This is a genomic window from Streptosporangium lutulentum (assembly GCF_030811455.1).
Classification (GTDB): Bacteria; Actinomycetota; Actinomycetes; order Streptosporangiales; family Streptosporangiaceae; genus Streptosporangium; species Streptosporangium lutulentum.
Map to the genome: position 1 here is coordinate 4,753,465 of NZ_JAUSQU010000001.1, position 57,671 is coordinate 4,811,135.

Below are 57,671 nucleotides of genomic sequence, written 5' to 3' on the forward strand. Positions count from 1 at the left end.
CGGGAGCGGCGGGAGGCCCTGACCGCGACCCTACCGGGAACGAGCCTCCCGCCGCCCCTACCGGGAACGGACCTTCATGGCCGCCTTGCGGGCGCTCTTGGCCACCGCCGCCTTGGCGTGATGGGCGCCCAGGAGGTCGAGGACGGCGAGCGTGTCGGGATGGTCGACCAGTGCCATCTCCTCCACCAGCCGGACCAGGTCCTCACCGGGTTCGAGGGCGTCGAACCCGCACAACGCCTCGGGGACGTTGCCCAGGTGGACCAGCGAGGCGAGTGTGTCGACCGTGAGCCAGGTGCTGTCGGCGGGCGTGAGGTCGGGTGCGGGCAGATCGCGGATGTGCAGCCAGGACGCGGCGTAGCGCCACATGGTGGGCTCGGCGAGCGCCTCCCTGAGCGGAACCTCGGCCTCGGGGCCGAGCTCCTCCAGGATCTTGCCCACGGCGCCGCGCAGGCCCGCCGTGCCGGACACGGCGAGCGTGACCAGCTCGCGGGCGGCGGTCTCGGCGGGGCGGGACTCCAGCCACACGGTGACGGCGCTGGGGGCGGCCGAGCCTTTCATGATCTCGTCGACCAGTTCGGCGGCGCCGAGGTCGGCGAAGGCGGCGACCTCGGCCCCGGTGGGCGCGTCGTGGCCCTCGCGCAGCAGGTCCTGGCGGACGGCCCAGACGCCGAGCGGGGTCAGCCGGGGCCAGCCCGCCTGCGACGGCTCGATGAGCCCGCAGTAGACGAGCAGCGACAGCGCCGCCTCCAGCTCGCCGGGCAGGGCCGCGGTCAGCGCCCGCATCTCCGCCGGGCGCGCCTCACAGGCCACCTCGTGCGACTGGAGGATGCCCTTGACGAGGGTGGCCGAGGAGAGGCCGTCGCCCACGGCGTACAGCGTGGCGAGCATCTCGGCGAGGTGGTCGTCCACCACCGCGGATCCGGTCAGCCCCTCGTCCGCGCGGTCCAGGACGTCCATGACCACGCCGTCCCAGAATCCCAGCGTCGCCGCCGGGGGCAGCTCCGGGGAGAGCGCCAGGGGGCCGGGCGACGCCACGCCCCTGGAGATGCGGAGCATTCCGGTGTTGACCGCGACCACCCAGAGCAGGTGCAGCCGGGCGGGGCTGGGCAACCCGAGCTCCGCGCACGGCAGGAAGGGGTCGGGCAGCAGGTTCTCCGGGGACACCTCGCGGATGCCGGTCCACGCGGCCAGCCGCTGGGCGTCCAGCACCAGCGGGACCTTGAGAACGGCCGCCGCGAGCTCGCCGTCCGGGGCGAGCTCGACCGGGGGGAAGGTCAGCGCGTCGGTGCCACAGCTGGGGCAGTCACAGCCCTCGTCGTCGGCGACGGCCCCTTCGAGAACGGCCGCTCGCACGTCACGGGGTCCTGCTCCCAGCTCGTCCACCAACCTGCGCAATTCGCCGATATCGAAGACGTTGCCAGTGTTCCCGCTCTTTGCCACCCGTGAAACTTACTGCACTCAAGCCTCAGTCATACACGGCTCAACCGATCGCGCGAGAACGTGCCTTGAAGGCCGCCTTGCGGGCCGCCTTGGCCGTGTTCTGGTCCTCCAGGGAGCGTCCGAGCAGCTCAAGGACGTCGACGACGTCGGGGTGGTCGACCCGCCACATCTCCTCGATCACATGCACCGACGGGCCGGACGCCGACATGTTCTCGGCGAACGTCTCCGGGTCGTCCTCGGCGGACGGCATGGCCAGGGCGAGCATGTCCACGCTCATCCAGAGCACCTCCTCCTGTGTGAGCGCCGGGGCGGCCAGGCCACGCGCGGACAGCCAGTGGATGGCGTGCGGGCGCAGCTCCGCCTCCTCCAGGTAGGCGCGCACCGCGGCCTCGGCGTCGGGGCCGAGGCGGTCGACGATCGTCACCGCGATGCCCCTGGCGATCGCGGGGGCCCCGGAGGCGGCGCCCAGCAGCTCTGTGGCGGCCTCGTCGGGGGTCCGGTTCTCCAGCCAGCCCTCGATGTCGGCCTCGGCCAGCTCGGTGGGCATCCCGGAGAGCAGTCCCTCGATGAGCTCCGACGCGTCGGCGACGGTCAGGTCGGCGGCCTCGGGCGCCTCGATGCCCAGGTCCTCGTAGAACTCCCGCAGCCCCCACAGCGCCAGCGGGGTCAGCTCCAGGGCCTCGTCCCCGGGCTCGGCCATCCCGCAGTAGGCGAGCCGCCGCACGACCTCCTGAACGTCGATCTCCCCGTCCTCGACCAGCCCGATCTCCTCGAGGTAGTCGGCGACGAGGGGGATCGGCACCGGCGCCTGCAGGCGGTAGAGCATGTCGCACAGGCCGTAGAGCTCCTCGTCGAGGGAGCCGTCGCCGGTGACGGCGCCGCCGGTCTCCTTCTCCACGATGAACTCCACCACCGCCGCCCAGGTGCCGAGCGGGTCGAACTCCTCGCCGTCGAAGATGGCGGTGCCCTCCACCTCGACCAGGCCGGTGTACACGGCCAGGTTCCACAGGAGCGCGGGGTCGGTCACCGCGAGCTGCGCGGTCGCCTCGGCGGCGTCGCGGACCCTGAGCCGTCCCTTGACCGTCGGCGTGCGGCCCCCGGCCAGCATCCACTGGACCAGCCGCCGGACGTCCGTCACCAGGGGCACCCGCAGGACGCTCTCCGCGAGCGTCTCACGGGGCGCGAGCCGTACCGGGGGGAGCGGGGAGCAGCCGGGGCAGTCACAGACCTCAGGGGCGGGTTCCTCCACCGCCGACAGGGAGACGTCGCCCTGCTCCAGCGAGTCGGCGCCCATCGCGCTGAACAGGCTCTTGGCCATGCCGAACCGGGAGGTGTCGGCGAGCGCGACCGGCATCTCGGGCTCGATCCGGTCCAGGACGACCCGCATGCGGACGGCCATCTTGCCGCCGATCTCCTCGGTCGCGAGCAGGAAGTCGACCAGGGTGCGGGCGGCGGCGACGGTCTCGGAGGCGCTTTCGGGCGGGGCGATGACCTTGCGGGGGTAGATATTGAGCAGCAATTCCTCGAAGGCCACCGGGGTGAAGTCACCCAGCTCGTTCACGTCCAGATAGTCGCTCGCGTAGTCGCAGAGCAGCCGTACCTCGTCCACGTCAACGTCCAGGCCATGCGCACGCCCCCACGCGCGCAGGTCGTCTACGGCCCGATTCACCCATTCGATCGACACAGGGGAAAATTAACGGCTTACTGCCAGCACCGCGAATCGGGGAAATAACTCAAATCACATCGAGGGGGTCAATGCATACCCTGACCACCTCCGAAGCCTTACGTGCGGAGCGCACCCCGACCGCCCCTTTCAGCGCGGCGGCCAGCGCCGATCCGGCCCCTCGCGGAACCCTCACCATGGCACGTTCTCGCACTTGGTCCCCCTTGGGCGCGTCCACCGGAACCGGGCCGAGAACCTGCGCCTCGCCGGGCAGCGCCACCTCTCCGAGCATTTCCCTCACCGCCGCCGGAGACCCGGTGAGGGTCGCCAGCCTTACCGCGGGGGGGAAACCTAGTTCTGTCCTCTCGGCCAGTTCCCGTTCGGCGTGGGTGACGGGATCCCAGCGCAGCAGCGCCTGGACGGCGGGCACCGAGGAGTCCGCCATCACCACCAGCTCGGCCCGGGGCCGCAGCAGCGCCGCCGCGTTCATCCACCGGCGCAGCGTCTCCTCGGAGACCCTCAGGTCGGGCCGGCCGAGCAGCGCCCATCCGTCCAGCAGCACGGCGGCCGCGTAGCCGCCCTCGGCCACCGGTTCGGCCCCCGGGGTGGCCACCACCAGCGCGCGGGCGGGGCCGACCGTGGCGAGCACCCCCTCCTTGCCCGAGGTCCTGACCGGGATCGAGGGGAAGGCCCGCCCCAGCTCCTCCGCCGTACGGCGGGCGCCGACCACCTGTGCCCGCACCCGGGCCGCCCCGCAGGCCGGGCACCGCCACTCCCCCGCGATCCGGCCGCACCAGCGGCAGTAGGGAACGGCATGGCCGCTGCGCAGCGCGAGCGGTCCCCTGCAGTTCCCGCAGCGCGCCGTGGCCCGGCAGTTCTGGCACGCCAGCCCGGGCAGGTACCCCCGCCGGGGGACCTGCACCAGGACCGGGCCGCTTTCCAGCCCGGTGCGCAGCGTCCGCCAGGCGAGGCTGGGCAGCCGCGCCGCCCTGGCCGCCTCGTCCTTGGCCAGCTCCGAGTCCTCTCCCGCGGGATGGACCCTCGGGGCCCTGTTCCTGACCGTCTCGCGGGCGGCGGCGATGGGCCCCGCCCAGCCGGTGGCGATGAGCTGGGTGGACTCCGCCGTACGGGCGTATCCCCCGATGAGCAGGCCCGCGCGCGCCTGGTGGGCGCGCAGGGCGAGGATCTCCCTGGTGTGCGGGTACGGCGCGAGCCGCTCGGCGTGCAGGTCGTCCCCGTCGTCCCAGATCACCGCCAGCCCGAGGTCCTTGACCGGGGCGAACGCCGCCGCCCTCGTGCCGACCGCGACCCTCGCCTGACCCCGGAGCACCCGCAGCCACCGCCGGTAGCGCTCCGCGGGCCCCAGATCGGCGGTCAGCGCCACGTGCGTCCCGGGCCCCAGGACGACGCTCAGCGCCGCGTCGGCCAGTGCCACGTCCTTCCCGTCGGGGAGCACCACGAGGGCTCCCCTGCCCCCACGGAGGGTCTCCCGCACGGCCGTCGCCACCGCCGCCGCCCAGTCGGGTCCGCCCTCGCCCGTCCCGGGCAGAGCGGTCCACACGGCCCGGGGCGACCGTCCGTCGGCGAGAGCCGCCAGGAACGCCTCCCCGTCCGGGTAGTCCGCCCACGGCCCGGGCTCCGGCCGCTCTCCCCCCGCGCCTCCTTCGGCCCCTTCGGACGCCGCTCCCCCGTCCCCCTCGCTGTCTTCCCGCCCCGGGCCCGGGGGCGCCGGAGGCGTCGTGACCGACGGGTCCGAGGCTCCGCCGGCCTCCCGGCCCGGGACCGAAGACGCCTCGGCCGTCTCGTCCGGGGTCGAGGACACGGCGGCGTCCGGCCCCGGAACCGAGGAGACGGGAGCCTCCGGGTCCGCGGCCGGGGAGACGGAGGCGCCACCCGGAGCCGAGGGCACGGGCGCGCCCTCGGCCTCCACCCTGGCGTGGCGGGGCGGCACGGCCAGGCGGAGGACGTCGGCCAGGGTCCCGGCGTAGCGGTCGGCCACCGCGCGGGCCAGCAGGACGATCTCGGGGGTGAGCACGGGCTCGGCGGAGACGACCTTCTCCAGGCGGGCCAGCTTGCCCTGGTGCTCGGTGGTCTCCGCCCGCTCCAGCAGGAACCCGTCGACGAGCTTGCCCGCGAACCGGACCCGGACCCGGGAGCCGGGCACCGCGTCGGCGTCCAGGGTGGCGGGGACGACGTAGTCGAACGGACGGTCCAGATGCGGCAGCGGCATGTCCACGGCGACCCGCGCGACCGGCAGCACCGCGGCGGGCTCCGGCACGCCCCTGGCCGGGGCCGCCGTCTTGGGCAGCCTGGCCGTGGCGGCGGTCCTGGCCGTCTCGGCGGCCTTGGCCGCCCTGGCCCGCGCCGTCGCGGCACCGCCCGGCACGGGCCGCGCGCGCACGGCGTCGAGCGGCAGCAGGGCGTCGTCGTCCGAGGAGGGGCTGGCGTGGGTCACCCCCATGTCCTACCAGATACGGAAGGCCGTCCCACCGGATGGCGGCGACTCCGCGGGTGGCCCGTCGGGCGGAGGGCACCGGTCACGGGCGCGAGGCCCCGAGCCCACCGACCCCCTGGTATGGCCCGGGATGCGGGCACCGGTCACGGGCGCGAGGCCCCGGGCTCACCGATGTCACCCGGCCGCGGAACCTTCCGGCTTCCGGAACGACCGAATCGGCGTCTCCCACGATCGGAGTTCTCCGAGCCGTGGATCGCCTTCGACGGGAACCGCCACACGACACATGAACCTCCCTCCTCATCAAAAACCTGAATCCGAGATTCCAGTCTGTTCCCGGCCGCGCCCATCTCCCCATCGATACTTTCACCGGCTTCTCCGGACACATGAAACCCTTCGAAGAAGGGATGGCGAAGTCCGCCGGGAATCTCATGGACGAGACCACCGTCGAAGATCGAGACAAGCACGCCAAGAACCGTGGACCGGTCTTCGAGGGCCCGGATTACGCGCCCGGCGCGCAATTCTCAGCCGCGAGCGAGGCCAAAGGGAAAACGGATGAGAAAGGTCAGGAACGGGGGGATAGACCTTTCTCATCCATCGGCAAGAGGACCTCGCCGGGTCGGCATCACGACGGGGTCGGCCGATCAACCCATCCGGCCGATGATCGGCGATCCTGCGGTCGAGACCGTCGACCCGTTCGGAGACATCGGCGAAACCCGCCATGAAAGAACCCAGAAGAGAAACCACCCAACCGCTCTGGGCACGATTACCGGATTTCACGAACCGAAGAACCAACAATTCCCACCCGAAGCGCCTCCGAGTGACCCGGCCCTCACAGGCCCGTCACCGGACCGACAGCGACTCCCCGCCTCATATCCGGGTCACCTCGCAGGTACGGGCTCGGAGACCTCGAAAAGGATGAGAAAAGATTTGCAGACCACGCGATCCTCAAACGGGAGTGAAACCGAGCGCCGCGGCGGCCTCGCTCTGGCGAAGCGGAAAACGACATCACTTGCCGTTGATGTCGCCGTTGATCTTCATTCCCACCCCGGCGCCCACGGCAGTCCTCTGGTTGTTCCTGACGCCGGACATGCCGCGGCCCCCGTGAGGTTCCCTCACGGGGGCCGCCAGGTGGAGCCGAGGTCAGAGACCCGCGGCGACGCGCAGGCTCTCGGCGCGGTCGGTGGCCTCCCAGGAGAAGCCCTCGCGGCCGAAGTGTCCGTAGGCGGAGGTGCCCGAGTAGATCGGGCGGAGCAGGTCGAGGTCACGGATGATCGCGGCCGGGCGGAGGTCGAAGACCTTGAGCACGGCTTCCTGGATCTTCTCGGTCTCGATCTTCTCGGTGCCGAAGGTCTCGACGAACACGCCGACCGGGTGTGCCTTGCCGATGGCGTAGGCGACCTGGACCTCGGCGCGGTCGGCCAGTCCCGCGGCCACGATGTTCTTGGCGACCCAGCGCATGGCGTAGGCGGCCGAGCGGTCGACCTTGGACGGGTCCTTGCCGGAGAACGCGCCGCCGCCGTGGCGGGCCATGCCGCCGTAGGTGTCAACGATGATCTTGCGGCCGGTCAGTCCGGCGTCGCCCATCGGGCCGCCGATCTCAAAACGCCCGGTCGGGTTGACCAGCAGCTGGTAACCCTCGGTGTCGAGCTCCAGGCCGGCGAGCACCGGGTCGACCACGTGCTCCTTGATGTCCGGCGCGAGCATTTCCTTGAGGTCGATCTCGGCCGCGTGCTGGGTGGAGACCACCACGGTGTCGAGCCGGACCGGACGGTCGCCGTCGTATTCGATGGTGACCTGGGTCTTGCCGTCGGGGCGCAGGTACGGGACGGTGCCGTCCTTGCGGACCTGCGACAGGCGCTCGGCGAGGCGGTGTGCCAGCTGGATCGGCAGCGGCATCAGCTCGGGCGTCTCGCGGCAGGCGTAGCCGAACATCAGGCCCTGGTCGCCGGCGCCCTGACGGTCGAGCTCGTCGACGCCCTCGCCCTCACGGGTCTCGTAGGCGTCGTCGACGCCCTGGGCGATGTCGGGAGACTGCGCGCCGATGGACACCGACACACCGCAGGAGGCGCCGTCGAAGCCCTTGTGGGAGGCGTCGTAGCCGATCTCAAGGATCTTTTCCCGGATGAGACCGGGGATGTCGACATAGGTCTCCGTCGTCACCTCTCCGGCGACGTGGACCTGGCCAGTGGTGATCAGCGTCTCGACGGCGACACGGCTCTTGGGGTCACCCTTGAGCATGGCGTCGAGGATCGCGTCACTGATCTGGTCGGCGATCTTGTCCGGGTGGCCCTCGGTGACCGACTCGGAGGTGAACAGGCGACGGGACAAGTCAGTGGCTCCTCATGCAGCGGCTGCTGGCGTCTGGGGGCTCCGGCGTCGAACGGGACACCAGGAGCGCTCCGCCGAAGTCTAGCCCCACCAGGAGCGGCGTCGCGAAACCATCTCAAGCCCGGTTGCCGCGTGTTGCCCGCCGAGGCCGGAGCCCGGGGCCGGGCGGCCGATGATCGTCTGGCGGTGTCCGTCCCGATCGAGCCCGCCTGACCAGGCAGGACATCCAAAACCCACCATTGCCGGAGTCTTCCCCCAAACCCCCATAGAGTCCTCGCGGAGCTCATCGGAGCTCATTTGAGTTCTCTTCGGAGATGTGGGGCGCTCCCTCAGAGATGGGGCAGCGGGTCCGGGGGCAATGTCTCGGGCGCGAACACCTCGGCGTCGGCGGCGCCGATCACCGCCGCGTACTCCTCGTCGATCTTGAACACCATGCCCCCGAGCTCGATGGCAGCGCCCGCGGCGAACTCCACCGGGCCGAGCCGGGTCCGCCGGGCGTGGGTGGCGTGGACCGAGGCCGGCAGCGCCTGGTCGGAGAACGTGGCGGAGAGCGGGGAAAGCGTGGGCAGCGTGGACAGCACACAGATGGAGCGATCGGTGATCACGATCAGGAAGGACGCCGTCTCCGGGGAGCTCGCCGACGTCGCCGGCAGGATGTAGCGCAGATCCTCCCCCGGAGGGAGCAACGCGCGGCAACGAGCTCTGACAGCGGCGGGAACCGGCATGGTCAAATCCCTCCCTACTGCAACGTTCCAGGCCATCTCGGACGCAGTATCCGTCGCGAGAAGATCCCGGGCAAGCAGATCAGAGAAGACGCGCGACCGTGAGATCCCAGACCACGTCGGCGAGTGCCTCCTTGGGGCCTCGCGGGATGTCCACCCGCTCCCCGTCCGCGACCAGGACCACCGCCGCGTTGTCCGGGGTGCCGAAGGCGAGATTCTCGCCGACCTGGTTGACGACGAGCAGGTCGCAGCCCTTGCGGGCGAGCTTGGCCTGGCCGTTGGCGAGGACGTCGTCGGTCTCGGCCGCGAACCCCACGATCACCTGCGGGTACGGCTTGAGCCCTTCGCGGCGCCGCTCGCCCAGCTCAGCAAGGATGTCTGGATTTTTCACCAGATGGATGGCGTCAGGCTCCGCCGAGGTCTTCTTGATCTTCGACCCGCTCTGTTCCGAGGGCCGGAAGTCGGCGACGGCGGCGGCCATGACCACGGCGTCGGCGCCCTCCACCGCGTCCAGCACGGCGGCGCGCAACTCCAGGGCCGACTCCACCCGGACCATCCTGGCGCCCGCCGGGTCGGGCAGGGCCACGTTGGCGGCCACCAGCGTGACCTCGGCGCCTCGGGCGAGCGCCGTGCGGGCCAGCGCGTAGCCCTGGAGGCCGGAGGAGCGGTTGCCGATGAAGCGGACCGGGTCGATGGCCTCGCGCGTGCCACCGGCGGAGATCACCAGGCGGCGGCCCGCCAGGTCCGTGGAGCGCCCGGCGAGGATCCGGCGGCAGACCTCGAAGATCTCTCTGGGCTCGGGCAGCCGGCCCGGACCCGTGTCGGCGCCGGTCAGGCGGCCCACCGCGGGATCGATGACGATCGAGCCACGCTCGCGGAGCGTGGCGACGTTCGCCCGGGCCGCGGGGTGCTCCCACATCTCGGTGTGCATCGCCGGGGCGAACACCACCGGGCACCGCGCGGTGAGCAGGGTGTTGGTGAGCAGATCGCCCGCCAGGCCGTGGGCGGCCTTGGCGAGCACGTCGGCGGTGGCGGGTGCGACCACCACCAGGTCGGCGCCCTGCCCGATCCGGACATGGGGCACCTCGTGCACCGACTCCCAGACGTCGGTCGTCACCGGGTTGCCGGAAAGGGCGGCCCAGGTCGGCTCCCCGACGAAGCGGAGCGCCTCCCTCGTCGGCACGACGCGGACGTCGTGACCGGACTCGGTGAGGAGACGGAGCAGCTCGCACGCCTTGTAGGCGGCGATGCCCGCGCTCACACCGAGGACGACACTGCGCTTGCGACCGTCGGGCGTCGGCACGAGGGGACTAGCCCTCGATCGGCTCGGAGGTGAGCAGCCCCTCGCTGACCTCGCGCAGCGCGATGGACAGCGGCTTCTCCTGGGCGTGGGTCTCCACGAGCGGGCCGACGTATTCCAGCAGGCCCTCGCCGAGCTGGGAGTAGTAGGCGTTGATCTGACGCGCCCGCTTGGAGCCGAAGATCACAAGGCTGTACTTGCTGTCGACGATGTCGAGCAGCGCGTCGATCGACGGGTTGGTGATGCCTTCGGAATAGGCGGCGCTGGTTGCCACGTTGTGTTTCCCCTAGCTAGGTGAACGTCCGAAGCGTGAAGCCTCGGGAGCATCAGCCAACAAGGCTATCAGCCGATGACACACATCCTGGACGGATGTGTTGACCAGAGTCAGGTCGAACTCCTGCTCGGCCGCCATCTCGATCCGGCCCGCGGCGAGGCGGCGCGCGATGACGTCCTCGGGTTCGGTGCCCCGGCCGCGCAGGCGCTTCTCCAGCTCCTCCCAGCTCGGGGGGGCCAGGAAGATCAGGATCGCCTCCGGCATGGTCGCACGGACCTGCCGGGCGCCCTGCAGATCGATCTCCAGCAGCGTGGGCACACCCGCGGCGAGTTTGGAGAGCACCGGGCCTCGCGGCGTGCCGTACTTGTTCCCGGCGAACTCGGCCCACTCCAGCAGCTCGCCGGCGGCGGCGAGGCGGTCGAACTCCTCCTCGTCGGCGAAGAAGTACTCGACCCCGTGGACCTCTCCGGGGCGGGGTTTCCTGGTGGTCACCGAGACCGACAGCCACACCTCGGGGTGTGCCCGCCGAAGCTCGGCGACGACCGTGGACTTGCCTACGCCCGACGGCCCCGAAAGGACCGTGAGGCGGTTACCTGTCGGAAGTCCGGCGAAGGCTCGCGCCTCCTCCGGACTTCCGGCCGGGGATGTGGCGCGACCGGACCCGCTCTTCGCGGTTGCCTCCGGAGCCCGACTCTCGCCGGGCCACGACGTTCCGGTCACTCCAAACCCCCCGTGATACCGTCCCCCGCGAACGCGGGGTGAATGTGTTCGTACTGAACCGAGATTAGCTCTCGGCCCCGCCGAACTCACGCTCGAGCGAAGCCCGCTGGTTGGTACCGAGACCCCGCACGCGGCGGGACTCTGCGATGCCGAGTCGCTCCATGAGCTGCTTGGCGCGGACCTTGCCCACGCCGGGAAGCGACTCCAGAAGAGCCGAAACCTTCATCTTGCCGATGACGTCGTCGGCCTGCCCGTCTTTGAGCACCTCAGTGAGGGAGACCGCACCGTGCTTCAGGCGGTTTTTCACCTCGGCACGCTCTTTTCGTGCCTTCGCAGCCTTCTCTAGGGCTGCGGCGCGCTGCTCAGGGGTAAGGGGAGGAAGAGCCACGCCGGGTCACCTCGAATTTCCTGTCGATGTACTCGGACGGGAAGGGAAACTAGCTGGTCATGGCGCTTCAAGCAACGTCAAGGCCACTTTCTTCCCCGAGAAAATCTACTTCGTGACTTTGTGTAGTCGCGCTGTCGCATTCCGTCTATAAAACGACGCTCAGCGCCGCGTTTTCAGGGGGTGGATCACGCCGGCCTTCCGGTGGCCGCGGAGGTGCGCCGGAGCGACGCGGCGATCCCCGCGGCCGTCGCGCCGGGGTCGGCGGAGCCGGTGATCGGACGGCCGATCACGAGAAGATCCGCCCCGTCGGCGAAAGCCTGCTCGGGAGTCGCTACTCTTGCCTGATCCTGACTTTCGGCACCGGCGGGGCGGACGCCGGGAATGATCAGGGTGATGTCCGGCCCGACCTCCGCGCGCACCGTGGTGATCTCATGCGGCGAGCAGACGAGGGCCTGGGCGCCCGCGCCGACGGCCATGACCGCCAGGCGGCGTACGGCGTCACTCGCCGGGCCGTTCACACCGATTCGCTCCAGATCGGCCTCGGAGAGCGATGTGAGAAGTGTCACCGCCGCGATCTGGGTGTTGGGCAGGGCGTTCACCGCCGCCTCGATCATCGCGGGGCCACCGCTCGCGTGGACGGTCAGGATCGCGGGCTTGAGCCGGGCCACGGCGCCGGCCGCGCCCGCGACGGTGTTCGGGATGTCATGGAGCTTCAGGTCCAAGAACAGCCGCACGCCGCTCGCGCCGCGGACCGAGGCGATCACGTCGGGACCGTAGCGGAGATAGAGTTCGAGCCCGACCTTGACCGTGCTGACGTGAGGCGTCACCAGGCTCGCCCAGCGGGCCGCGGTCTCGAGATCGGGAGCGTCCAGGGCGACGGCGATGGGCGCGGGCGTCACCGGGACTCCGCCGGGATGCTTCGGTCTTCGAACCGGTGAGGAGTGGCGTTCATCGGGATCTGTGGGTTCCTTTCGCTGGTTTGGGACCATCGTGGCGAGAGACGGAGCCTGCGGCGTGTTCGGCGGCTCCGAGGCGTGAGGCGGCCGTGTGGGGAGGTCCCCCGGCCCCTGGGCGGAGCCGCGAACCGTCCGGCCCCGGCCGGGTTTCCCGGCCTGGGAGCCGGGAGGGCGTCTAGAGAGAACTCTCCTCCAGGTCTATCCGGTGCCGGGTGGTCGCCCCCGGCGGGCGATGGGCCAGCCCGACCGCGTCCGCCAGCCGGTGGAACCCCCGGGCGGCCAGAAGCTCCTCCAGCTCGCGCAGGATGCGCAGGCAGGCATATGGGTCGTGGAACAGCGCCGTGCCCACAGCGACGACACAGGCCCCCGCGAGGATGAGTTCAAAGGCGTCCTGACCGGTCAGCACGCCGCCCATGCCGATGATGGGCACGCTGGGCAGCGCCGCGTGGACCTGCCACACGCAGCGTACGGCCAGCGGCCGGATCGCGGGGCCGGACAGTCCGCCGGTGACCGCCGCGAGCGAGGGCCGCATGGCCTCGGTGTCGATGCTCATGCCGAGCGGGTTGTTGATCATCGAGAGCGCGTCGGCGCCGGCGTCCACGCACGCGCGGGCGACGCTCACGATGTCCATCACGTCCGGGGAGAGCTTGGCCACCACCGGCACGTCGTAGCGCATCACCGAACGCACCGAGGCGATCACCTCGGCCGAGGCCGCGCCGTCGCGGGCGAAGACCCGGCCCCGGTCCTCGATGTTGGGGCAGGACAGGTTGACCTCCACCGCGCCGACGCCGGGGGCGTCGGTGAGCCTGCGGGCGAGCGCGGTGTACTCGGCCACGGTGCCGCCGGCGACGGACACCACGGTCTTGACGCCCCGCTGATCCAGCCAGGGCAGCTCGCGCTCCAGGAAGGCGTCCACGCCGGGCCCCTGGAGCCCGATGGCGTTGAGCATGCCCGAGGGCGTCTCGGCCATCCTGGGGGTCGGACGGCCCGCCCTGGGGGCCATCGTGATCGACCGGGTGGTCAGCGCGCCGATCCGGCCCAGGTCGAAGAACTGGGCGAGCTCGGAGCCCGATGCCGCGCACCCCGCGGCCGTGGTGATCGGATTGACCAGTTCCACGTGCCCGAGGTACGTCCGCATGTCAACCGGCATTCCGCGTTCCCCCACCGGGAGCTCCCAGCGCGTCGAACGGGATCGTTCCCACGTCGTCGAAGCGGACGCGCTCGCCCCGGAAGACCGGTCCTTCGACGCACGAGCGCACCATCCGGGTGACACCGTCGTCCCCGATGACCGGAAGCACGCAGGTCATGCAGACGCCGACGCCGCACGCCATCTGCTCCTCCACGGCCACCTGGACGGGGATGTCGAACTCGACCGCCACCGCGGTGACGCCGCCCAGCATCGGCATCGGGCCGCAGGCGTAGACCGCGTCGGCCCGGACGTCGGCGATCACCCCGGGCAGCACGTCGGTCACCCGGCCGCGCATGCCCAGCGAGCCGTCCTCGGTGGTCAGCGTGGTGGTCTCCCCCATCCTCCTGGCGCGCAGCGCGCCGAACACCCGGTCGGCCGAGACCGCTCCGAGCACGAAGTCGACGCGGCAGCCGCGCTGCTGGAGGGCGTCGGCCACGGGGAACAGCGTCGCCGAGCCGTACTCCCCGCCGACCAGGACGCAGGTCACCGGGTCCCGCGGCAGCGGGAACGAGCGCCCGAGCGGGCCGACCAGGTCCAGGGTGTCGCGGGCACGGCGTTCGGCCAGCCAGGCCGTACCGGGTCCGCGCACGGTGAAGACGAACTCCACCGTGCCGCCGTAGTCGGGTTTGACGTCGTGGACGGAGAAGGCACGGCGCGTCAGCATCGACGTCCGGGCCCCGCCGACGGCCACTCCCACGAAGTGGCCCGGCCGGAACCGCTCGGCGATGCCGGGCGCCACCACGGTCAGCGCATGATAGGCGTCGACCCGGCGCGTCGTCAGCACCGTGCCCGTCACCTGTACCGGAGTAACAGGCGTCTCCCTCACCTCCGCTCAAGGCGTCGACCCCGCAGGGGAACGGATCCTCCCCTCAGCTACTCCGCAACAGCTTGGCGTGCTCCTGGAGCGACCGTACGCCGATGTCGCCGCGGACGATCGCCTGGATGCCCTGAACCGCGGCGGCCAGCCCCTGGACGGTCGTGATGCAGGGGATGCCCCGCAGCACGGCCGCGGTGCGGATCTCGTAGCCGTCCAGCCGGGGCCCGGACTGGCCGGGGCTGCCGAAGGGAGTGTTCACGATGAGATCCACCTCCCCGTCCAGGATGCGCCGGACGATGGTCTGCTCCCCTTCGGGACCGATTCCCTCGCTCTGCTTTCGCACGATCTTGGCACGTACGCCGTTACGGCGCAGCACCTCCGCGGTTCCCTCGGTGGCCAGAATCTCGAAACCGAGGTCGGCGAGAGCCTTGACCGGGAAGATCATCGCCCGTTTGTCACGGTTCGCGACCGAGACGAACGCCCGTCCCTTGACCGGCAGCGATCCGTAGGCGGCGGCCTGCGACTTGGCGTAGGCCGTGCCGAAGAACTCGTCGATGCCCATGACCTCGCCCGTGGAGCGCATCTCGGGGCTCAGCACGATGTCGACGCCGCGGAACCGGTTGAACGGCAGCACCGCCTCCTTGACCGCGATGGGCGCGTCCAGCGGCATCGTGCCGCCGTCGCCCTCGGACGGCAGCATGCCCTCGGCGCGCAGCTCGGCCACGGTGGCGCCCATCATCACGCGGGCCGCCGCCTTGGCCAGCGGCACCGCCGTGGCCTTGGAGACGAACGGCACCGTACGGCTGGCGCGCGGGTTGGCCTCCAGCACGTACAGGATGTTGGCCGACAGGGCGTACTGCACGTTCAGCAGGCCGCGCACGCCCACGCCCCTGGCGATGGCCTCGGTGGCGGCGCGGATGCGCTTGATGTCGTGGCCGCCGAGGGTCATCGGGGGCAGCGAGCACGCCGAGTCGCCGGAGTGGATGCCGGCCTCCTCGATGTGCTCCATCACGCCGCCGAGGTAGAGCTCCTCGCCGTCGAACAGCGCGTCCACGTCGATCTCGACGGCCTCGTCGAGGAACTTGTCCACCAGCACCGGGTGGTCGCTGGCCGCGCCCGCCTTCCTCATGTAGGCGCTGAGCGTCTCGTCGTCGTAGACGATGGCCATGCCGGCGCCGCCCAGGACGTAGGAGGGACGGACCAGGACCGGGTAGCCGATCTCCTCGGCGATGGCCAGGGCCTCGTCCACGGTCACCGCGACGCCGTGCTTGGGCGCCGGCAGGCCGGCCTCGGCCAGGACCCGGCCGAACGCGCCGCGCTCCTCGGCGAGGTGGATCGACTCCGGCGAGGTGCCGACGATCGGGACCCCGGCGTCCTTGAGGGACTGGGCCAGGCCGAGCGGGGTCTGGCCGCCGAGCTGGACGATGACGCCCACGACCGTGCCGGTCTGCTGCTCGGCGTGGACGACCTCCAGGACGTCCTCCAGGGTGAGCGGCTCGAAGTAGAGCCGGTCGGAGGTGTCGTAGTCGGTGGAGACCGTCTCGGGGTTGCAGTTGACCATGACGGTCTCGTAACCGGCCGCGGACAGCTCGAAGGAGGCGTGCACGCACGCGTAGTCGAACTCGATGCCCTGGCCGATCCGGTTGGGCCCCGAGCCGAGGATGAGGACCTTGGGACGGTCGCCGTACGGGACCTCGGTCTCCTCGTCGTAGGTGGAGTACAGGTAGGGCGTCTGGGCGGCGAACTCGGCGGCGCAGGTGTCGACGGTGTTGTAGACCGGCCGGACGCCGAGCGCGTGGCGCAGGTCGCGGACCCGGGGCTCGGTCATGTCGCGGAGCTCGGCGATCTGCACGTCGCTGAAGCCGAGGCGCTTGACCCTCGTCAGCACCTCGGCGGTCAGCTGGGGCGCCTCGCGCAGTTCCGCCGCGGCCTCGTCGATCACGTACAGCTGGTCCAGGAACCACGGGTCGATCGAGGTGGCCTCGAAGAGCTCCTCGGCGGTGGCCCCGGCCCGGATGGCCTGCTGCATGGTGAACAGGCGGCCGTCGTGCGGGGTGCGGCAGGCCGAAAGGAGCTCGTCCTTGGCTCCCGGCTCCCCGGCCCAGGTGAAGACCGCCCCCTTCTTCTCCAGCGAGCGCAGCGCCTTCTGCAGGGCCTCGGGGAAGGACCTGCCGATGGCCATGGCCTCGCCGACCGACTTCATGTGGGTCGTCAGGGTCTGATCGGCCCCGGCGAACTTCTCGAACGCGAAGCGCGGCACCTTGACCACGATGTAGTCGAGCGAGGGCTCGAACGACGCCGGGGTCTCCTTGGTGATGTCGTTGGGGATCTCGTCCAGGGTGTAGCCGATGGCCAGCTTCGCCGCGATCTTCGCGATCGGGAAGCCGGTGGCCTTCGAGGCGAGCGCGCTGGAACGTGACACGCGCGGGTTCATCTCGATGACGACCATGCGCCCGGTGCGCGGGTCGACGGCGAACTGGATGTTGCAGCCGCCGGTGTCGACGCCGACCTCGCGGATGACCGCGATGGCGACGTCGCGCATGTTCTGGTACTCGCGGTCGGTGAGGGTCAGGGCGGGGGCCACGGTGACGCTGTCGCCGGTGTGCACGCCCATCGGGTCGATGTTCTCGATGGAGCAGACGATGACGACGTTGTCGGCCCGGTCGCGCATGACCTCGAGCTCGTACTCCTTCCACCCGATGATGGACTCCTCCAGGAGCACCTCGGTGGTCGGCGAGGCGTCGAGGCCCGCTCCCGCGATGCGGCGCAGCTCGTCCTCGTCGTAGGCGAATCCGGAGCCGACGCCGCCCATCGTGAAGGAGGGCCGCACGACCAGCGGGTAGCCCAGCTCGCCCGCGGCGGCCACGCACTCGTCCATGGTGTGGCAGACGAAGCTGCGGGCCGACTCCGCGTTGAGGCCGCGCTCCTCGGCGACCTTGGTCACGATGCCCTTGAACAGCTCGCGGTTCTCGCCCGCCTGGATGGCGTCCACGTCGGCGCCGATCAGCTCGACCTGGTACTTGGCCAGGATTCCGGCCTCGTACAGGTCGATCGCCGCGTTCAGCGCGGTCTGGCCGCCGAGGGTGGCCAGCAGCGCGTCGGGGCGCTCCTTGGCGATGATCTTCTCGATGATGTCCGGGGTGATCGGCTCGATGTAGGTGGCGTCGGCGAACTCGGGGTCCGTCATGATCGTCGCCGGGTTGCTGTTGACGAGGATCACGCGAAAGCCCTCGGCGCGCAGCACGCGGCAGGCCTGGGTGCCCGAGTAGTCGAACTCGCATGCCTGGCCGATCACGATCGGCCCTGAGCCGATCACCATGATCGACTGGATGTCCGTGCGCTTAGGCACCCTTGCTTCCCTTCGTGTTCGTGGTCGCGCCCGGCTTCCCGTGCGCCGTCCCCGCCGCCTCGCCCGTTCCGCGGGCCTGTTCCATCAGCGCGCAGAAGTCGTCGAACAGGCCGGCGGAGTCGTGCGGGCCGGCCGCGGCCTCGGGGTGGTACTGGACGCTGTAGGCGGGGCGGTCGACCAGGCGAAGTCCCTCCACGCAGTCGTCGTTGAGGTTGACGTGGCTGACCTCCGCCGGGCCGTAGGCGGTCTCGAAGGTCCCCTCCAGCGGAGCCTGTACGGCGAAGCCGTGGTTGTGCGCGGAGATCTCCACCTTGCCGGTGCGCCGGTCCTGGACCGGCTGGTTGACCCCGCGGTGGCCGTAGCGCAGCTTGTAGGTGCCCAGGCCCAGGGCCCGGCCGAAGATCTGGTTGCCGAAGCAGATGCCGAAGAACGGGACGCCCGCGTCCAGGATCCCGCGAAGCGCTTCGACCGGACCGTCGGCGGTGGCGGGGTCGCCGGGGCCGTTGGAGAAGAAGACGCCGTCCGGGCCGAGCGCGAGGATCTCCTCGGCGGTGGCGGAGGCCGGCAGGACGTGCACCTCACAGCCGCGCTCGGCCATCCGGTGCGGGGTCATCGCCTTGATGCCGAGGTCGACGGCGGCCACGGTGAAGCGCTTCTCCCCGATGGGGGCGACGACGTAGGGCTCCTTCGTGGAGACCTCCCGCGCCAGGTCCGCGCCCTCCATGCCGGGACTGCGGCGGACCCGCTCCAGGAGCTCCTCGACCGGGGCGAGCGCCGCGCCGGAGAAGACCCCGGCGCGCATGGCGCCCCGCTCGCGCAGGTGCCGGGTGAGGGCGCGGGTGCCGGGGATGGCGATGCCGACGACGCCCTGCGCCTTGAGGTAGTCGTCCAGCGAGCGGCCCGCGCGCCAGTTGGAGAAGACTCGGGCGGGCTCGCGCACCACGTAGCCGGAGACCCAGACCCGCGAGGACTCCGGGTCCTCGTCGTTGACCCCGGTGTTGCCGATGTGCGGCGCGGTCATCGCGACGATCTGGCGATGGTAGGAGGGGTCGGTCAGGGTTTCCTGGTAGCCGGTCATCCCCGTGTTGAAGACCATCTCGCCGAAGGTCTCGCCCTCGGCGCCGTAGGGGGTTCCGTGGAAGACACGTCCGTCTTCCAGCACTAGCACTGCGGTCACTCAAACACCCCGATCATCTCGGTCATTGCTCCGCAAAGTATGAAATATCCGATGTTCTGGAGGGGCGTTCCTCCACGATGTGGGACGCCCTCTCCCGACGGCCGCAGCGGCTGTGTCGTTATCGGAGGCGTCACGCGAGCTTTCCGTTCAGCACGGTCGGCCTGCCCCGCAGGAAGGTGGCCACGACCCGGCCGGGGAGGCTCCTGCCCTCGTACGGGGTGTTACGGCTCTTGGAGGCGTAGCCCGACGGGTCCACCTCGGCGCGCACGGAGGCGTCGTAGAGGGTGATGTTGGCCGGGGCCCCGACCTCGATCGACCGGCCGTGACCCGGGAGCCGTCCGATCCTGGCGGGGGCGAGGGACATGCGTTCGGCGACACCGGCCCAGTCGAGCAACCCGGTCTCCACCATGGCCTCCTGAACCACCGACAGCGCCGTCTCCAGGCCGATCATGCCCATGGCCGCGGCGGTCCACTCGGTCTCCTTGTCCTCGACCGGGTGCGGAGCGTGGTCGGTGGCCACGCAGTCGATCGTGCCGTCGGCCAGCGCCTCGCGCAACGCCTCGACGTCCGCGCGGGTGCGCAGCGGCGGGTTCACCTTGTAGATCGGGTTGTACGCGCCGACGGGAGAGTCCTCGACGAGATCGTCGGTGAGGAGCAGGTGGTGCGGGGTCACCTCGGCGGTGACGTCCCAGCCCTTCGACTTGGCCCAGCGGAGGATCTCCACGGAGCCCGCCGTGGAGACGTGGCAGACGTGCAGGCGGGAGCCGACGTGGGCGGCGAGCAGGCAGTCGCGGGCGATGACCGCCTCCTCGGCGACCGCGGGCCATCCGGTCAGGCCGAGCCTGCCGGAGACCGCGCCCTCGTTCATCTGCGCGCCGGAGGTCAGGCGCGGCTCCTGGGCGTGCTGGGCGATCACGCCGTCGAAGGCCTTGACGTACTCCAGCGCGCGGCGCATGAGCACCGCGTCGGAGACACACTTGCCGTCGTCGGAGAAGACGCGGACCTGCGCGGCGGAGTCGGCCATCGCGCCGAGCTCGGCCAGGCGCTCGCCCCCGAGGCCGACGGTGACGGCGCCGACCGGCCGCACGTCGCAGTACCCGGCCTCCTGGCCGAGGCGCCAGACCTGCTCGACGACGCCGGCGGTGTCGGCGACCGGCTCGGTGTTGGCCATGGCGTGGACCGCGGTGTAGCCGCCGAGGGCGGCGGCGCGGGTTCCGGTGCCGACGGTCTCGGCGTCCTCGCGGCCGGGTTCGCGCAGGTGGGTGTGGAGATCGACCAGGCCGGGCAGGGCGATGAGTCCCTGGGCCTCGACCGTCTCGTCACCGGTCAGCCCCTGGCCGCTCTCGCGGAGCTCGGCCACGACGCCGTCGCGGATCAGGATGTCCTTCGGCTCGCCGCCGAGGATCCTCGCGCCCTTGATGACGATGCTCACTGAATCTCTCCCCCGAGGTCGGCGCCGCCAAGCAGCAGGTACAGAACGGCCATGCGAGTGGTCACACCGTTGGCGACCTGCTCGACGATCGTCGAGCGCGGCGAGTCGGCCACCTCCGCCGCGATCTCCATTCCCCGGTTCATCGGACCGGGATGCATCACGATGGCCTCGTCGGGCATCTTGGCGACGCGGTCGCGGTCGAGGCCGTAGCGGCGGCTGTACTCCCGCTCGGTGGGGAAGAACGCCGCGTTCATGCGCTCGCGCTGCACGCGCAGCATCATCACCACGTCGGACTTGGGCAGCACGGCGTCGAGATCGTAGGAGACCTGGCACGGCCAGGAGTCCACGCTCACCGGGAACAGGGTCGGCGGGGCGACCAGGGTCACCTCGGCGCCGAGCGTGCTGAGCAGCAGCACGTTGGAGCGGGCCACCCGGCTGTGCAGCACGTCGCCGACGATGGTGATCTTCCTGCCGTCCAGCGCGCCGAGGCGGCGGCGCATGGTGAAGGCGTCGAGCAGGGCCTGGGTGGGGTGCTCGTGGGTGCCGTCACCGGCGTTGACGACGCTGCCGCGCACCCAGTTGGCCAGCCGGTGCGGCGCGCCGGAGGCGCCGTGGCGGATGACGACGGCGTCCGCGCCCATCGCCTCCAGGGTGAGCGCGGTGTCCTTGAGCGACTCGCCCTTGGAGACGCTGGAGCCCTTGGCGGAGAAGTTGATGACATCGGCCGACAGGCGCTTGGCCGCGGCCTCGAAGGAGATCCTGGTCCGGGTGGAGTCCTCGAAGAAGAGGTTCACCACGGTGCGCCCGCGCAGGGTCGGCAGCTTCTTGATGGAACGTTCCGAGATCTTCGCCAGTTCGTCGGCGGTGTCCAGGATCAGCAGGGCGTCGTCACGGCTCAGGTCGGCCGCCGAGATCAGGTGCCGCTTCACTTCTCGTCCTCCTTCAGCAGCAGAACCGCGTCGCGTCCGTCGTTCTCCTCCAGGTAGACCTTGACGATCTCGGACTTGGAGGTCGGGAGGTTCTTGCCCACGTAGTCGGCCCGGATGGGCAGCTCGCGGTGACCGCGGTCCACCAGGGCGGCGAGCTGTACGGCCTGCGGACGGCCCAGGTCGTTGAGCGCGTCGAGCGCGGAGCGGACGGTGCGCCCGGAGTAGAGGACGTCGTCGACCAGGACGACGATCTTGCCGTCTATGCCGTCGGCGGGCAGTTCCGTGCGACCCAGCGCGCGGGCGGGACGGAGGCGGAGGTCGTCGCGGTACATCGTCACGTCGAGGGAGCCGACGGGCACCGAACGGCCTTCGAACTGCCTGATGTGGGCGGCCAGGCGATGGGCTAGGTGAACGCCCCGGGTGGGGATCCCCAGCAGGACGATGTCCCGGGCGCCCTTGGTGCGCTCAAGGATCTCGTGGGAGATGCGGATCAGCGCGCGATTGATGTCAGGTCCTTCGAGGACCGCACGGGCGCTGCTCTGAGCATGCGAAACGGCATCAGCCAAAGAAAACACCACCTTTCCCGCCTCACAGGACGGGGCTTAAAGGAAGTCAGCGTCCTCACGGTAGCAGCCGGAGGCCGGCTCCTCAGAATCACCCCCTTGCCTACCTAACATGGACAAACCGCCACAATGGCTCAACGTGCGCCCCCGCAGGTGGCGCGGGTTTCACCCCTTCCACCCACGGGGATCTTTTTCGGTATTAATCATGAATGGGTGATATGGGGGCATCTGTGCCTGGGGGCGCGCCTGTTTCGCGAGAGACCGCCGTCGCGGTCGAGGCGAGGGACGGGGAGACGCCCAGCGGCATGACACGGCCTCCGCAGGCGTCACATCCCGCCGGCCCAGGGCAGGTCCGGTGGCCTGGTCACCGCGGAACGAGCCAGACCCGCCGAACCGTCGCGGCACCACGCCGCGCCTTCTCCCCAGAGTCAAAGCCCGGGGTTTCCACGCTGGAGGAATGAGATGACTTTTAACGTCGGCTCCGAGGTGGGCCGTCTTCACCAGGTCCTGCTGCACAGGCCCGAGCTGTCCCTGAAGAGGCTCACCCCCTCGAACATGCACGACTTCCTCTTCGACGACGTGCTGTGGGTGCAGCGCGCGGTGGAGGAGCACGAGGAGTTCCAGCGGGTGCTGCGCGAACGCGGCGTCGTCGTCCACATGCTGACGGATCTGCTGCGCGAGACGGTCGACATCCCCGAGGCCCGCAAGTTCATCCTCGACCACATCATCGACGAGCGGTACTTCGGGCCGATGGCCGTCGACGCCCTCCGCAACGCGCTGGACGCGATGGACTCCGCCGAGCTCCAGCTGTACCTCACCGGCGGCATCACCAAGCGCGAACTCGTGGAGAAGGGCACCGACCCCAAGAGCCTCGCGTTCCACACGCTCGCGCCGGACGACTTCATCCTGCCGCCGCTGCCCAACCACCTGTTCACCCGCGACACCTCCTGCTGGATCTACGACGGCGTCTCCATCAACTCGATGAGGAAGAAGGCCCGCCAGCGCGAGACCGTGAACTACGAGGCCGTCTACCGCTACCACCCGTCGTTCGCCCCCGGCTACGACAGGCCCGGCGAGGGCGGCTACAACGTCTGGATGGACGGGCTGGCCGCCGCGCCGGCCACCGTCGAGGGCGGCGACGTACTCGTCATCGGCCGGGGAGCCGTACTGGTCGGGATGAGCGAGCGCACCCAGCCGCAGGCGGTGGAGATGCTCGCGCGGAGCCTGTTCGCCAAGGGCTCGGCACAGAAGATCGTCGCGTTGCACATGCCGAAGGCACGGGCGTTCATGCACCTGGACACGGTCATGACCAACGTGGACGTCGGGGTGTTCACCAAGTTCGCGGGCCTGGGCATGCTGCCCTCCTACACGGTCGAACCCGGGGACACCGAGAAGGAGCTCAAGATCACCGATCACGCTCCCGAGGACATGCACAAGGCCATCGGACGGGCCATCGGCCTGGACGACATCAAGGTCCTCACCCCGACGCAGGACGTCTACTCGGCCGAGCGGGAGCAGTGGGACGACGGCTGCAACGTGCTGGCCCTCGAACCCGGCGTGGTCGTCGCCTACGAGCGCAACACCACCACCAACAACTTCCTGCGCGGCCACGGCATCGAGGTGATCACGATCAGGGGCAGCGAGCTCGGCCGCGGCCGCGGCGGGCCGCGGTGCATGAGCTGCCCGCTCGAACGCGACGGAATCTGAACAAGAGATGAACCGAAACCACAGGAGAATTGACCGGAAGCTGGAATGAATCTGGAGGGAGAGGCGGGCGTCGTCGTCGTGCCCGCCGTCACCCGGCCACCGCCAGGACGAACCCTGACCCGGGCCTCTCCGCCCACGTTCCGGCGGAGAGGCCCGGGTCCCCCCTGACACGACGGATCACCACCGCACAGGCACAGGGGGAGGGAGACGACACATGGTTTCCGTGGCGCACCGGTTGTTCCGCACCAAGCCCACCGACCAGATCATCGCCGAGGGCGGCCACGGCGAGGGCGGGGAGCTGCGCCGGACCATGACCCTGTGGCAGCTCACCCTCTTCAGCGTCGGCGCCACCCTCGGCACGGGCATCTTCGTCATCCTCGGCCAGGCCGTGCCCAAGGCGGGCCCCGCCGTGGTGGCCGCCTTCGTGCTGGCGGCGATCACGGCCCTGTTCTCGGCCCTCTCCTACGCCGAGCTGGCCGGCACGATCCCGGTCGCCGGCTCGTCCTACTCCTACGCCTACGCGACCCTGGGCGAGCTCGTGGCGTGGGTGTGCGGCTGGTGCCTGATGCTGGAGTACGCCGTCTCGGTGGCGGCGGTGGCGGTCGGCTGGGGCGAGTATCTCAACCACTTCTTCCGGGACCTGTTCGGCTGGGAGCTGCCCGCCTCCGTCACCCACTCCCCCGGCTCCCAGGGCGGCGTGCTCAACCTCACCGCGATCCTGATCGTCCTGCTCGCCACCTGGCTGCTGCTGCGCGGCGCCTCCGAGAGCGCCACCGCCAACGCGGTCTTCGTGATGATCAAGGTCGTGGTGCTCGTGTTCTTCTGCCTCGTGGCCTTCACCGCGTTCAGCACGGGCAACCTGACGCCGTTCGTCCCCATGGGCGTCGCCGGCATCACCGCCGCCGCCTCGCAGGTGTTCTTCTCCTACATCGGCTTCGACGCGGCCTCGACCGCCGGCGAGGAGGCCAGGAACCCCAGGCGCGACCTCCCTCTGGCGATCGTCTTCTCGCTCGCCATCGTCACGGTCGTCTACGTGGCGGTGGCGCTGGCCGCCGTCGGCGCCATGCCGTGGCGGCAGTTCGACCCCGAGAGCACCGAGGCCAGTCTCGCCCTGATCGCGGACCGGGCCACCGGCGCCACCTGGCCGGGCCTCGTCATCTCCTTCGGGGCGGTCGTCGCCATCGCCAGCGTGGTCCTCACCGTGCTGTACGGCCAGACCCGCATCCTGTTCGCGATGGCGCGCGACGGCCTGATCCCGAAGATCTTCGAGAAGGTGGACCCCCGCCGCCAGGTCCCGGTGGCCAACACGCTCATCGTGGCCGCGTTCGTCTCCGTGCTCGCCGGGTTCATCCCGCTGGGCCAGCTCGCCGAGGCCACCAGCATCGGCACCCTGTTCGCCTTCGCCATCGTCAACGTCGGAGTGCTGGTGCTCCGCCGCACCCGGCCCGACCTGCCCCGCAGCTTCAGGACGCCGTTCTTCCCGATCACGCCGATCCTCGGCGTGATCCTCTGCGTCGTCGTGATGCTCGGGCTGGCGGGGGTCACCTGGCTGGCCTTCGCGATCTGGATGCTGGTCGGCCTGCTCGCCTACTTCCTCTACGGCTACCGCCACTCCCGCCTCAACCGGAGCGTCCGATGAAGATCGAACATGTTCTCGCCGGATTCGTTCCCGATTCCCGATGCCGGGACGGGCTGGCGCTGGCCGTGTCGCTGGCCAGGCAGGCCGGCGCCCGGCTGACGGTCGCCTACGTGCATCCGCCCGCCTGGACCACGCCGGGCCCCGGCAAGATCGACGCCGAATGGCAGGCGTACATCGCCGAAAAGACCGCCCAGACCCTCGAACAGGCGCGGCGGCTGCTGTCGGACGTAGGGGACGTGCCGATCGACTACGTCTCCCACGGCAACCGGGGCAGCGGGCGCGGTCTGGCCGAGCTCGCCACCCGGACGAACGCCGACGTGGTGGTCATCGGTTCGGCCCCGCAGGGCGGCCGGGGGCGCATCTCCCTCGGCAGCACCGCCGACCAGCTCCTGCACGGCTCTCCCGCCCCCGTGGCACTGGCCCCCAGAGGGTACGGCGGCTCGCCCCCGCCCGGGCTCCGGCGGCTGATCGTGGCCTATCGGCGCGATCCCGCCGCGGGCCAGGCCGTCCGGCAGGCCGTCGCGCTCGCCGCGCAGCTGGACGTGCCGTTGCATCTGATCACCCTGGTGGTGGGCGGCGGGCGGCACTCGGTGGTCAAGGGGATGCTCGACCGGGTGCGTGAACAGGTCACGGCCGACCTCAGGGCCGTGGCACGCGGTCACCGGCCCCTGCGGGTGGAGGTGGAGGTCCTGGAGGGCAGGGACGTGACGACGGCGCTCGCCGGCGTCGACTGGGTCCCGGGATCGCTGCTGATCTGCGCTTCCAGCCAGGCCGGACCCCTGCGCCGGGTGTTCCTCGGCGACGTCTCCTTGAAGATCATACGTGCGGCGCCGTGCCCGGTGATGATGTTGCCCCGGAGCCTGCAAAAGAAGTCGAAATCTGACAAAAAGTCCGGAAACACATGAGAGTCACGATGTGGAATAGGACAAGTGTGGCGTTTGAGGCGGATCACACCGGACCGGATTCGACATCTTTTTTCCAATCAGCTTGACCTTAGGCTCCCACAGCTTTACCGTCACTGTCCGTAACCACACCTCGCGGCGTTATCGGGTGAACCCTGACGCTCTGGTCACCGAAGGTGCCTACCCCGGGCATCAACCCGGTGGTTGGGGCATAAGTTGCGAGGTAGCACAATCAAGTTGAGAGCAGCACATAGAGAGCCGGGGGGCCAACCGATGCCGTCTGAGTATGCCAAGTCGCTGGGCGCACGACTCCGCGCCATTCGCACCCAGCAGGGCCTGTCCCTGCACGGAGTCGAAGAGAAGTCCCGTGGCCGTTGGAAGGCGGTTGTCGTCGGCTCCTACGAGCGCGGCGATCGTGCGGTCACCGTGCAGAAGCTTGCCGAGCTGGCCGATTTCTACGGCGTTCCGGTCTCGGAGCTGCTGCCCGGGGGCGCCGCCCCGAGCCCGCTGGGGCCGACACCGAAACTTGTGATCGACCTTGAGCGCCTCGCCCAGCTCCCCAAGGAGAAGGCGGGTGCGCTGGCGCGTTACGCGGCCACCATTCAGAGCCAGCGCGGTGACTACAACGGCAAGGTGCTGTCCATCCGCCAGGAGGATCTCCGCTCGCTCGCCGTGATCTACGACAAGTCTCCCACCGAACTCACCGAGGAGCTCATCAGCTGGGGTGTCCTGGACCCCGAGGCACGCCGCGCCGTCGAGTCCTTCTGACGATCGCCGGTTGTGGGTGCGCCGGGTCCCGGCGTGCCCACCCCACCGGAAATCCTGCTCTCAGCGGAACATCGCCTTCCTTCCACCGCAGGCGACAGTGGCTGTGGTAGTAAAAGGCAAACATGCATTTAGCGAGATGTGGTGGACATGACTTCGGGAGAGGATCGGCACGACCACTCTCGACCGCGCCCGAAGAACCGCCGCCAAGCCGTCATCGCGGCCCTGGGGTCGACCAGGACGCGCGCCTTCCTGAGGTTGCTGGCGTCCATCGGCACCACCCGGACCCAGGACACCCTGAAGCTCCTGCCGTTCGTCGTCATGGCCGCGGTGGCCGTCGTCGACCTCGCCTCCGGCCCCACGGCCGGGCTGCTCTCCATGCTCGCCCTGGGACCGGCCTTCGCCAGCGTGGCCTGCGGCCTGGCCCGCACCACACTGGTCGGCGCCGTCGCCCTGGCGTTGTTCGTCGCCCTCGGCCTTTACAACGACATCCTCTGGACGTCCCGCACCAACATCACGATGATCGCCATCCTCGGGGTCACCGTGGCCAGCGTGCTGGCCAGCGCGGGACGGCTCCGCCACGAGCGGCAGCTCGCCGACGTCCGCTCGGTCGCGGAGGCCGCCCAGCGGGTGCTGCTGCGGCCGGTGCCGCGCCGCGCCGGGCCGGGGATCGGCGTGGCCGTCTCCTACACCTCGGCCACCGCCGAGGCCAGGATCGGCGGTGACCTCTACGAGGTGGTCACCACCCCGCACGGAGTGCGGATCATCGTGGGAGACGTCCAGGGCAAGGGCCTGGAGGCCGTGGAGACCGCCGCGGTGGTGCTCGGCGCCTTCCGGGAGGCCGCCCACGACGAGAGCAAGCTCCAGGGCGTGGTGGCCCGGCTGGAGAACGCCCTGACCCGGGAGCTGTCCGGCGAGCAGTTCGTCACCGCCGTGCTCGCCGAGATCGGCGCCGGCTCCACCATCTCCGTCATCAACTGCGGCCACCCGTCACCCATGGTGCTCTGCGCCGACGGCAGGAGCTGGTTCGCCGATCCCCCGGACGAGGCGCTCCCCCTGGGCATGAGCTCTCTGAAGGCCGTCGAACCGGTGCCGCACCACATCCCGTTCGAGCCGGGCGGTCAGGTTCTCTTCTACACCGACGGGGTCATCGAGGCCCGTGACGGGTCGGGGGCGTTCTATCCCCTGTCCTCGCGGGCGCACCTGCTCAACGACGCCGACCCGCAACTCGCGCTGGACTCTCTGCGCGCCGACCTGCTCCGCCACGTGGGCAGGCCACTGGGCGACGACGCCGCCATGCTCCTGCTGCGCCATCGCGTCACGCACCCGACGGCCTCCTCCGCCGCGGCCTAGTGCTTCACTCCTCGTCTCCGGCAGGCGAGGAACACGGATCGACCGGTGAAGGGCACTCCGCTAGCCGGCGAGGGGCACGCGGCCCGGCAGCCGAGGCTGCGTGGGCACGCCGAGCAGTTGCTCCACCGCGACGACGAACCGCTCCGCCTCGGAGATCAGCTCCTCGGCGTCCCGCGCCGACACCACGCGCGTCATCCCGGCCTCGGCCGAGGCGCGTTTGGCCGCGCTCACCTCGAAGTACGGTGCCCAGTCGGCCAGCCTGGGCTCGGCCTCGGGCAGCAGCTCCCAGGCGCTGCGAAGGCGACGCCTGCGGCCGTCCATGGGGCGGGGCCGTGCGGCCAGGATCGCGGCGGCGGCCCTGAGCGCCGCCAGGTGGGCGGCGACGTAACGTGTGGCGGAAGTCTGGGCGGCGGCCGCCTCTTCGAGGCAGTCGCGTGCGTCTGTGAGGTGCGCCCGCACCGTGGGGGACAACCGGGGCCCACCGGAATCGCTGAGCCGAGGGGTCATGTGCTTCAGCCTCCTTGGTCGCAAGCGGCTCCCGGCGATTTCGCCGGTGAAGTCACACTCGCAGACCCCACCGACAAATTCACCGGGCGGCCGGACGAGGAGCTTCCCCTCTCCCCGTCCGCCGTGACCTGGACCGATCGGCTCCGCCGACGACATGGACCAGATCGACCGCCCTGGACGCGGGCCGCGAGCCCCGCGTCATTACATCGAACATAAATTCGATCACTCGTAGTGTCAAGTGAAACCACGAACAAAAGTTCGATCTTCATGTAAACGCGAAGGCCCCGGGAGATCAAAATCTCCCGGGGCCTTCACCTGCGGCTATCGAACGAACCTGCCCCGAACGTGCACCGGCACCCCCGTGCCGACCAGACCGGGAAGGACCTCCGCCACCTGCATCGGCAGTCGAACACAGCCGTGGGAAGCGGGCGTCAGAGGCACGGACAGCGCACCGTGGAAGGCGATGCCGCCGTTGAAGAAGATCGGGTTGTAGAGCTGGCCCAGGTAGGACCTGTGCCAGCCGTCCCTGCGCCAGGTCGTCTTGTAGTCACCGGTCGGCGTGCGGGCGTCGCCGCAGAACCGCTGGGACCTCCCCTCCCAGGTGGCCGTCTCGCAGTACGCGACACCGCTGCCCGAGGAGATGTGGCTGATGAGCCTCACCCTGCCGTTGACGTAGAGGACCAGCAGTTGCTTCGCGAGGTTCACCTCGACCCGGGTCGGCTTGCCCTTCGGCACCAGCACCTGCGGGGCACGCGGGGCCTCCAGCGCCTTCCAGGTCCCGCTCGCCACGGTGCTGGTCGGCGAGATGCCGTTGACCTTCTGGAAGGCCCAGACCGCCGACAGCGTCGACCCTCCGTACCGGCCGTCCACCCTGCCCGGCGCGTAGCCGAGCTCCGCCAGCCGGGTCTGGAGCACCTTGACCGCCGTGCCCTTGGCCCCGATCTTGAGCGTCTTGCCGGGAGCCGCGAACCTGGACGCCCCGGTCTTCGCCTCATCCCTCACCTCGGCCTTCGCCACGGCGACCGGGGCCGCCGGGGCGACGGTCTGGGCGTTCGCGGCGCCGGCGGACGAGAAATCCGCCGGGAAGAGCACGGCGCCCGCCGTCATGAGCGCGGCCACCGCGAGCCGTTGTCCGGCCATCACGTAAAATCAACCCCTCACATCGCTAGAGATCGAATCAAGGGACCATAGCGTACGAATCCGCCATCCCCACCACGGGTAATGAAGCGGTAATCCACGGTCAATCTGTTTAGAGTGACCGGGTGCCAGAAAAGTTGCATCCAAACGTCGAGAAGGTCGCCGCCGTCCTCGCGGAGCACAACGTCCCGGGAGAGATCGTCGTGTTCGCCGAGGCCACTCCCACCGCCGTCACCGCGGCCGCGCAGCTTGGCTGCGAGGTGGGCGCCATCGCCAACAGCCTGATATTCGACGCCGACGGCGAGCCCCTCCTGGTGCTGACCAGCGGCGCCCACCGGGTGAACACCGGTCTCGTCGCCGAGACGATCGGCGTGGCGAAGGTACGGCGGGCCACGCCCGACTTCGTCCGCGCGGCCACCGGCCAGGTCATCGGCGGGGTCTCCCCCATCGGCCATCCCGCCCCCATCAGGACGCTGGTCGACACCTGGCTCGGCAAGTACGAGGTGGTCTGGGCCGCCGCCGGCCACCCGCACACGATCTTCCCCACCTCCTTCGAGGAACTCGTCCGCATCACCGGCGGCGTGCCGGTGGACGTGGAGTGACCCCCGCCGGTCCGGCCGTGGCCCGCCGTCGCCGCCGCGGAGGCCGTACGGCGGCCGAAGCGCCGGCCGGCCCGGGTTCGTTCCGCTCCCACGGGGGAACATCGGCCTGAAGGACAGGACGCGCACGTCTCGCACCGCGCGGCGTGTCCCTTCGCCGACCGCGGGACGCGCCTCTCCAGTCCGATCACCCAGGGCGGAGAGCAGGTAAGGATGTCCAAAAATTCCGTAAAAATCGCTAAGCGTCTCTTTCGCACCTTTCGGCGGTCCATGTGATGCCGGCCCTGCTAGGGTGCGTCGGGTGATCGGACTGCGACGGGTCGCCCCCGATGAGTTCACCCTTCGGCTGGACTCGGTCCTCGACGTCTACACCGCGGCGATGAATCCGCCCAGTGATCAGCTTTCGGGGCGAAAGGCGATCATGAGGAACCACGCCATCCACCCCGGGTTCACCTGCCTGTTCGCCGAAAGCGCGGACGGGACGCCGGTGGGAGTGGCCTACGGCTTCCACGGCGACCCCGGGCAGTGGTGGCACGACGTGGTGCGCCGGGCGCTGGCGGAGAAGAACGGCGAGGGAAGCGCCCGCGGCTGGCTCGGCGACGCCCTGGAACTCGCCGAGATCCACGTGCACCCCGACTACCAGGGCAAGGGTCTCGGCCGGGCGATGATCACCGGCATGTGCGCGGGCCGTCTGGAGCGCACCGCCGTACTGTCCACCCGTGACCAGCCCACCGTGGCCCGGCACCTGTACCGGAGCATGGGCTTCGTGGAACTGCTCACCCAGTTCATCTTCCCCGGCGGCTACGAGCGCTACGCGATCCTCGGAGCCGTGCTTCCGCTGAGCGAGTGAGCGCGGGCGAACGCCGGAGGGAGACGCGCGGGCGGGTCAGCCGACGTGGACCAGGGGACGGCGTTCCACGTCCGGCTCGGCCTGGCGCAGGACCTCCCTGGTGAGCGGCGGGACGTCGCCCCCGCCGAAGACCAGGTAACGCAGCAGGGCGCCGACCGGGTTGCCCTCCGCCCAGTGGAAGTAGACGCCGGGCGTCTTGCCGGTCATATCCCGCAGGTGCAGGAGGATGGCCGCGACCGCGTTGGCGATGGTCGGGCTCTCCACGCGAAGGATGCGGAAGCCGTACCGCTCCTCGCCGATCACCCGGAGCTCGCTTTCGAACTCCGACGCGTCGGGCACCGTCACCTCCAGGAACAGCGCGCCCTCCTCGTCGCGGAGCCGGTGGAGCTCCCAGGCCTCCCGGGTCTTGTCCACGTACTCCTTGCGGTCACGGGCGTGCGGTTCGTTGGCGATGAGGTGGATCTCGGCGGCCTCGTCGATGAAGCGGCGGGCCTGGTCGTCCAGGGTGATGCGGGTGACGCGCAGCTCGGTCGAGCGGGTGGCGCGGGAGATCAGCGAGGTGACGACGATCGCCAGGATGAAGAAGAAGGCGATCACGAGGCCGTCGGGGCGCTCGACGATGTTCGCGACCGTCGCGTAGGCGAAGATCAGCGTGACGATCCCGAACGCGATCGCCGCCCGCCGCCCGCGCTTCTTCCACGCCGACAGCGTGACGGCGACGGCCGCCGACAGGATCAGCGTGAGCACGCCGGTCGCGTAGGCGCCGCCCTGGGACTCCACGTCCGCGCCGAAGACGAATGTGATCGCGAATGAGATCGCGGTGAAGACCAGCACCATCGGCCGGGTCGCGCGCGACCAGTCGGGCGCCATGCCGTAGCGGGGGAGGTAGCGCGGCACGATGTTGAGCAGGCCCGCCAGCGCCGAGGCGCCGGCGAACCAGAGGATCGCGATCGTGCTGATGTCGTAGACCGTGCCGAACCAGTCGCCGAGATACGCGTGGGCCAGATACGCCAGAGCGCGCCCGTTCGCCTTGCCGCCCTCCTGGAACTCCTGCGCCGGGATCAGCACGGTCGTCAGGAGGCTGGAGGCGATCAGGAAGACGCTCATGATCAGCGCGGCCGTGGTCAGCAGCTTCTTCGCGCCCCTGATCCGCTCCGCCTGCTCGCCCCTGACCAGGGGCATCACCGCCACCCCGGTCTCGAACCCCGACAGGCCCAGGGCGAGCTTGGGCATGACGTAGAGCGAGACGGCGATCAGCGCGATCGGGCTGGAGTGCTCGGCGGTGAGCGCGCTCTCCCAGTCGGTCACCAGGCTGGGTTCGGCTAGCACGTGCTCCGCTGCCACCGCCAGGACGACCACGTTCAGCAGCAGGTAGACGCCTACCAGGACGACCGCGATGGAGATCGCCTCGCTGAACCCGACGAGGAACACCGCGCCCAGGGCCGCGATCAGCACCAGCGTCACCGGGATCTGCCAGCCGCTCAGGAACTCCGGCACGAACGGGTTGTGCAGGACGTGCGCGGTGGCGTCCGCCGCCGACAGGGTGATCGTCACGATGAACGCGGTGGCGACGAACCCCAGCAGGAACAGCACCAGCAGCTTGCCCCGCCAGCCGGGCAGCAGGCTCTCCAGCATCGCCAGGGAACCCAGGCCGTTGGGACTCTCCGCGGCGACCGCGCGATAGACCGGCAGCGCGCCGAAGATGGTCAGCGTCACCAGCAGCAACGTCGCGATCGGGCTGAGGGTCCCGGCGGCGAGCGCCGCGATGCCCGGCTGGTAGCCGAGTGTGGAGAAGTAGTCCACACCCGTGAGGCACATGACCTGCCACCACGAGTGCCGCGCGTGCGGGGTCTGCTCCTGGGACGCTCCGGGGTCGCGGTGGTCCGGACGTTGGAGGCCGCTGAGCAGCCAGCGCCCCAGTCCCGACCGTGGGCCGGAAGCGGGCGGCGCGACCGGCGCGCCGTTCCTCGTTCTCGCTGTGCTGGCTGCACTATCTGGCGACGGCATGGGCTGCACCATACCCAAAGGTGAACAAACCGCCCTAACGCCCCCATACGTTTTCTCTACGGCTTCCCTGCGGCTCGAACCTGAGCTCTGCCCGCCGAGGGCATGCGGCGGTGCCCCCGCGTGCGGGGGAACGGGGCGTCTCCGCTATCTCACCGGCCGGCCAGCGAGACCGCCTTGGGCGTGAAATCCAGGGCCTGGAAGACCTCCCGGGTCGCACTGGAGCGGTTGAAGGTGATGAAGTGGATCCCGGGCGCGCCTTCGTCGAGCAGGGTCTGGCAGAGCTCCGCGGCGTGCTCGATGCCCAGTTCGCGTACGGCCGCGGGGTCGTCGGCGACCGCCTCGAACCTCGCCGTCAGACGGGACGGGAACGGCGCGCCGGAGAGCTGCTCGGACCTGGCGATCGTGCTCATCTGCGTGACGGGCATGATGCCGGGGATGATCGGGGTGTCGCAGCTCTTGGCCGCCACCCGGTCGCGCAGCCGCAGGTAGTCGTCGGCCTCGAAGAACATCTGGGTGATCGCGTAGTCGGCGCCCGCGCGGCACTTGCGCACGAAGTGCTCGGTGTCGGCCTCGACCGTGCCCGACCTCGGGTGCTTGTAGGGGAAGGCCGCCACGCCCACGCAGAAGTCTCCGGACTGGCGGATCAGCCGGACCAGATCGTCGGCGTAGAGGACGCCCTCGGGGTGGGGCACCCACTCACCCATGGGATCTCCCGGCGGGTCGCCCCGCACGGCGAGGATGTTTCGCACGCCCGCCCCGGCGAACCGGCCGACCAGATGGCGCAGCTCGCGGACGGAGTGGTTGACCGCGGTGAAGTGCGCCACCGGGGTCAGCGTGGTCTCGTGGGCGAGCCGCTCCACGAGATCGACCGTGCGGTCGCGGGTGCCGCCTCCGGCGCCGTAGGTGACGGACACGAACGTGGGGTGCAGCGCCTCCAGCTCGCGGATCGCGCGCCAGAGCTGCCGCTCCCCCTCGTCGGTCTTCGGCGGGAAGAACTCGAAGGAGAACGACCGGTCACCGGCTGCGAGGAGTTCGCGGACGGTGGGAACACGATCGGGAAGAACGGACGGGCGACCCAGAGCCATAGCCCTAGGGTACTGGCCTGGCCGCTTCGGCACCCGTCTCCGGGGCCGTTTCAGCGCCCTCTCCGCACCCGTTCCGGCGTCCGCCCCGGCTTCGGCGCCCGTCTTCGGCACCCGCATCCCGTTTCAGCGTCCGCCCCGGCTTTCGGCCCCCGTTCGACGCCCGTCTTCGGCACCCGCATGCCGTTCCGGCGTCCGCCCCCGACTTTCGATTCTCATGTGACGCCCGTCCCGGCGTCCGTCGTCGAGGCCCGCATCCCGTGCCCACGCGGATGTCCGGCTTTGCGTACCTGATCCGGTACCCGCCACAATCGCGATCTTTCTCCCACTCACCCATAGGAGCCCCTCCCCTGGCCGGTTAATCTCAGTGCATGACCACTTCCGCAGCCGCGCTCGACACCATTCGGTCCGAAGTGGATCGTTCTCTCCGGCGGTTCGTCGACCAACGGCGACCTCAGGTCAGCGCTCCCGAACTGGCTCCGCTCATCGCGGCCGCCGACGACTTCCTCGCCGGCGGGAAACGGCTGCGCCCCGCCTTCTGCTACTGGGGCTGGCGCGGCGCGGGCGGGGGCGACGATCCCGCGATCTTCACCGCCGCCGCCTCGCTTGAGCTCCTTCAGGCCAGTGCCCTCGTGCACGACGACGTGATGGACGCCAGCGACCTGCGCCGGGGCATGCCCTCCGCGCACCGCAGGTTCCAGGCGCTGCACAGCGAGGCCGGCTGGCACGGCTCGTCCGAGCAGTTCGGCGAGGGCGCGGCCATCCTGCTGGGCAACCTGATGCTCATCTGGTCCAGCGAGATGTGGCGGAACAGCGGCCTGCCGCCCGCCTCGCTCGCCGCGGCCCAGGAGGTCTACGACCACATGCGCACCGAACTCATGTGCGGCCAGTATCTGGACCTGCTGGAGCAGGCCCACGGCGAGAACACCTTCGACAGCGCGCTGCGGGTCGCCCTCTTCAAAAGCGGGAAATACTCGGTGGAGCAGCCGCTCCGGCTCGGCCTGGTGCTGGCCGCCGAGGCCCGCGAGCCGTGGATCGACCGGCTCTGCGAGGAGTACGGGCGGTGCGTGGGCATCGCCTTCCAGCTTCGCGACGACATCCTCGGCGTGTTCGGCGACCCCTACGAGACCGGCAAGCCGGCGGGCGACGACCTGCGCGAGGGCAAGCGGACGATGCTCATCGCCCGCACGCTCTCCGCGGCCTCCCCCGCCCAGGCGGAGGTGGTGCGCGGCACGCTGGGCGACCCGGCGCTGGACGGGGCGGGCATCGACCGGTTGCGCCAGATCATCGAGGAGACCGGGGCGCTCGTCGCGTGCGAGGAAATGATCAAGGAATATCTCGAGAACGCCCTGGGCTCGCTGGACGGGGCACCGATCACCGCCGAGGCCCGTACGGCCCTGGCCGACCTGGCCGTGGCCGCGACGTCGCGCCGCACCTGACCGGCGTCCGGGCATGATCGCCCCGGGTGGGGCGGTCGTGCCCGGGGCAGACGTCCGGCACGCCCGCCTCGGACGGCGGCGCGTCGGCCCACACCCGGGCGGGCCTGGGCGGACCGCCCTCCCCGGCACGGGCCGGAGCGGCCGGCCGCCCCTGCCTCACCCCGAGGCGGTCAGCCGCCGCTGGAACTCCTCGGCCGCCGCCTTCGGGTCGTCGGCCTCGGTGATGGCCCGTACGACCACGACCCGGCGCACGCCGTACGAGATGACCTCCTCCAGGTTGGTGAGGTCGATGCCGCCGATGCCGAACCAGGGCCGGTCGGCGCCCAGGGCCGCGGCATGCCTGAGCAGGCCGGGGCCCGGGGCGGACCTCCCGGGCTTGGTGGGCGTCGGCCAGATGGGACCGCAGCAGAAGTAGTCGACGCCGGCCTCGACGGCCGCGGCGGACGCCTCCTCGGGGGCGTGAGTGGAACGCCCTATGAGGATGTCGTCACCGAGCATGTCGCGCACGATCGGCACCGGCAGGTCGTCCTGACCGAGATGGAGCACGTCAGGACGGACCGCGTACGCGATGTCCGCCCTGTCGTTGACGGCCAGCAGCGTGCCGTGCCTGTCGCAGGCCTCGCGGAAGACCTCAAGGAGCTCAAGCTCCTCGCGCGCCTCGAGGCCCTTCTCGCGCAGCTGAACGATGTCGACCCCGCCCGCGAGGGCCGCGTCGAGAAAGTCGGCGAGATCTCCCCGGTCACGGCGTCCGTCGGTGCACAGATACAGGCGGGCGTCAGAAACCGAGGGCTTGAGCACGTCTCTTGACCTCGGTATGGCGGCCCGCGACGATCGCGTCCACCGGTGACCCCGGGAGGGTGTCGTCGGGAGTGAAAAGCCACCGGAGGGATTCGACGTCGTCGTATCCGGCGTCGAGCAGCACCGTGAGGGTGCCCGCCAGGCCTTTTACGAGATCGCCGTCCGCGGCGATGAAGGCCGCGGGAACCTGGGGTTCGCCACCGCCTCGTCGCACTCCGATGAGCTTGCGGTCCTTGATGAGTTGCTTGGCGCGACCGGCGCTCAGGTTGAGCCTTCTGGCCACCTCGGTCAGGGTGAGCCACTCGCCCACCAGCTGGTCGGTTTCCCGGTCGATCTGCGCAACAGAAAGCGTCACGAATCCACCACTACCACATCGAGCCCTTCGCCAAACACCCGGCGGCGAGGTTACGCCACCGTACAGTCGCGCAACGCTACCGCAGGGTCGGCCAGACGACGGACGTCGAGGCGCTGCCCGCTCTCGATGAGACGGCGGCCCTGGAGCAGATCCCGGGGCCGGTTCACCGCGAGCACCGCGGCGAGCGTGTCGTCCTCGTTCGTCCAGCAGGCCCCCCACCTGGGCTTTCCCTCGACGCCCTCGGCGGCCGGGTCGCCGCGCAGGATGAGCCGGGCGCCGTCGTGATGCCCGGCGTACTGCACCATGTGGTCGAACTGCTCGGACCAGAAATAGGGCACCGGGTCGTAGACCGCGTCGTCACCGAGGAGGGCCGCCACGGCCACCTCCGGGGCGCCCATGGCGGTGTCCCAGTGCTCGACCCGGAGGCGGCGGCCGTAGCGGTGCGACCACCAGGCGGCGCAGTCGCCCACGGCGACCACGTCCGGCAGGGAGGTGCGCAGGTGCTCGTCGGTGACGACCCCGTTGTCCAGCGCGATGCCGGAACCGGCCAGCCACTCGACCGAGGGCCGGACGCCCACGCCGGTGACGATCACGTCGGCCTCGACCGTGGAGCCGTCGCCCAGGGTGATCCCTCCCTGGTCGACGGAGGCGACCGTGGTGCCGACGCGCAGGTCCACGCCCGCCTTGGCGTACCAGGCCGCGGTGTGCGCGCCGACCGGCCCCAGCGCCGTGGCCAGCGGGAAGCCCGCGGCCTCGACGACGGTCACCGTGGAACCGGCCTTGCGGGCGGCGGTGGCGACCTCGGCGCCGATCCAGCCGGCGCCGATCACGGCGACCCTCGCCCCCTCGGTGAGCCGGGCGCGCAACGCGAGCGCGTCGTCGATGGTCCGCAGCACGTGCTGGTGGCCGTCGCCGCGCAGCCGGATGGGGTGCGCGCCGGTGGCGACGACCAGGCCGTCGTAGGCCAGCTCGCCCTCGGTGGTCTCCACCACGCCCGTGTGGAGCCCCTTGGCGGACACGCCGGGGCGGAAGTCGACCTCCAGCGCGTCGAGGTCGGAGTCGACGATCGTGGAGTCGGTCTTGCCGGTGAGCACGCCCTTCGACAAGGGAGGGCGGTCGTACGGCCGGTGTCGCTCCTCTCCCAGCAACGTGATCGTGCCGCCGAATCCGCGGGCCCGTAAAGCCTCGACGCTGCGCACACCGGCGAGGCCGGCGCCAACCACTACGACATGATTCACATCTATGACCCTAAGTGGCCGAGCCGACCTCCTACCAACGCTCGTTGATAACGAAAACGGGATTTAGCTCACATCTTGTGCAATGACTATGTTGTCCGAAGCCTTAAGGTAAAGGGATAGGACGCGCGGGAGCCCGGGACGAACCGGGCTGAGAGGAGGGCTGCGGAGCTGCGAGGACTCCGGCGAGCCGGATGGTGCGCGAGAAACGGCACGGTGTGCCGGAGACACGATCGAGCGCATGACGGGCGAGCGGGAATTCGAGCGCGACCGCACACGGGCCCTCGACCGCCACGAACCTGATCCGGGTCATGCCGGCGAAGGGAGCGGGGCACGTATGACAGATCACTTCGACGTACTCGTCATCGGTGGAGGCCTGGTCGGGCTTTCCGTGGCATGGCGTACGGCCTCCCGTGGCCTGAGGGTGGCGGTGGTGGATCCCGCGCCGACCTCCGGGGCCTCGCACGCGGCGGCGGGCATGCTGGCCCCGGTCAGCGAGGTCACCTACACCGAGGAGCCACTGCTCCAGCTGGGCCTGGCCTCCCTGGCGAGGTGGCCCGCCTTCGCGGCCGAGCTCGCGGAGGGAAGCGGCCACGACCTCGACTACCGCACCGACGGCACGCTGGACGTCGCCTTCGGCTCCGACGACCTGGCCGCGCTGGACGAGCTCGCCACCTTCATCGAAAAGCTCGGGCTGCCCGCCCGGCGGCTCACCGGCCGCGAGTGCCGCCGCCTGGAGCCCATGCTCACCCCGTCCGTCCGCGGGGGCCTGCTGGCCGGCGGGGACGCCTGGGTGGACCCCAGGAGGGTCACAGCCGCGCTCCTGGCGGCGCTGGAACGGCAGGGGGGCGCACTGGTCCGCTCTCGCGTGAGCGGCCTGGAGGTTTCCCGTGAGACGGTCACGGGAGTACGGCTGGCGACCGGCGAGCCCGTCGGGGCCGACCGGGTGATCCTGGCCGCCGGGGCCTGGTCGGGGGAGCTGGAGGGGCTGCCGCCCGAGGTGCTGCCGCCGGTGCGGCCGATCAAGGGCCAGATCATGCGGCTGCGCTCCCCCTCGCCGATCCTCCAGCAGTGCGTGCGCGGCGTCGTGCACGGCTCGCACGTCTATCTGGTGCCGCGCGGCGACGGGGAGCTGGTCGTCGGGGCCACCCAGGAGGAGATGGGCTTCGACACCCGGGTCACCGCCGGAGGGCTCTGGGAGCTGCTGCGCGACGCGCGGGAGCTCGTCCCCGGCGTGACCGAGCTGGAGGTCGCCGACGTGGTCGCGGGCCTGCGTCCCGGAACCCCGGACAACCTGCCGCTGATCGGCCCCACCTCGCTGCCCGGCCTGTCACTGGCCACCGGGCACCACCGCGCCGGGGTGCTGCTCGCCCCGCTCACCGCCGACCTCTGTTCGGGCGACGCGGACCGGGGACTCGCGGCGATCTGCTCGCCCCTCCGCTTCCACGGGCCCCGTTGACCTCCTCGCCGCCAGTGCCCGGAGTCTCCACGCCAGAAGGATTCAGATTCAGATGAAAGTGACCATCAACGGCACCGCGCACGAGCTCCCTCCGGGAGCCAGCGTGAGGCAGGCCGTACAGAGGCTGACCGAGATCAGAGGCGGCGTGGCCGTCGCGGTGAACGACGAGGTCGTCTCGCGGGGGGCCTGGGACTCCACGGCACTCGTGGAGGACGACCGGGTCGAGGTGCTCACCGCCGTGCAGGGAGGATGAGGAAGAGGTGACGGACATGGGCGACGACTTCATCGTCGGCGGGGAGAAGTTCTCCTCCCGGCTCATCATGGGCACCGGGGGCGCGCCCTCGCTGGAGATCCTGGACCAGGCGCTCGCCGCCTCGGGGACCGAGCTGACCACCGTCGCGATGCGACGGCTCGACCCGTCCGCGCGGGGTTCGGTGCTCGACGTGCTGCGCAGGCGTGACATCAAGGTCCTGCCGAACACCGCGGGCTGCTTCACCGCCGGGGAGGCCGTGCTGACCGCCAGGCTGGCCAGGGAGGCGCTGGAGACCAACTGGGTCAAGCTGGAGGTCATCGCCGACGAGCGCACCCTGCTGCCCGATCCCATCGAGACCTTCGACGCGGCCGAGCGGCTGGTCGCCGACGGGTTCGTGGTGCTGCCGTACATCGGCGACGACCCGGTTCTGGCACGCAGGCTGGAGGCGGTGGGCTGCGCCGCGGTGATGCCGCTGGGCGCGCCGATCGGTTCCGGACTGGGAATTCGCAACCCGCACAACATCGAGCTCATCGTGGAGTTCGCGAAGGTGCCGGTGATCCTGGACGCCGGGATCGGCACGGCCAGCGACGCCGCGCTGGCGATGGAACTGGGCTGTGACGCGGTGTTGCTGGCCACCGCGGTGACCAGGGCCCAGCGCCCGGATCTGATGGCACAGGCCATGCGCTCGGCGGTCACCGCGGGCCGTCTTGCCCGATTGGCCGGGCGCATACCCCGGCGTCGATACGCAGAAGCCTCTTCGCCTCTCCATCCATAGAAAACCGCCACGTCTCGGCATCGGTTTACGACACAAGGATCCTGCGGACGCCAAACCGCCCTTAAACTCGGGCTCGTGGACACGACGTTTACGGACCCTCTCGTCGGGAAACTCCTCGACGGGCGTTACCGCGTTGAGTCCCGGATCGCCCGGGGCGGCATGGCGACCGTCTATCTGGCCTTGGACATCCGGCTCGATCGCACGGTCGCCGTAAAGGTGATGCATCGCTCCCTCGCGGAGGACCCCTCCTTCGTGCGGCGGTTCATCGGCGAGGCCAAGTCGGTGGCGAGCCTCTCGCACCCGAACGTGGTGCACGTCTTCGACCAGGGCACCGACGGGGACAACGTCTATCTCTCGATGGAGTACGTGCCGGGGCGCACCCTGCGCGACGTGCTCCGCGACCGGGGCAGGCTGCCCGCCCGCGAGGCCCTCGAAGTCATGATCCCGGTGCTCGCCGCGCTGGGCGCCGCCCACCAGGCCGGGCTCGTCCACCGGGACGTCAAGCCGGAGAACGTCCTGCTCAGCGACGACGGCCGGGTGAAGGTCGTGGACTTCGGCCTGGCCCGCGCCATCGAGGCCACCAACCAGACGCGCACGGGCGTCATGATCGGCACCATCGGCTACATGTCGCCCGAGCAGGTGACCTCCGGCGCCACCGACGCCCGCAGCGACGTCTACTCGGCCGGGATCATGCTGTTCGAGCTCCTCACCGGCCGCCAGCCGTACGAGGGCGAGACCCCGATGTCGGTGGCCTACCGGCACGTGCACGACACCGTTCCCCTGCCCTCGGCCCTGCTGCCCGGCTCTCCCGTGCTGCTCGACACGCTGGTGGCCCGTGCGACGGCCCGCGACCCCGCGGCACGCCCGGCCGACGCCACCGCGCTGCTGGTCGCGGCCGTCGAGGCGCATCGGATGTTGCCCAGGGAGAGCGGCCCGGCGCCGTCCGTCCCGATCGCCCCGCCGCAGGGCCACGCCCTGGCGTCGGCGTCCCCGGCGCCGGCCAACCACACGCTGGTCCAGCCCCGCACCGATCTGCTGACCGGTCCCGCCACGGACCGCCGGGCCTCGCCTCCGGCCAAGGCACGCAGGCGGTTCCGGCCGGTCTGGTTCCTGGCCGCGCTGGCCGTGGTGATGATGGCCGGGGTCGGGGTGACCGCCTGGCTGTCCTCCCAGCCCACCCCCCTCACCGTGCCGAAGCTGGTGGGCGAGAACGTCACGGTCGCCACGACCAAGGCCCAGCAGCTCGGCTTCACGGTCGAGAGCGGCAAGGAGGAGAACGACGAGAAGGTGCCCAAGGGCAGCGTGCTGCGGACCGAGCCCACCGCGGGCACCCAGGTGACCACGGAGAACTCCAGGCTGCTCCTCATCCCCTCGGCCGGCCCCAAGCGGATCGCCGTGCCGAACGTGGTGGGCATCAGCGAGGCGGAGGCCAGGAGCAAGCTGGCCGAGGCCGGGCTCGCCGTGAACGCCGTCAAGAAGCAGGCCAGCGAGACCGTGCCGCGCGGTCAGGTGATGCGGACCAGCCCGGCCGTGGGAAACCTGGTCAAGGAGGGCAGCAAGGTCGGCCTGATCATGAGCGCGGGCCTGCTCACGCCCGACTTCAAGGGCATGCCCAGAGACCAGGCCGACGGCGCGGCGCGCAGCGGCGGGTTCGTCCCCGAATTCGTCGAGCAGACCGACGCCGCCCAGCCGTGCACGGTCATCGCCCAGGACCCGCAGCCGAACGCGGAGATCGACAAGGGCGCCGCCATCCGGCTGACCCTGTCGCAGTGCAACAACCCCGAGTGGCACTGGCCGTGGGAGAACAACGGCGAGAACGCCACCGACAACGGCGGTGTCGTCTCCGTCATGCCGAACGTGCTGTTCAAGGACATCCAGGCGGCCAGGGGCGAGCTGCAGGCCGCGGGATTCAAAGTGAAGATCAAAAAGGGTCTGGGCCGGGGAAGGGTCCTGGCCCAGGTGCCGCAGGCCGGACAGCAGGTTCCGCCCGGCACGGAGGCGACCCTCTGGCAGTGAGCCGAGCCTCCCCGGGACAGGTGTCGGCTTCGCCGGGGAGGCGCTCCGGGGCGGGGGTCGGCTCTCGCTCAGGGATCGGGGCGGGGGTCGGCTCTCGCTCAGAGAGCCGTGCAGGCGGATGCGGGCGAGGCCCCCGTCGGGGTGGATGTCCACCCTGACGTGAGTGACCGCCGGCGCGCCCTCGATGCGGAAGCGGTGCGGGGTGTCCGGCCGCAGGCGGGTCCTGGGCAGCAGCTCGGACCAGGTGGTCCCGTCCGCGGTGCCCTCGATCGAGACCTCGGCGGGGGCGTTGAACAGCAGGTTGGTCGTGTCGATCTCGGCCAGCCTGATGATCCCGGCGCCCGCGAGGCGGATCACCAGCCAGTCGTTGCCTCCGTCACGGCGGCGGGCGGTCTCCCAGCCCTCGGCCTGGTGCCGGGCGAGGCCGGGGGCGATGACGTTGTTGGGCGAGGAGTAGAACTGGTCGGAACAGGCGGTGACCAGGGCGCCGTTCTCCAGCGCCGCCAGATCCAGGCTGAGACCGTCGTAAAGCGTCAGGTCGGGTCTGACCTCGCCGTGCACGCGCAGGCGGGCGACGCCGCCGTCGGGGAAGATGTTCAGCCGGACGTGCGTGTGGCGGCGCTCGTCGGCCACCTCGAAGAAGTGCTCGGCGTCGCCCTTGATCTCGCTTCTGGGAACGATCTCCGTCCAGGCGGCGGCCTCCAGCTCGGCGACCGTGGGATAGCCCTCGATCGCGACGGCCTCGACGGAGGCGTGGGGCGGGTAGTTGCCCCTGAACCAGGCGGTGTCGATCACGACGCCGCGGATCACGCCGGGCAGGCCGAGCCGGACCAGAGCCCAGTCGTGGCCGGGTTCGCGCCGCCTCCGGGTCTCCCAGCCGTCGTAGACCTGGCCCTTGGCACCGAAGGTGTGCGGCTGGAAGCCGGGACGGCCGGGGCGGATCAGGCTCTCCTTCTCGGCGAAGGACTCGTCGTTGGCCGCGACGACCGACCCGCCGAGAGACCGCAGGGCGAGGTCGGGCAGTGCGGTGAACTCACTCATGGAAGACCTTTCTGGATGGGCGGGCCCGGCGCCTGCGTCGGTCACAGGAGGGTTCCCGTCGGGCCTGCCCCGGCCGGACCCCTCGCCGGGCTCACGACCGGATCCACGACCCGGCCGCGTAGCCAGGTGGTGCGGACCACCCCGGTGAGCGTCCTGCCGTGATAGGGGGTGACCGGGTTCTTGTGGTGCAGGAGGGACACGTCCACGGTATGACCGGCCTCGGCGTCGAAGGCGACCAGATCGGCGTCGGCTCCCACGGCGATGGCGCCCTTGCCGCGCAGCCCGGCCAGCGCGGCCGGGTTCCCCGCCATCCACCGGACGACCTCCTCCAGGGTGTGCCCGCGCCGCGAGGCCTCGGTCCAGACCGCCGTCAGCCCGAGCTGAAGGGAGGAGATCCCGCCCCAGGCCGCGGCGAAGTCGGGCACCTTCAGCTCGGGGGTGGACGGTGAGTGGTCGGAGACGACGCAGCTCAGCACCCCGTCGGCGAGGGCGCGCCAGAGCTCGTCGCGGTTGGCCGAGGATCGGATCGGCGGGCAGCACTTGAACTGGGTGGCGCCCTCCGGGATCTCCTCGGCCGTCAGCGTGAGGTAGTGCGGGCAGGTCTCCGCGGTGATCCTGACGCCCTCCCGTCGCGCCCTGGCCAGCGGCGGGAGACAGAGCGCGGACGACACGTGCAGGATGTGCGCCCGGACGCCGGTCTCCCCCGCCAGCGCGACGACCCGTTCGACCGCCCGGCGTTCGGACTCGCCGGGCCTGGAGTCGAGGAACTCCCGGTACCCCGGCCCGGACGGGTCGCCGAGCAGGGCGGGGTCCTCGGCGTGGACGATCAGCAGGCCGTCGAAGGATGCGATCTCCGCCATGGCCGCCCGCAGCTCACCGGTGGTCAGCGGCGGGAACTCCTCGACCCCCGAGGGGGACAGGAAGCACTTGAACCCCCGGACGCCCGCCTCGTGCAGCGGCCTCAGGTCCTTGAGGTTGCCGGGGATCGCACCGCCCCAGAAGCCGACGTCCACCAGGCACCGCCCGGCCGCGGCCGCTCTCTTCTCGGCCAGCGCGTCCACGTTCACCGTCGGCGGCAGCGAGTTGAGCGGCATGTCCACGATCGTGGTCACACCGCCCGCCGCCGCCGCCCGGGTGGCGGAGGCGAAGCCCTCCCAGTGGGTCCGGCCCGGCTCGTTGACGTGCACGTGGGTGTCCACGAGACCGGGCAGCAGCGCGGTGCCGCCGAGGTCGACCTGTTCGGCGGCGGCGGGGGGCGCGTCGTAGGCGTGCAGGCCGACGATCCTCCCGTCCCGCACGGCGACCGCCGCCGGCTCCTCCCCCGTGGGCAGTACGGCCCGGCGGGACCGGATGACCAGATCCATCACGTCGTCAGCCTCCACACTCGTCGTCTCCCGGGACCGCCCGATCTCCCCTGCCTCCCGGCCCCGCGGCCGGGCGCTCCGTCACGCCGATCCGGGCATCCCGGCACCGGCCCCCCACGCCTCGTGCGGTCCGGGCCCTCCGGGGGCGGGGACCTCGATCACAGATGGTTCTCCGCGACCCTCCGCGCGAGGCGCTCCAGCAGCGGGCCCGCCTCGGACATGCACACGGCCGGGTCCGGCTCGAGGTCGGTGAGCGCGTAGGCGGCCGTGATGCCCGCCGCGTGCAACTCGTCGTCTCCGAGGGTCCTGCGTCCGCAGACCGCGACGACCGGGACCCCGGCCTTGGCCGCGGCGGTCGCCACCCCGGCGGGGGCCTTGCCGCGCAGGGTCTGCTCGTCCAGCGAGCCCTCGCCGGTGACGACCAGACGGGCGCCCTGGATCAGGTCCTGAAAGCCGAGCAGGTCGAGCAGATACCCGATGCCGGGACGGAAGCCGGCCGCCAGGAAGGCCAGCGCGGCGAACCCCACTCCCCCGGCGGCGCCCGCGCCCGGCTGGGCGGCCACGCCCATCGAACGGACGACGCCGTCGTGCTCGATGGCGCCGACCAGGCCGTGGGTGTGCGCGGCGACGGCGGCCAGCCTGGCGAGAGCCGAGTCGAGCAGCTTCACGTCGTCGGGACTCGCGCCCTTCTGCGGGCCGTACACGGCGGCGGCGCCGTGCGGGCCGAGCAGCGGGTTGTCCACGTCGCCCGCGACGACGACCTCGACGCCGGAGAGGTCGAGGAGCCCGGAGGTGTCGATCTTTTCGAGATCGCGGAGGGCGGCCCCGCCGAACGACAGCTCCTGGCCGTCCGCGTCCAGGAAGCGGACGCCGAGCGCCCGCATCATGCCGGTTCCGCCGTCGGTGGAGGCACTGCCGCCGAGCCCGAGCACGATCCGCCCGGCGCCCCGCCGTACGGCGTGGGCGATCAGCTCGCCCGTGCCGTAGCTGGTCGCGGTGAGCGCCGCGAGCTCGACGCCGCCGGACGAGGGAGAGTCCGGCGCGGAGAGCGGCAGCCTCCGCAGCCCTGACGCCTCCGCCAGCTCGACCACCGCCGTCGCCACGTCCCCTCCGGGGGAGGCGTCCCGCCAGGCGTAGGCGGCGAGGACCGGATTCCCCACCGGACCGGTGACCTCGACCTCGACGCGGGTGAACCCGCTGGCCACGACCGCGTCCACGGTGCCCTCGCCGCCGTCCGCCACCGGCAGCGCGACGGTGGTGACACCGGGGCCGAGACCCGCGGCCACGCGGGCGACGACCTCGGTGCCGGTCAGTGATCCCCTGAACTTGTCCGGCGCGATCACGACATGTCCCAAAAATTCAGACAAGCCTGCTCCCTGATGGAGGGGGGACGGACACGCGTTCCCGCCCGAGGCGAGCGGGCGGGAACGAATACCGGAACCCGGTGAGATGGAGAACCATCATCACATCTGTCCGGTGACGCGCTTGAGCACCCACCGGAGAACCTGCCGCGACCATCCGTCCGGGAACGCGCCCGAGTCCGTCTGAGGACCCGTTCGAACACCCGGCCTCCGGCGGCCGGGAGTGCCCGGCGATCGGACCCCGATCAGGAGCCGACCTCCTTGCCCGCGGTGAAGCCCTGTTCCTCGGCCAGGCGCAGGAGGCGGCGGTGCGCCCGGCCCCCCGCGCGGCCGAGCTCGTCCTGGGCGACCGTCCGCAGCTCGTCGTCCTCGACGACGGTCTCGCCGCCCACCAGGAGCCGGGCCAGCGGCGGCTGCCGGGAGCCGAAGACCAGGGCGCAGACCGGGTCGGTGACGGCCGAGGCGAAGGCGCCGGTCCTCCAGAGGGCGATGTCGGCGAGCTTTCCGGCCTCCAGGGAGCCGAGCTCCTCCTGACGGCCCAGGTTCTTCGCCCCGCCGAGGGTGGCCATCTCCAGAGCCTGGCGGGCGGTGAGCGCGGCGGGCCCGTACCTGGCCCGCTGGAACAGCAGCGCCTGCCGCATCTCACCGGAGAGCGAGGTCAGCTCGGCGGAGGCGCTGCCGTCCACCCCGAGGCCGACGACCGCGCCCCGGCTGAGCATGTCGGAGACGCGGGCGATGCCCGCGCCGAGGCGGCCGTTGGAGCTCGGGCAGTGCGCCGAACCGGTGCCGGTCTGGGCGAACGTGTCGATGTCGCCGTCGCTCAGGTGGACGGCGTGGGCGAACCACACGTCGGGGCCGAGCCAGCCGAGCCGCTCCATGTAGTCGACCGGGCGCAGGCCGAACTGCTTCAGGCAGTGCTCCTCCTCGTCGAGGGTCTCGGCGAGGTGCGTGTGCAGGCGCACCCCCTTGGACCTGGCCAGCGCGGCGGCCTGGACCATCAGGTCGGCGCTGACGCTGAACGGCGAGCAGGGGGCGACCGCGACGCGGAGCTTGGAGGAGAAGGACGGGTCGTGGTAGGTGTCGACGGCCTCGGCCGTCGCGTCGAGGATCTCGTCGAGCCTCTCGACCACGACGTCCGGCGGCAGGCCGCCCTGCGACGCGCCCCGGTCCATCGAGCCCCTGGCGGGGTGGAAGCGGAGGCCGACCTCCCTGGCCGCCTCGATCTCCGCGGCGAACAGGTCGCCGCGTCCCTTCGGGAAGATGTAGTGGTGGTCGCTGGAGGTGGTGCAGCCGGACAGCGCGAGGTAGCCCAGGCCGGCGCCCGCCGCGCCCCTGACGACCTCGGCGTCCATGGCGGCCCACACGTCGTACAGCGCCGTCAGCCACTCGAACAGCGTGGCGTCCTGGGCCAGTCCCTGGGAGGCCCACTGGTAGAGATGGTGGTGGGTGTTCACCAGCCCGGGGGTGGCCAGGCAGCCGGTCCCGTCGATCCTGACGGCACCCGGCACGACCGGGGCCGGCCCCGCCCCGAGCGCCACGATCCTGTCACCCTCGACGTGGATGTGCCCGGAGGGGATCTCTTCGCCCACGACCGGGGCGATGTGGACGTTCTCGATCAGGACCGCGCTCATCTGTCTCCCGCCTTGCGTGCCGCGGCGAGCCGTACGGCGTCGAGGATCTTCTCGTAGCCGGTGCACCGGCACAGGTTGCCCGCCAGGGCCTCGCGGATCTCCGCGTCGGACGGCCGCGGGATCCGTTCGATCAGGTCGTGAGCCTGGACGACGAGCCCGGGGGTGCAGAACCCGCACTGGACGGCGCCGCACTCGACGAAGGCCTCCTGGACCGCGTCGAGCCGGTCGCCGTCGGCGAGACCCTCGACGGTGCGGATCTCCCTGCCCTCGGCCTGGCCGGCCGCGACCAGGCAGGCGCAGACGGTGACGCCGTCGAGGTAGACGGTGCAGGAACCGCACTCGCCCTGCTCGCACGCGTTCTTGGAGCCCGGCAGGCCCACCCGCTCACGCAGGACGTACAGGAGGCTCTCGCCCTCCCAGACGTCGTCGGCGGTCTCCCGGCGGCCGTTGACGGTGAAGGTGACGCGCATCAGCCCGCTCTCCTCTCGAAGTGTCCCGAGCGGAACTCGTTCCAGGCCCAGGTGAGGGTGCGTCGCGCCATCACCGCGATGGCGTGACGCCGGTAGCCGGCGGTGCCGCGCACGTCGTCGATCGGCGAGGCCGCCTCGGAGGCCAGCTCCCCGAAACGCCTGAGCACCTCGGGGTCGAGCCGCGACTCCCAGTCCAGCTCGGCGGCGAGGAACTCCTCGGCCGCGACGGCGCGGCGAGGGGTCGGGGCGGCCGAGCCGATGCCGGTGCCCACCCGGCGCTCACCGGGGTGGAGCGCGATCGCGAACGAGCAGACCGCGATCACCATGGCGTTGCGGGTGCCGACCTTGGAGAAGTACTGCGGGCCGCTCGCCGGACTCATCCAGAACGCCCGGATCAGCTCGTCGGGCTCCAGCGCGCTGCGCTTGACCCCGAGGTAGAAGTCGGCGGCGGGGATCATCCGTACGCCCCTGCCCGCGGACTCGACCTCGACGACCGCGCCGGTGGCGAGCAGCGGCGGGTGGCTGTCCCCCGCGGGCGAGGCCGCGCCGAGGTTGCCTCCCACCGTGCCCCGGTTGCGGATCTGCGGCGAGCCGACCGTGCGGGAGGCCTGCGCCAGGCCGGGGAGCCTGTCACCCAGCTCGGCGATCAGCCGGGCGTACGACACGCCCGCGCCGACCCGGAGCCTGCCGTCCGGCTCCGAGCTCCATCCGGCGAGCTCGGTGATCCTGTTCAGGTCGAGCAGGCCGGGCGGCCGTCGCACGTCGAAGTTGAGCTCGACCATCATGTCGGTGCCGCCCTGGATGGGCACCACCTCCGGCCGGTCCGCCTTGGCGGCCAGCGCCTCCGCCCACGTGGCGGGTCTCAGGAAATCCACGGTCACTCCCAGGCGAAACGGGCGGCGGGGGCGTCGTCTCGGAGCACGGTGCCCTCGATCAGCCCGTAGGGACGGTCCGCGGCGTAGAAGACCTCGTTCGGGTTGTCCATCCCGAACGGTGTGAGGTCCACCGGGAAGTGGTGCTTGTTCGGCATCTCCAGACGCACCTCGCAGATCTCCTCGCGGGTGTTCAGCGCCCGCTCGCCCATCGCGTAGAGCGTCTGCTGCAACGACAGGCTGTAGGTCTCGGCGAACGCCCCGAGGAGGCATTCGCGCACTTCGGCGTACGACTCGCCGTACGGGGACGCCTCGGAGAGGTGTCTCCAGCGGGCCGACACCTCGGTGGCCAGGATGCGGTCCCTGGTGGGCGGGAGGGTGGTGTACTCGTCCTGGATGTAGCCGGAGAACTCCGAGTCCGCCGAGTTGAGCACCACGAGGTCCTTCAGCCCGGAGACCACGGTGGTGGTGCCGTCGGTGTCGTGGTGGACGAGGCAGGTGCGCACCTCCCGGCCGGAGCGGACGAAGGAGTGCCGTCTGCCCTCCGCCCCGGCGGCGGAGTCGCCGGCCACCGGGATCCGGTCCCAGAAGTATTCCTCGATCTCCACGCGGGCGTGGTGGACGGTGGGCTGGGACTCCACGTAGTGGCGGGCCAGCAGGATCGCGAAGTCCTCGATCTCCGCCACGCCGTGTTTCCCGGCGAAGGCGTAGACGGTGTTCTTCTGCGTGTCCGTGGTCAGGACCGCGGCGTTGTCGCCGGTGAGGTGGACGTCCTCCATGTCGCCGGAGAGCGCCGAGCTGACGGTGACGTCCTTGATGTGGTGGACGCCGCCGTCCCTGAGGACGCGGACCAGGCGGGTCTCCGCCTTGCCGTAGCGGTTGGGGCCGAGAATGACGGTCATCTCAATCCTTCCAGCGTGCGGACCCCGGACCTCGGCCGTGACGAGGGTGTCAAGCTAGCTCCCTCGATAGGTCGAGTAGGCGAACGGGCTGAGCAGCAGGGGCACGTGGTGGTGCTCCCGCGGGTCCGTGACCGTGAAGTCGATCGAGACCCGGGGATAGAAGGCGTCCACCGCGCGGGCGGCGAAGTAGGCGCCGGTGTCGAAGACGATCCGATGCGCGCCTGCCTCGCACGTCCAGCCCCCGATGCGGCCGTCGGCGTCGGTGACCCCCTCGGCGAGCACCTGGCCGTCCTTCTCCAACCGTACGGCGACGCCCGACGCGGGCCTGCCCAGGGCGGCGTCCAGCACGTGCGTGGACAGGCTCACCCGGCGCCTCCCAGCAACTTCGCCAGTCGTAGCTGAGTGATCTTGGCGAGCTCGGCTCTGACGACGTCCCGCTCCGTCTCCTCGTCGTTGCCCAGCCGCTCCCGGAGGCGGGCCAGCATCTCCCCTGCCGACAGGCCGGTGGCGCAGACGAGGTAGACATGGCCGAACCGCTCCTCGTAGACGCGGTTCCCCTCGGCCAGCTCCTCCAGGAGTTCTCGTCCGGCGGTGTCCACCCCGGACTGCTCCTGGCGGGACCAGGCGGCCTCCTCGCCCGGACGGCCCGGCTCCCGGGACGCCGCGCCCTCGCCGGGCGGCTCGCCGATCCGGGGGTGGGCGGCCAGCGCCTCGCACACGCCGGACCACTCCAGGCCCCGCACGGCGGCCTCCGCCACCCAGGCCAGCCGGTCGAAATCGTCGTAGGGGCGCAGCGCCACCACCTCACGGGCGAAGATCGGGGACGCGCAGCAGGTCAGCAGCCCGGCCTCGGCCTCGGCCGCGCTCAGCGCGTTGAATCCGGCCAGCCCCACCACAGACGGTACGGAGTTCGCATTCGGCATGTGAGCAGTACACACACCACGGCCGCGCGCGGTCCAGCGAATCGCGCGGACTTTTTCACCATGGCTTCCCCATGGCGCGGCTCGCCCGATCCTCCCCCCGGCTCCCGGGGCGCTCGCCCTCGCCACGGCGCCCTCGCCACGGCGAAGCCTGGGACCGGCCGGGAACAACGCCTAAACTTGCGACCACCATGACTTCTCTCTCACTCATCGGCGGACACGTCTCCGTCACCGGTGGCCTGGCCAAGGGCGGCCTGCGGTACGCCTCCGACATCGGCGCCGAGATGATCCAGGTATTCGTCACCAATCCGCGCGGCTGGGCGCTCGCCGTCGGCGACCCCGCCCAGGACACGAAGCTGCGTGAATCGGGCACGCTGTCCTTCGTGCACGCGCCGTACCTCGTCAATCTGGGCTCCCCCAGCGCCGACACCTTGGAGAAGTCGGTGGCCACCGTACGGCACGCCCTGCTGCGCGCTCACGTGATCGGCGCCAAGGGCGTGGTGATCCACACCGGGTCGGCGGTCACCCAGCACCGCGACGACGCCCTGCGCCAGGTGCACGAGCACCTCCTTCCGCTCCTGGAGGAGATCCCCGAGGACGGCCCGGACCTGCTGCTGGAGCCGATGGCCGGGCAGGGCGCGATGCTCTGCGCGACCGTCCAGGATCTGGAGCCCTATCTGACCGCCCTCGACTGGCACCCGAAGGCGGGCATCTGCCTGGACACCTGCCACGCCTTCGCCGCCGGCCACGACCTGTCGACGGCCGAGGGCGTCGAGAAGACCTTCGACGCCCTGCACGCGATCGCCCCGGGCCGGCTCAAGCTGATCCACGCCAACGACTCCAAGGACCTGTGCGACTCCAAGAAGGACCGGCACGAGAACATCGGCTCGGGCCACATCGGGATGCGGCCCTTCGGCGACATGATGCGCCACCCCGCGGTCGCGGGGGTGCCGATCTGCATCGAGACACCGGGCGGCGCGGAGAAGCACCACGAGGACATCGCCCTGCTGAAGAAGCTCCGCGACGGCTGAGTCACGGATCACCCTGCCGGAGGGCGCGGGCCGCGGCCCGCGCCCTCCGGAGGTTCGCCCGCCTGTATCGAGCGGTGATCGGCGGGACGTGTTCGACGGCCGCGGCCCCGTCGGCGGCTGATCAGCCGCCGATCCGGGCCGGACGGCCGATGGGCGAGACGGGACGCCCATCCTCGTGATCCGGCCGCCCCCGTGTGGCCGGATCACGGTCCGGCCCGCGGACTGACGCGGGCGTCCCGTCACACCGGAGATCGGTGGGCCCTACCCCCCGGTCAGGGACCCGGCGACCGGGTGACCAGATGTCGATGGTCACCCGATTGCCCGCACATCAGGTCTTTTACGAGCCTTTCGGCTCTGTCCCCCCGATGTCGCGAATCTCGCTCTCCGATGAGGGAACACTAGAGGGGCACCCAGAAGCGTGAGTCCTGCTTTTCGGCCAGCGCGTCTAACGGTGTGTAGCCGTCGATGTGCGGAAGGTGGCGACACGACGAGCGGCCATCTCCGAACGACGAACGGTCGATTCACGGGCTTGCGGACTCCTGAGGGACGCGTTCCGGCTCCGGGGGTGTGTGTTCCAGCCGCGACGCGGCGGACACTGCCCCGGCGACACCGCCGTCGCGAAGGCCTGACGCGAGCCGAACGGCGGGCGGCGCGGGACGGGCGGCATCAGGGCTCGCGGGCAGTAGGCCGGAGCGGGCCGGGAGGGCGTGGAGCGGTCGTCAGGAACCCACGCACGAGAACGGAACCCGAAGCGCGGACCCGGACGCGGACACGCGGACCCGGACGCGGACACGGGGAGCCGGACGCGGACACGGGGAGCCGGACGCGGACACGGGGAGCCGGACGCGGACACGGGGAGCCGAAAACGGGCCGGACGCCGAGGCCGGAAGACGCCGGAGACCGGCCGCCGGACCCGGACCCGGACGCGGGCCCGGACACGGACGCGGACGCGGACGCGGACGGCGACACGGACACAGACGCGGGCCCGGACGCGGACGGCGACACGGACGGCGAGAGGAAGGAGACCGGTCGCGGACGGCGAGAGGCGGAGAGTCGCAGGCGCGACAGACGCGACAGGCGCGGTCACCAGGTCGTGACCGCCCGGCGATCGCCTACCTGGTCGCGCCGGAGGGCAGCGGCCAGTCCTTGGCCACGGAGGACGGCAGCGGCCGGCCCTTGACCGCCATGGAGGACAGCGGCCCGTCCCGGAGCTGACGGACGAGCTGCTCACGGACCTGCCGGGTGTGGCGGCGGCTGACGGGCAGCGTCTCGGTGCCCACGCGCAACATCACCCGGCCGCCGTCGAAGCGCAACTCGCTCACGTGCCGCACCGAGACCAGCGTGCTGCGGTGCACCCGGATGAACCCGGATCCGGCCCAGCGCCGCTCCAGCGCGGCCAGCGGCATGCGCACCAGGTAGCTGCCCTCCACGGTGTGCAGCCGTACATAGTCGCCCTTCGCCTCGGCGAACCAGACCGCCTGCTGCGGCACGAACCGGGTTCGTCCGGCGAGCTCGACCGGGATGACGTCCTCCGGAGCCGAGTCGGCCGCCGCCGGAATCGCGGCCCCCAGGCGTCGTACGGCCTCCGCCAGCCGGTCGGCCCGGACCGGCTTGAGCAGGTAGTCCACCGCCTCCAACTCGAAGGCCTGGACGGCGCACTCCTCGTGGGCGGTGACGAACACCAGCCGGGGCGGATTGGGGAAACCACCGATGAGCCTGGCGAGGTCGAGGCCGTCGAGGCCGGGCATGCGGATGTCGAGGAAGACCCCGTCGAGCCGCTCCCCGGTCCCGATCATCTGAACCATGTCCTGGAGCGCCGTGACGCCGCCGGAGGCGGTGGACACGTGCTCTATCCGGGGGTCCTGGCGGAGGAGGTAGGCGATCTCCTCCAGGGCGGGAACCTCATCGTCAACGGCCAGGACTCGCAACATGACCCCACGCTGCCCCCTGGACCGCCGCCACCGCAAGCCACATGACAACTTCAGGTAATACTTTGACTACAAATAGCTATTACCCCGGCCGGATCCTGGGCACCACAGGCTCACCCTCGTGCCCGCTCGCGACCCGGGCGTGTCCGGCTGCCCGGTCGACGAAGGCCGCCTCGTCCGGCAGGCCGTCCGGGCGGCGGGAGAGCCCGGACCGGCAGGGGTCCGGGAAAGACGCCGACGGCGCGGAGCGGCGTCCGGCCACCGGCCGGCCTGCGGGAAACCGTGGCCGGCCGCCCCTGGAGATCAGGGAAGAACCCGGATCACAGCGGCCCCTCGCCTGGTTCCTCCTGGTAGGAATAGCGCTGCTCACGCCAGGGGTCGGCGATGTTGTGGTAGCCGCGCTCCTCCCAGAAGCCGCGCTTGTCCTCCAGCAGGTACTCCACCGCGCGCACCCACTTGACGCTCTTCCAGGCGTACAGGTGCGGGACGACCAGCCTGACGGGGAAGCCGCGCTCGGGGGCCAGGGGTTTCTCGTCGAACTCCAGGACGAACATCGTCTGGCTGCGGGCGAAGTCGCTCATCCGCAGATTGGCGCTGTAGCCGTACTCGGCCCAGATCATCACGTGCTTCACGTCCCGCGCGGGCGGGGCCAGCTCCATCAGCGTCGCCGCCGACACCCCGCTCCACTCGTTTCCCATGATCGAGAACTTCGTGACGCAGTGGAAGTCGGCCACGATCGTGGTCCGTGGCAGCTCGGAGAACTGCGGCCAGGTGAACCGGTGCTGTTGCCCCGACGCGGTCGCCCCCATGACGTGCAGCTCCCACGTGGCCGGACGGAACGTGGGCACCCGGCCGTAATGGATCACCGGACGTCCTCGGGGGACGTATTGGCCCGGAGGCAGGCGAGTCTCCTCCTGTGGAGGTTCGGACTGCTCCACCATCACTCCCCTCGCCGTTTCCCCGGTAACACGGGGCAATCCTGCCACCGTGGGTTTGCCGCCATCGCGGCGGCCACCGAATAAAGCTCTCCATCGGCCTGACCGCCGTCCCGGCGCCCGACCGGCCGCCGCACCCGCCACCGCCCCGTCCGCCCCGCCGCCGCCGTCGCGCCGGCCGTCATTCGGGCGGGCCTCAGGGTAGCGCTCCCGCGCCGCCCGGGGGAACGACGCACCGCGTCACCCGCTCCAGGGGCGCCGGCCTCCTCCAGGTCACGGGCGCCGTCTCGCGGTGCGCTATCATTGCCCGCGATGCGTACTGCGTTCTGGTTTTGGTATGGCGACGGACCCGTGGGTCGGACCGTTCGCCACCAGATGCTGCGCTGACAGCCAGGCGATCAGAAGGCCCCGGGTCCGGATTTCGGACTCGGGGCCTTCTGCTTTTCCGCCCCTTCATCGAACCCCGAGCACCAAGGAGAGACATGGTCATCGTCATGGGCCCCGATGCCACCCAGGAAGACATCGAGGCGATCGTGGAGATCATCGACACGGCGGGAGGCGACGCCTTCGTCAGCCGCGGAGTGAGCCGTACGATCATCGGCCTCGTCGGCGACGTCGCCCAGTTCACGACGCTCGACCTGCGCGGCATGCGCGGGGTGGCCGACGTGATGCGGGTGACCGCGCCCTACAAGCTGGTGAGCCGGGACAACCATCCCGAGCGGTCCACCGTCCGGGTCGGCGGCGTGCCGATCGGTCCCGGCACGGTCACGCTGATCGCCGGCCCGTGCGCGGTGGAGACCCCGCGGCAGACGCTGGAGGCGGCCCAGATGGCCAGGGCCGCCGGCGCCACCCTGCTGCGCGGCGGCGCCTACAAGCCCCGTACCTCCCCCTACGCCTTCCAGGGGCTCGGCGAGGCGGGCCTGCGGATCCTCGCCGACGTGCGCGAGCAGACCGGCCTGCCCATCGTCACCGAGGTCGTCGACGCCCACGACGTGGAACTGGTCGCCTCCTACGCCGACATGCTGCAGGTCGGCACCCGCAACGCGCAGAACTTCGCGCTGCTCCAGGCGGTCGGCGGGATCGGCAAGCCGGTCATGCTCAAGCGCGGCATGAACGCCACCATCGAGGAGTGGTTGATGGCCGCCGAGTACATCGCCCAGCGCGGCAACCTCGACATCGTGCTGTGCGAGCGCGGCATCCGCACCTTCGAGACCGCCACCCGCAACACCCTGGACGTCTCCGCGGTCCCGGTCGCCCAGCGGCTGTCGCACCTGCCGGTCATCATCGACCCGTCCCACTCCGGCGGCCGGCGCGACCTGGTCCTGCCGCTCACCCGGGCGGCCGTCGCCGTCGGCGCCGACGGCGTGATCATCGACGTGCACCCCCAGCCGGAGCAGGCCCTCTGCGACGGCCCGCAGGCACTGGTCGACGGCGACCTGGACGAGCTGGCCCGCGTGATGCGGGAGTTCCCACCGCTGCTGGGCAAGGTCGCGGCCGTCGACGCCCTGACCCCCGCCTGACCGTCCCCGTGCCCGGCCTCACGTCCACCCGCCACGAGCACCGACGTTCTCCCGCACGGCCGTCGCCACGAACCGCCGGCCGTGCCGGAGGGCCGCCTCCCACACGGGCCCCACGGCCGTTCGGACCGCCTCCGGGGCCCGAGGAGCACCGAAGCCGTCACCCGGCCCGAGCCGACCGCTCAGGCGCCCCGAGACGGATCAGCCCTCCAGCTTGTACTCCTGGAGGGAGCCGGCCAGCTGGACGGCGAGCTCCTCGGCGTCGAGGCGCCGCTCGATCTGCTTGAGATCCGCGACCTTGGCGGCCAGCTCGACACGGCGAGGGGCGAGGAGGGTGCAGCAGTCCTCGTCGGGAAGCTCGGAGATCTCCAGGGTGCCGATGCGGCGGGCCTCCGCCATGATCTCGATCTTGTCGAAGGCGATGAGCGGGCGCAGGATCGGCATGTCGACCGCGTCGTCCTGGGCGGTGATGTTCTGCAGGGTCTGGGAGGAGACCTGGCCGAGAGAGTCACCGGTGATCAGAGCCCCGGCGCGGAGCCGGCGGGCGACCTCCTCCGCGGTCTTGAGCATCAGGCGGCGCTGAGCGATGACCGCCAGACGCTCCTGGCCGGAGGCCTTGATGGACTGCTGCGCCTTGCCGAAGGGGACGACCCACAGCCGGGACTTGCCCTGGAACTTGTCCAGTGCCCGGGCCAGCGCGTACGCCTTGTAGATGGACTCCGACGTGGTGAACGGGATGCCGGAGAAGTGCAGGAAGTCGACCCGCATGCCGCGGCGCATCATCCGGTAGGCCGCCACCGGGGAGTCGATGCCGCCGGACATCAGGACGAGGCCCCGGCCGCTGCTGCCGACGGGCAGCCCGCCCTGGCCCGGCATCCCGCCGGTGAAGACGAACGCCTCGTCGCGATCGACCTCGATGGAGACCACGAGTCCGGGGTTCTTCAGGTCGACCGGCAGGCCGTAGATGTCGTTGAGCTCTCCGCCGACCGAGCGGTCCAGTTGCATCGAGGTCAGCGGGAAGCGCTTGTCGCGGCGGCGTGAACGAACCGCGAAGGAGACGCCGCGCTTGACGTCGTCGCGGTCGGCCAGCAGTTCGATCGCGGCCTTGGTGATCGCCGA

49 protein-coding genes and 1 pseudogene (1 of these 50 running past the window's edge) are annotated in these 57,671 nt (G+C 70.9%); 14 read left to right on the forward strand and 36 right to left on the reverse strand.

Annotated features, from left to right (window positions below; all coding sequences use genetic code 11):
• Positions 1-57: 57 nt before the first annotated feature.
• The 17 genes from J2853_RS21235 to pyrR all read right to left on the reverse strand — a co-directional run bounded on the left by J2853_RS21235 (position 58) and on the right by pyrR (position 21,705).
• Positions 58-1,440 carry a hypothetical protein gene (locus tag J2853_RS21235; RefSeq protein ID WP_307560549.1) on the reverse strand — a complete coding sequence of 461 codons (1,383 nt, stop codon included), beginning with the start codon at positions 1,438-1,440 and terminating at the stop codon, positions 58-60.
• Positions 1,441-1,480: 40 nt separating this feature from the next.
• Positions 1,481-3,124, reverse strand: coding sequence for a hypothetical protein (locus J2853_RS21240; RefSeq protein WP_307560551.1), 1,644 nt, complete (start codon positions 3,122-3,124; stop codon positions 1,481-1,483).
• Positions 3,125-3,173: 49 nt separating this feature from the next.
• Positions 3,174-5,558: a primosomal protein N' gene (locus J2853_RS21245; RefSeq protein WP_307560553.1), complete on the reverse strand. Its 2,385-nt coding sequence runs from the start codon at positions 5,556-5,558 to the stop codon at positions 3,174-3,176.
• 1,140 nt (positions 5,559-6,698) lie between these two features.
• Positions 6,699-7,886, reverse strand: a complete 1,188-nt coding sequence (gene metK / locus J2853_RS21250; RefSeq protein WP_307560555.1) for a methionine adenosyltransferase — start codon at positions 7,884-7,886, stop codon at positions 6,699-6,701.
• Between the two features lie 329 nt (positions 7,887-8,215).
• Positions 8,216-8,611, reverse strand: coding sequence for a hypothetical protein (locus J2853_RS21255; RefSeq protein ID WP_307560556.1), 396 nt, complete (start codon positions 8,609-8,611; stop codon positions 8,216-8,218).
• 79 nt (positions 8,612-8,690) lie between these two features.
• Positions 8,691-9,911, reverse strand: a complete 1,221-nt coding sequence (coaBC, locus tag J2853_RS21260; protein ID WP_307560558.1) for a bifunctional phosphopantothenoylcysteine decarboxylase/phosphopantothenate--cysteine ligase CoaBC — start codon at positions 9,909-9,911, stop codon at positions 8,691-8,693.
• 7 nt (positions 9,912-9,918) lie between these two features.
• Complete coding sequence (rpoZ, locus tag J2853_RS21265; protein WP_030909981.1) at positions 9,919-10,182, reverse strand: DNA-directed RNA polymerase subunit omega; 264 nt, start codon at positions 10,180-10,182, stop codon at positions 9,919-9,921.
• A 12-nt stretch (positions 10,183-10,194) separates the two neighbouring features.
• Positions 10,195-10,902: a guanylate kinase gene (gene gmk, locus J2853_RS21270; protein ID WP_307560562.1), complete on the reverse strand. Its 708-nt coding sequence runs from the start codon at positions 10,900-10,902 to the stop codon at positions 10,195-10,197.
• Positions 10,903-10,966: 64 nt separating this feature from the next.
• Positions 10,967-11,290: an integration host factor, actinobacterial type gene (gene mihF, locus J2853_RS21275; protein WP_307560564.1), complete on the reverse strand. Its 324-nt coding sequence runs from the start codon at positions 11,288-11,290 to the stop codon at positions 10,967-10,969.
• 185 nt (positions 11,291-11,475) lie between these two features.
• Positions 11,476-12,189, reverse strand: a complete 714-nt coding sequence (pyrF, locus tag J2853_RS21280; RefSeq protein ID WP_307560566.1) for an orotidine-5'-phosphate decarboxylase — start codon at positions 12,187-12,189, stop codon at positions 11,476-11,478.
• 232 nt (positions 12,190-12,421) lie between these two features.
• Positions 12,422-13,396: a dihydroorotate dehydrogenase gene (locus J2853_RS21285; RefSeq protein WP_307560567.1), complete on the reverse strand. Its 975-nt coding sequence runs from the start codon at positions 13,394-13,396 to the stop codon at positions 12,422-12,424.
• Positions 13,386-14,231 carry a dihydroorotate dehydrogenase electron transfer subunit gene (locus tag J2853_RS21290; RefSeq protein WP_307560569.1) on the reverse strand — a complete coding sequence of 282 codons (846 nt, stop codon included), beginning with the start codon at positions 14,229-14,231 and terminating at the stop codon, positions 13,386-13,388. The genes J2853_RS21285 and J2853_RS21290 overlap by 11 nt, the downstream gene beginning before the upstream one ends.
• Positions 14,232-14,304: 73 nt before the next feature.
• Complete coding sequence (carB, locus tag J2853_RS21295) at positions 14,305-17,601, reverse strand: carbamoyl-phosphate synthase large subunit (protein ID WP_307560571.1); 3,297 nt, start codon at positions 17,599-17,601, stop codon at positions 14,305-14,307.
• Positions 17,594-18,778 (reverse strand): glutamine-hydrolyzing carbamoyl-phosphate synthase small subunit, encoded by a 1,185-nt coding sequence (gene carA / locus J2853_RS21300; RefSeq protein ID WP_307560573.1) that lies wholly within the window; start codon positions 18,776-18,778, stop codon positions 17,594-17,596. The genes carB and carA overlap by 8 nt, the downstream gene beginning before the upstream one ends.
• Before the next feature lie 130 nt (positions 18,779-18,908).
• Positions 18,909-20,210, reverse strand: coding sequence for a dihydroorotase (locus J2853_RS21305; RefSeq protein WP_307560575.1), 1,302 nt, complete (start codon positions 20,208-20,210; stop codon positions 18,909-18,911).
• Positions 20,207-21,139, reverse strand: a complete 933-nt coding sequence (locus tag J2853_RS21310; protein ID WP_307560576.1) for an aspartate carbamoyltransferase catalytic subunit — start codon at positions 21,137-21,139, stop codon at positions 20,207-20,209. Before J2853_RS21310 ends, J2853_RS21305 begins: the two co-directional genes overlap by 4 nt.
• Positions 21,136-21,705, reverse strand: a complete 570-nt coding sequence (pyrR, locus tag J2853_RS21315; RefSeq protein ID WP_307560579.1) for a bifunctional pyr operon transcriptional regulator/uracil phosphoribosyltransferase PyrR — start codon at positions 21,703-21,705, stop codon at positions 21,136-21,138. The genes J2853_RS21310 and pyrR overlap by 4 nt, the downstream gene beginning before the upstream one ends.
• 459 nt (positions 21,706-22,164) lie before the next feature.
• On the opposite strand from pyrR, the gene J2853_RS21320 reads away from it, so the two are divergent.
• From J2853_RS21320 to J2853_RS21340, 5 genes are all read left to right on the forward strand, one after another.
• A complete protein-coding gene (locus J2853_RS21320) occupies positions 22,165-23,409 on the forward strand; it encodes an arginine deiminase (RefSeq protein ID WP_307560581.1) in 1,245 nt (414 codons plus the stop codon).
• A 214-nt stretch (positions 23,410-23,623) separates the two neighbouring features.
• The gene (locus J2853_RS21325; RefSeq protein ID WP_307560584.1) at positions 23,624-25,048 is read left to right on the forward strand and encodes an amino acid permease; all 1,425 of its coding nucleotides are present in this window, start codon (positions 23,624-23,626) and stop codon (positions 25,046-25,048) included.
• On the forward strand, positions 25,045-25,953 hold the full coding sequence (locus J2853_RS21330) for a universal stress protein (protein ID WP_307560586.1): 909 nt from the start codon (positions 25,045-25,047) through the stop codon (positions 25,951-25,953). The genes J2853_RS21325 and J2853_RS21330 overlap by 4 nt, the downstream gene beginning before the upstream one ends.
• A gap of 270 nt (positions 25,954-26,223) precedes the next feature.
• Complete coding sequence (gene bldD / locus J2853_RS21335; RefSeq protein WP_307560589.1) at positions 26,224-26,718, forward strand: transcriptional regulator BldD; 495 nt, start codon at positions 26,224-26,226, stop codon at positions 26,716-26,718.
• Positions 26,719-26,865: 147 nt separating this feature from the next.
• Positions 26,866-28,068: a PP2C family protein-serine/threonine phosphatase gene (locus J2853_RS21340; protein WP_307560591.1), complete on the forward strand. Its 1,203-nt coding sequence runs from the start codon at positions 26,866-26,868 to the stop codon at positions 28,066-28,068.
• A 60-nt stretch (positions 28,069-28,128) separates the two neighbouring features.
• Here the strand turns inward: J2853_RS21340 and J2853_RS21345 are convergent, their stop codons facing one another.
• Entirely contained in the window at positions 28,129-28,575 is a 447-nt protein-coding gene (locus tag J2853_RS21345) for an SAV_6107 family HEPN domain-containing protein (RefSeq protein ID WP_307560593.1), read from the reverse strand.
• Positions 28,576-28,896: 321 nt separating this feature from the next.
• The gene (locus J2853_RS21350) at positions 28,897-29,715 is read right to left on the reverse strand and encodes a L,D-transpeptidase family protein (protein ID WP_307560595.1); all 819 of its coding nucleotides are present in this window, start codon (positions 29,713-29,715) and stop codon (positions 28,897-28,899) included.
• Positions 29,716-29,837: 122 nt separating this feature from the next.
• Here J2853_RS21350 and J2853_RS21355 point away from each other — a divergent pair, with 122 nt between their 5' ends.
• Together J2853_RS21355 and J2853_RS21360 are read left to right on the forward strand one after the other, a co-directional pair.
• A complete protein-coding gene (locus J2853_RS21355; protein WP_370879313.1) occupies positions 29,838-30,314 on the forward strand; it encodes a YbaK/EbsC family protein in 477 nt (158 codons plus the stop codon).
• A 298-nt stretch (positions 30,315-30,612) separates the two neighbouring features.
• The gene (locus J2853_RS21360) at positions 30,613-31,161 is read left to right on the forward strand and encodes a GNAT family N-acetyltransferase (protein ID WP_307560597.1); all 549 of its coding nucleotides are present in this window, start codon (positions 30,613-30,615) and stop codon (positions 31,159-31,161) included.
• Positions 31,162-31,197: 36 nt separating this feature from the next.
• Here J2853_RS21360 and J2853_RS21365 read toward each other — a convergent pair whose 3' ends face one another.
• Positions 31,198-32,979 (reverse strand): APC family permease, encoded by a 1,782-nt coding sequence (locus J2853_RS21365; protein WP_307560599.1) that lies wholly within the window; start codon positions 32,977-32,979, stop codon positions 31,198-31,200.
• Between the two features lie 338 nt (positions 32,980-33,317).
• Entirely contained in the window at positions 33,318-34,253 is a 936-nt protein-coding gene (metF, locus tag J2853_RS21370) for a methylenetetrahydrofolate reductase [NAD(P)H] (RefSeq protein WP_307560601.1), read from the reverse strand.
• A 368-nt stretch (positions 34,254-34,621) separates the two neighbouring features.
• Between metF and J2853_RS21375 the strand changes: the two genes are divergently transcribed.
• Positions 34,622-35,689 carry a polyprenyl synthetase family protein gene (locus J2853_RS21375; protein ID WP_307560603.1) on the forward strand — a complete coding sequence of 356 codons (1,068 nt, stop codon included), beginning with the start codon at positions 34,622-34,624 and terminating at the stop codon, positions 35,687-35,689.
• A 156-nt stretch (positions 35,690-35,845) separates the two neighbouring features.
• Here the strand turns inward: J2853_RS21375 and thiE are convergent, their stop codons facing one another.
• From thiE to J2853_RS21390, 3 genes are read right to left on the reverse strand one after another with little or no spacing between them, the layout of a single operon-like run.
• Positions 35,846-36,487 carry a thiamine phosphate synthase gene (gene thiE, locus J2853_RS21380; protein WP_307560605.1) on the reverse strand — a complete coding sequence of 214 codons (642 nt, stop codon included), beginning with the start codon at positions 36,485-36,487 and terminating at the stop codon, positions 35,846-35,848.
• Entirely contained in the window at positions 36,465-36,842 is a 378-nt protein-coding gene (locus J2853_RS21385) for an Rv2175c family DNA-binding protein (RefSeq protein WP_307560609.1), read from the reverse strand. The genes thiE and J2853_RS21385 overlap by 23 nt, the downstream gene beginning before the upstream one ends.
• Before the next feature lie 50 nt (positions 36,843-36,892).
• Positions 36,893-38,080, reverse strand: coding sequence for an NAD(P)/FAD-dependent oxidoreductase (locus J2853_RS21390; RefSeq protein ID WP_307560611.1), 1,188 nt, complete (start codon positions 38,078-38,080; stop codon positions 36,893-36,895).
• Between the two features lie 334 nt (positions 38,081-38,414).
• Between J2853_RS21390 and thiO the strand changes: the two genes are divergently transcribed.
• From thiO to pknB, 4 genes are all read left to right on the forward strand, one after another.
• Complete coding sequence (gene thiO, locus J2853_RS21395) at positions 38,415-39,536, forward strand: glycine oxidase ThiO (protein WP_307560612.1); 1,122 nt, start codon at positions 38,415-38,417, stop codon at positions 39,534-39,536.
• Between the two features lie 52 nt (positions 39,537-39,588).
• The gene (gene thiS / locus J2853_RS21400) at positions 39,589-39,789 is read left to right on the forward strand and encodes a sulfur carrier protein ThiS (RefSeq protein ID WP_307560614.1); all 201 of its coding nucleotides are present in this window, start codon (positions 39,589-39,591) and stop codon (positions 39,787-39,789) included.
• Positions 39,790-39,805: 16 nt separating this feature from the next.
• Entirely contained in the window at positions 39,806-40,564 is a 759-nt protein-coding gene (locus J2853_RS21405) for a thiazole synthase (RefSeq protein ID WP_307560616.1), read from the forward strand.
• A gap of 75 nt (positions 40,565-40,639) precedes the next feature.
• Positions 40,640-42,580, forward strand: coding sequence for a Stk1 family PASTA domain-containing Ser/Thr kinase (pknB, locus tag J2853_RS21410; RefSeq protein ID WP_307560618.1), 1,941 nt, complete (start codon positions 40,640-40,642; stop codon positions 42,578-42,580).
• A 162-nt stretch (positions 42,581-42,742) separates the two neighbouring features.
• On the opposite strand, the pseudogene alc reads toward pknB, so the two are convergent.
• The 9 genes and pseudogenes from alc to uraD form a co-directional block, all read right to left on the reverse strand.
• Positions 42,743-43,621, reverse strand: a pseudogene (gene alc / locus J2853_RS21415) (allantoicase); the annotation flags it as partial.
• A gap of 41 nt (positions 43,622-43,662) precedes the next feature.
• Complete coding sequence (gene allB, locus J2853_RS21420) at positions 43,663-44,985, reverse strand: allantoinase AllB (protein WP_307568762.1); 1,323 nt, start codon at positions 44,983-44,985, stop codon at positions 43,663-43,665.
• Positions 44,986-45,143: 158 nt separating this feature from the next.
• A complete protein-coding gene (locus J2853_RS21425) occupies positions 45,144-46,352 on the reverse strand; it encodes a glycerate kinase (RefSeq protein WP_307560620.1) in 1,209 nt (402 codons plus the stop codon).
• Positions 46,353-46,591: 239 nt separating this feature from the next.
• A complete protein-coding gene (locus tag J2853_RS21430) occupies positions 46,592-47,977 on the reverse strand; it encodes an 8-oxoguanine deaminase (RefSeq protein ID WP_307560621.1) in 1,386 nt (461 codons plus the stop codon).
• Positions 47,974-48,447, reverse strand: a complete 474-nt coding sequence (locus J2853_RS21435) for a (2Fe-2S)-binding protein (protein WP_307560623.1) — start codon at positions 48,445-48,447, stop codon at positions 47,974-47,976. The genes J2853_RS21430 and J2853_RS21435 overlap by 4 nt, the downstream gene beginning before the upstream one ends.
• Positions 48,447-49,322, reverse strand: coding sequence for an FAD binding domain-containing protein (locus J2853_RS21440; protein WP_307560625.1), 876 nt, complete (start codon positions 49,320-49,322; stop codon positions 48,447-48,449). Before J2853_RS21440 ends, J2853_RS21435 begins: the two co-directional genes overlap by 1 nt.
• 2 nt (positions 49,323-49,324) lie before the next feature.
• Positions 49,325-50,221: a factor-independent urate hydroxylase gene (gene pucL, locus J2853_RS21445; RefSeq protein WP_307560627.1), complete on the reverse strand. Its 897-nt coding sequence runs from the start codon at positions 50,219-50,221 to the stop codon at positions 49,325-49,327.
• Between the two features lie 54 nt (positions 50,222-50,275).
• A complete protein-coding gene (gene uraH / locus J2853_RS21450) occupies positions 50,276-50,587 on the reverse strand; it encodes a hydroxyisourate hydrolase (protein ID WP_307560628.1) in 312 nt (103 codons plus the stop codon).
• Positions 50,584-51,144 carry a 2-oxo-4-hydroxy-4-carboxy-5-ureidoimidazoline decarboxylase gene (gene uraD / locus J2853_RS21455; RefSeq protein ID WP_307560630.1) on the reverse strand — a complete coding sequence of 187 codons (561 nt, stop codon included), beginning with the start codon at positions 51,142-51,144 and terminating at the stop codon, positions 50,584-50,586. The genes uraH and uraD overlap by 4 nt, the downstream gene beginning before the upstream one ends.
• A gap of 188 nt (positions 51,145-51,332) precedes the next feature.
• Here uraD and J2853_RS21460 point away from each other — a divergent pair, with 188 nt between their 5' ends.
• Positions 51,333-52,172 carry a deoxyribonuclease IV gene (locus J2853_RS21460; protein ID WP_307560632.1) on the forward strand — a complete coding sequence of 280 codons (840 nt, stop codon included), beginning with the start codon at positions 51,333-51,335 and terminating at the stop codon, positions 52,170-52,172.
• Between the two features lie 1,112 nt (positions 52,173-53,284).
• Here the strand turns inward: J2853_RS21460 and J2853_RS21465 are convergent.
• Together J2853_RS21465 and J2853_RS21470 are read right to left on the reverse strand one after the other, a co-directional pair.
• Entirely contained in the window at positions 53,285-54,103 is an 819-nt protein-coding gene (locus tag J2853_RS21465; protein ID WP_307560634.1) for a LytR/AlgR family response regulator transcription factor, read from the reverse strand.
• Between the two features lie 317 nt (positions 54,104-54,420).
• Positions 54,421-55,041, reverse strand: coding sequence for a molybdopterin-dependent oxidoreductase (locus J2853_RS21470; RefSeq protein ID WP_307560635.1), 621 nt, complete (start codon positions 55,039-55,041; stop codon positions 54,421-54,423).
• A gap of 476 nt (positions 55,042-55,517) precedes the next feature.
• Here J2853_RS21470 and aroF point away from each other — a divergent pair, with 476 nt between their 5' ends.
• Complete coding sequence (aroF, locus tag J2853_RS21475) at positions 55,518-56,555, forward strand: 3-deoxy-7-phosphoheptulonate synthase (protein WP_307560637.1); 1,038 nt, start codon at positions 55,518-55,520, stop codon at positions 56,553-56,555.
• A gap of 198 nt (positions 56,556-56,753) precedes the next feature.
• Here the strand turns inward: aroF and thiI are convergent, their stop codons facing one another.
• Positions 56,754-57,671 carry the 3' portion of a tRNA uracil 4-sulfurtransferase ThiI gene (gene thiI / locus J2853_RS21480; protein ID WP_307560639.1) on the reverse strand. 285 nt of this gene lie beyond the right edge of the window, so only the last 918 of its 1,203 coding nucleotides appear in the window; the start codon falls outside the window, past its right edge; it ends in the stop codon at positions 56,754-56,756.

Excerpts from the sequence above, each read along its gene's own strand:
- J2853_RS21255 (WP_307560556.1), bottom strand. The coding sequence starts at position 8,611 with ATGCCGGTTCCCGCCGCTGTCAGAGCTCGTTGCCGCGCGTTGCTCCCT.
- J2853_RS21285 (WP_307560567.1), bottom strand. The coding sequence starts at position 13,396 with ATGCCGGTTGACATGCGGACGTACCTCGGGCACGTGGAACTGGTCAAT.
- J2853_RS21320 (WP_307560581.1), top strand. The coding sequence starts at position 22,165 with ATGACTTTTAACGTCGGCTCCGAGGTGGGCCGTCTTCACCAGGTCCTG.
- J2853_RS21325 (WP_307560584.1), top strand. The coding sequence starts at position 23,624 with ATGGTTTCCGTGGCGCACCGGTTGTTCCGCACCAAGCCCACCGACCAG.
- J2853_RS21330 (WP_307560586.1), top strand. The coding sequence starts at position 25,045 with ATGAAGATCGAACATGTTCTCGCCGGATTCGTTCCCGATTCCCGATGC.
- bldD (WP_307560589.1), top strand. The coding sequence starts at position 26,224 with ATGCCGTCTGAGTATGCCAAGTCGCTGGGCGCACGACTCCGCGCCATT.
- J2853_RS21340 (WP_307560591.1), top strand. The coding sequence starts at position 26,866 with ATGACTTCGGGAGAGGATCGGCACGACCACTCTCGACCGCGCCCGAAG.
- J2853_RS21345 (WP_307560593.1), bottom strand. The coding sequence starts at position 28,575 with ATGACCCCTCGGCTCAGCGATTCCGGTGGGCCCCGGTTGTCCCCCACG.
- J2853_RS21350 (WP_307560595.1), bottom strand. The coding sequence starts at position 29,715 with ATGGCCGGACAACGGCTCGCGGTGGCCGCGCTCATGACGGCGGGCGCC.
- J2853_RS21365 (WP_307560599.1), bottom strand. The coding sequence starts at position 32,979 with ATGTGCCTCACGGGTGTGGACTACTTCTCCACACTCGGCTACCAGCCG.
- metF (WP_307560601.1), bottom strand. The coding sequence starts at position 34,253 with ATGGCTCTGGGTCGCCCGTCCGTTCTTCCCGATCGTGTTCCCACCGTC.
- J2853_RS21375 (WP_307560603.1), top strand. The coding sequence starts at position 34,622 with ATGACCACTTCCGCAGCCGCGCTCGACACCATTCGGTCCGAAGTGGAT.
- thiO (WP_307560612.1), top strand. The coding sequence starts at position 38,415 with ATGACAGATCACTTCGACGTACTCGTCATCGGTGGAGGCCTGGTCGGG.
- thiS (WP_307560614.1), top strand. The coding sequence starts at position 39,589 with ATGAAAGTGACCATCAACGGCACCGCGCACGAGCTCCCTCCGGGAGCC.
- J2853_RS21405 (WP_307560616.1), top strand. The coding sequence starts at position 39,806 with ATGGGCGACGACTTCATCGTCGGCGGGGAGAAGTTCTCCTCCCGGCTC.
- allB (WP_307568762.1), bottom strand. The coding sequence starts at position 44,985 with ATGGATCTGGTCATCCGGTCCCGCCGGGCCGTACTGCCCACGGGGGAG.
- J2853_RS21430 (WP_307560621.1), bottom strand. The coding sequence starts at position 47,977 with ATGAGCGCGGTCCTGATCGAGAACGTCCACATCGCCCCGGTCGTGGGC.
- J2853_RS21435 (WP_307560623.1), bottom strand. The coding sequence starts at position 48,447 with ATGCGCGTCACCTTCACCGTCAACGGCCGCCGGGAGACCGCCGACGAC.
- pucL (WP_307560627.1), bottom strand. The coding sequence starts at position 50,221 with ATGACCGTCATTCTCGGCCCCAACCGCTACGGCAAGGCGGAGACCCGC.
- uraD (WP_307560630.1), bottom strand. The coding sequence starts at position 51,144 with ATGCCGAATGCGAACTCCGTACCGTCTGTGGTGGGGCTGGCCGGATTC.
- J2853_RS21460 (WP_307560632.1), top strand. The coding sequence starts at position 51,333 with ATGACTTCTCTCTCACTCATCGGCGGACACGTCTCCGTCACCGGTGGC.
- J2853_RS21465 (WP_307560634.1), bottom strand. The coding sequence starts at position 54,103 with ATGTTGCGAGTCCTGGCCGTTGACGATGAGGTTCCCGCCCTGGAGGAG.
- J2853_RS21470 (WP_307560635.1), bottom strand. The coding sequence starts at position 55,041 with ATGGTGGAGCAGTCCGAACCTCCACAGGAGGAGACTCGCCTGCCTCCG.
- aroF (WP_307560637.1), top strand. The coding sequence starts at position 55,518 with ATGGTCATCGTCATGGGCCCCGATGCCACCCAGGAAGACATCGAGGCG.